A 55609-nucleotide genomic window follows, 5' to 3' on the forward strand; every position below is an offset into this window, starting at 1 on the left:
CTTATCGGCTGTTAATTTTTAAAGAGCATTTCTGCGAGAAACCTGAAGTTTCCCGGCAGCGCTGCGTTTTCAGCAGCAGAGAAGCGAGATTATGAACCGTGTTTCGCAGCTCGTCAACAACTTTTTAACTGCTTCGTTGCGACTGCGGGGCCCATCTTCCTGCACCGCCAAGGCTCGTTACCACCGAACCTCACCAGCACCGCTTCCCTTCCTCCCGCGCCGCGTTTCCGTTAGCGCGAAAGAGGCGTGATTCTATGCAGCTCACGCCGCGAGCGCAAGGGGCTTGAAGCAACTTTTTTACAAACGTCGCAATTCGGCCGTCCGGCCGTGTCTGGGCACGATGCCGCTTATGGTGCAAAGAACGGACTAGAATGTGAGGTTCTTCGCCTCTTTCTATATACGTCTTTAATATGCGCCAGCGAATCGCCAAACGCCTCCCCCCCGATGCCGACAAACTGGTCGGTCTGTCGCTTGCGCTCTTCGCGTCGGGCAGCCGCATCGAGGATCGCTTCTGGGAAGCGAAGCTCGATGCGCTGCTCGCCAAGATTGTCCGCAACGGCAATCAGACCACGCTCGATGCCGCGCTCGACCATCTTCAGCAGAATCATCCCGACGCCTACGGTGCGCTCGCCGACATGGCCGAGACACACAGCGAGTCGATGGTGATCGAACACGACGGCCAACCGTACGATGCGCTGCTGGTCGCCGTCCCCGTTCTCGCCTGGACGCGCTACATGATTCCGTCGGGCCCGCTCAAGAGCGACGTTGCCGACGCGCTGCGAACGCACCTGCAGGCTCACGTGCTCGCGAACGGCACCCTCGTCGGGCTTGCACCGTTCCTCTACAGCATCGACCAGTTGCCGCGGCACCACGTGGAAACCTACCGGCTGGCCCAGCAACTCGCCCATGCGGCAATCGGCCAGAACACCCCGAAGCTGAGCTTCGGCGACCTGCCGGAAACCTCGCCGATCCTGGCCGATCCGCGCTTCCTGCTGGCAGTCGTCGCAGCACCCACCGGCTCGCCGCTGTTCCGCTGGCAGGAAGAAGAAAACGGCAGTCGGATCGAGCGCGGCCAGTGCCTCGAACAATGGACGGCCCAAGGCGGCCCGAACCTGTCGATCGCGTTGCCCGGCTGCGAGTTCGAATGCCTGCTTCCGGACGCGTACTACTCGGCCTGTCGCGATGCGGACGAACGCGTGCGTCCGCACACCGTCCGAACGGCCATTCGTTATCTATTCGACACACTTGGTGCGGCGCCGCAGGAATTGCGCGCGGTGGTCGCCGGCTTCGGCGAACGTCGTATCGACGAGTATCGCGTCGGCTTCACGCGGCGTGCCAGCAACGACGTGATCTACGGCGTCGTGTGGCCGCTCTACGGCCGTGAAAACGGCGACGTATCGATCGACAACGCGACGCTCGAAGGCGAAGCGCCGATGGAAGGGCCGCTCGAGGAAATCGTGAGCCTGCTGAAGGAATGCGGCGTAACCGACGTCCGCCGGCACGCGGGCCGCTTCGAGCCCGAATATTGCGACGACTGCGGCGTGCCGCTTTACGCCGATCCGCTCGGCGAAATCGTCCATGCGGAAATGCCGGAAGACGCGTCACCCGCCCAGCCGCACTTCCACTGACCCACCCCGCAGGCCTCGACAGCCTGCCCTGCCCAAAGCCGCTTCCGGTGCCCGCCGAAGCGGCTTTTTTCTTATCCGACGCCGGTCGCCCAAAATTTCGAACTTTTCCTAAGCCTTTCAGACAAGCAGACAGCGTGTAAGGTCTTTGTCATTATCGGGGCCAGCCAATACCCGACAGCAGGCAATGACTCACTTTACGGAGGTTGAATATGCGGTTCTTGGTACTTAACTCAGACGCCGAACGGCGTGACGGACTGAAGACCCTGTTGCGGCAGATCGACCGGCACGCCAGCATCAACGATGCGCCTGACGGTTTCCAGGCGCGCCGGCTGCTGCGCAACCAGCGTTTCGACCTCGTCGCGATCGACTGGCTGGACGTGGGCCGGCTCAGCGAGCTTCAGGCACTCGGCAATGCGTGCTCGCCGACACCGGTCGCCGTCCTGGTCGACGACACCTCGCCCGAAGCCATCCAGCGCTTCTTCAACTACGGCGTCGCGGGCGTGATCCCGCATTCCACTCGGCCGCACCTGATCGTGCGAGCGCTCGAGATCGTCCTGCTGGGCGGACACTACATTCCGCCGATCGCCCTCAGCCTGCTGCCGTCCACGGCGACGACGGCGCGCCACGACGCCCATTTCCAGACGCTCGCCGGCTCGCTGCCCCGGCGGCCGCCGAGCGGCCTCCTGTCGCCGCGCCAAGCGCAGATCATGCGGTTCGTCCACATGGGCAGCACGAACAAGATGATCGCGCGTACGCTCGGCATCAGCGAAGGCACCGTGAAGATCCACCTCGCGAGCATCTTCCAGCAACTCGGCGCCGCGAACCGGGCCGCCGCGGTCGCGATCTACAACGGCTGGCTGTCGCCCCATCTCGAGGTGCTGCTGGCGAACCGCAACCGCGCCCGCAATCCGGCCATAGGAGAACACGGCCCGGCGCCCCTACGTACACAACGGCACGACCGTCCATACCCGTTGCCCACCGCGAATGCCGGCACGCAGGATCTGCCGCTCGCCGCCGAGCCGCCGGCGCGGTTCCGGCGCGAGCGCTAGGCAAACAGTCTCGATATTGCGACGGTCGGGCATGTGCAGGCTCCCACCTTTGATGCTCAACGAGTAATATGAACGCATGGGTTTTCTTTTCACACCGCTTCCGCTCTGGGTTGGCATCGGTGGCTGGATCGCCGCCGTGGCCTTGCTCACGCTCGCGATCTGGAAGCGCCCCTTCGTACGCCTGCAAGACGCCACGCTTCAGCACGTGTGGCTTGCACTCGTCACTGCGATCACGGTCCTGTGGGCATCGAACGCATGGCTCGAGGATGGCATCGTCATGCACCTGCTCGGCGCAACGTTGCTCGTCACGCTGTTCGACTGGACACTCGCACTGATCGCGATGGGCGTCGTCACGGCGATTGCAGCGGTCATCTTCGACGCGCCGTGGCAAGGCATCGGGCTGACCTATCTGATCTACGGTGCGCTGCCTGTCGGCGTGTCGGCGTTGCTGCAGCGCGCCGCCCTCGCCTGGCTGCCGCACAACCTCGCGTCGTTCATCACCGGGCAGGGCTTCCTGTCGCCAGCCATCGCGATCGTCGCGGTCGCCGCCGCGGCGGCCGGCGTCCAGCTCGCGCTCGCGGACGGCGTGCCCGTCGTGATTCCGGCCGGCTATCTGCTGAACACCGCGCTGCTCGCGCTCGGCGAAGCATGGTTCACCGGCATGGCAACGGCACTCATCGCCGTCTATCGCCCTGCGTGGGTCACGACCTTCGACGTCCGGCGCTACCGCCTCGGCGGCCCGCGCGCCTGAATTTCCTCCGGATCGGCTCGACGCACACGCGTACCGGCGGCACTTCCGCAGCGCGCGTCGAATACGCCACCTACTGCCGCACAACTTTTTTACGCTAAGATTGAACTCCTGTTCTTCATCGGGCATCTATACGTGCCCGATGTCTCCTTCGCTCCTCACCAATAACCAGATGGACAGCTCACCTGCCTCGCTCCGGATTTTCCGGGCGCTCGGCAAGCTGGCAGCCTGTATCGCGGGCCTGTCGCTTGCGCTTCCCGCTCCGGTATTCGCCGACCTGCTCGACCAGCGCTCCGAACTGATCAACAAATTCGTCAACGAGATGCATGCCGATCCGCTCGTCGCCGATTGTGCGGCGCACGGCAGCTTCATCGCCAGCACGTCGACGGCCTTCGACCGCGTCGACTTCGCACCGAACGCATTCGACAGCGGCAACGCGACGATCACGCCGTGGAACGACTCGTTCGACCAAGGCAAGCAGCGCGTGAAAGTCGACAATATCGTCACCGTCGACGGGCTCGGCATCCACAGCAACGGCGGCGATCCGACGCCGTTGAAATTCCGTTGCGGCTATGTCGGCCAGCAGATGCTCGCGTTCAGCTGGAACGACCCGGTTCCGCCGCTGAAGCCGCGCGTCGAACGCTCGTCGTCTTCGACGAAGAAGTTCAAGGGCAAGTCGCACCGCGGCAAGGCCAAGGCGAAGGCATCGGGCCGCACCGGCAGCAAGAAGGCCGTCGCAACGAAGAAGTCGAGCGGCCAGAACAAAGCCGTGAAGAAAAAAACCGCGAAGAAGTCCTGATACGACGGAGCGGCAACGACAGCAGCAAAAAAGCCGGCGCATCTCTGAACTGACCCCACGAAGTTGGACGGTTAAAATCTAAGCGGCCGAGGGCTGAGTCCTGTATTGCACGGGACTCAGCCCGTTTAATTTGAGCTTGATGCGTTCGTGGTTGTAGTAGTGAATGTAGCGGCTCAACGCATCTCGCAACTGCTCCACGTTCGTAAAGCGCGCCAGCCGATAGCACTCGGATTTCAGCGTGCCGAAGAAGCTCTCCATGGCTGCGTTATCAAGGCAGTTACCTCTGCGCGACATGCTCTGGGTGAGCGCATGCTGCTTCAACAACCGACGGTAGGCGGGCATCTGATACTGCCAGCCTTGATCCGAATGCAGTAACGGCCGTCCTTCATCATCGAGCTTGGCCACCGCCTTCTTCAACATGCCGCTGACCAACTCGAAGCTCGGGCGCTCATCCATTTGGTAAGCGACGATCTCCCCGTTGTACAAGTCCATTACCGGCGACAGATAGAGCTTTTGGCCCCCTACATTGAATTCGGTCACGTCGGTCACCCACTTCTGATTCGGGCGTTCAGCATCAAACTGCCGCCGCAGTAGATTTGGGGCAACGCGGCCGACTTCGCCTCGCCAGGAACGATATCTCTTCGGGCGTACCAGAGATTTCAACTGCAGTTGTCCCATCAACCGCTGCACGGTCTTGTGATTGATCGCGTGTCCCGCTTGCCGGATCACTGTCGTGATTCGCCGATAGCCGTAACGGCCCTTGTGGTGGTCGTACACGCTCCGGATCTTCACTTTGAGATCCGCATACCGATCGCCAGCATCCAATACCTTGAGTTGGTAATAGAACGTGCTGCGTGCCAGACCTGCCGCCTTCAGTAACGCGGCTACCGGATGGCATTGCCTAAGCTCACGTATTATTTGCGTTTTTTCCTGGGCGCTGTCTGCTTCTTTGATTGCAGCAGCGCATCGAGCTTTTTTAGGTATGCCACCTCCGCGCGCAAATACACGATTTCCTTGAGCAGTTCCTCGCGGCTCGGCTCTTTCTGCGCGGCATCATCGGTAGGCTTCGGTGGCGGCAAGGTGGTCATCTTCGGGGGACGTCCTCGGCGACGAGGCATCAAGGCTTCTATACCGCCCTCATGATACAGGCGCTCCCAAACCGGGATGCTCCGTTCATTGCGAATGCCGAATACCACCGCCACTCGGGCATATGACAACTCATCGCGCCACATCCGTTGGAGCACCGATAGCTTGAATCGCGCGTCGTAGTGGCTGTGCTTCTTGCTCAGTCCGTCTTCGCCATGCTCTCGATAGCTCGCCACCCAACGTCGGACCATCGTGCTACCCACGCCGTAACGATGCGCAAGTGTCTTGGTCCCAGCCTCTCCAGCCAGGTATGCCTGAACCACCTGACGTCGGAAACGTTCGTCGTACTTCGTCATGAAAAACACCCCAAAGGTTGGATCTAGTCCAACTTTTGGGGTGCAGTTCACTCGCGATGCGCCGGCTTTTTTCATGCGACGACGGCTGCGCTTACGCGAACGTGTCGACGTGCACCAGGATCGCGGCCAGCATCGCCGCGCCGAGCGCCGCGCTGCGCTCGCCGTTCCAGCCGACGCGCTCGTCGGGGAGGTTCGCGTTGTCCTTGAACGGCATTTCGAGCGTCAGCGACAGACAGCCGAACTGGTGGCCGATGTACTTCGACGCGAGCTTCAACGCATCTTCCTTGTACTTGCTCGCCGCGTAGCCGTGCTCGGTCTGGAAGTCGGGGCTCGCGACCTTGAACGCGTCGATGAACGCGGCCTGCTCCTTGCCCTGCTGCTCGGTAAAGCTCGGCAGCATCTCCGAGCCGGCGACGAACACGTACGGCAGATCCTCGTCGCCGTGAATGTCGAAGAACATGTCGCAGCCGATCGCGTGGATGGCGTCGCGCACGGCCAGCACCTCAGGGCTGCGCTCGGCATCGGGCGCCATCCATTCCCGGTTCAGGTTCGCGCCGGCCGCATTGGTGCGCAGGTTACCGTGCACGCTGCCGTCCGGGTTCATGTTCGGGACGATGTAGAACATCACGCGATCGTAGAGCTTGCGCGCAACCGGATCGCCGGCCCAGTCGCCCCATCCGGCCAGCCGCTTGACCAGGCCTTCGACGAACCACTCGGCCATCGACTCACCCGGATGCTGGCGCGCGATGACCCATACTTTCTTCTTCGGCGCACCATCGGTTTCCGGCGTACCGAGCGTCAGCAGCGACATCGGACGGCCTTCGACCGTGCGGCCGAGCTCGACGACGCTCGCCTGCGGCAACTGCTGGACCGCGCCGAGAAACGCCGCGTGGCGCTCTTCCGAGTACGGTTCGAAATACGCGTAGTAGATGTTGTCGAACTCCGGCGTATGGTCGATGGTCATCGTCTTGCCGTCGAACGTCGTCGGCACGCGGAACCAGTCGACCCGGTCGTAGCTCGCCACCGCGTGGTAGTTGCGCCATCCGGACGGATACGCGCATTCGGCTGCGTTCTCGAACGTCATCACGCATCGCTCGCCGCGCGCACCCGTCAAGCGGTAGTAAAACCATTGCGCGAACTCCGAACGATTGTCGCCGCGCACGCGCAGCCGGATCGCGTCGGGGCTGTCGCACGACACGACGTCGATTGCACCTGCGTCGAAATTACTGGTAATCGAAACGGCCATCTATCTCTCCTTTGTCGATCGGAGTTAGCGCTTTAGCGCTTACGCCGATCCCATGCAAAGCTGTCGACCGGCGTTGGCACTTTAGCGCTTACTCCGGCCTCATGCATGCACCGGCCGTCTCGTGAACGGCCGGCACGGTCACTCGCCGACGCGCCGGCGATATACGTAAGTCGAATCGTTCGACGCAGTCGCATCGAACGCATAGCCGTCGGTCGCGAATGCCTTCAGCGCCTTCGGGTCGGCGATACGGTTCTCGACGACAAAACGCGCCATCAGGCCGCGCGCGCGTTTTGCATGGAAGCTGATGATCTTGTAGCGGCCGCCCTTCCAGTCCTCGAATACCGGCGTGACGACCGGTGCGGCCAGCAGCTTCGGCTTGACCGACTTGAAGTATTCGGTCGACGCGCAGTTGACGAGCACGCGCGCGGCGCCGCTGCGCATCTCGAGCTGCTCGTTCAGCGCTCGCGTGATGCGGTCGCCCCAGAACGCGTACAGATCCTTGCCGCGCGCGTTCGCGAACCGCGTGCCCATCTCGAGCCGGTACGGCTGCAGCAGATCGAGCGGACGCAGCAGCCCGTACAGGCCCGACAACACGCGCACGTGCTGCTGCGCATAGTCGAGATCGGTGGACGACAGCGATTTCGCGTCGAAACCTTCGTAGACGTCGCCATTGAACGCCAGCACGGCCTGCTTCGCGTTGGCCGGCGTGAAAGTCGGCGACCAGTCGGCGTAGCGCTGGAAGTTCAGGCGCGCGAGCGGATCGGAGATATCCATCAGCGTCGCGATGTCCTGCGGCGACAGCTTGCGCAGGCCGTCGATCAGCTCCGACGCGTCGTCGACGAATGCAGGCTTCGTGTAAGACTGGACGTGCGGGGGCGTATCGTAGTCGAGGGATTTGGCGGGAGAGAGAACGATTATCATAGAGGCTCGCTGGCACGCCGTGCCTTGCGGTCAGACGAAAACCACCGATTGTAACGAATGACCCGCTCTCTCGCCCCGCATGCCGCACACCGCGTCGTGCTCGACTCGAACGTCTGGATCGACATCCTCGTATTCGACGACCCCGCTACGCGACCGATCCGTGCCGCGCTGGAGCACGGCATGCTTGCCGCCGTGATCGACGGCCGCTGCCTGACCGAACTCGAATACGTGCTCGACTATCCGCAGTTCCAGTCGCGTGCGATCGACAAGGCTGCCGCCCTCGCCACGGTCGCCCGGCTCGCGAGCCTCGTCGAACCGCCGCCCGTCGACGCCGACGCGCCGCCGCTGCCGAAGTGCAAGGACCGCGACGATCAGAAATTTCTCGAACTCGCCCGCGCCGCGCAGGCCGAGTGGCTCGTGTCGAAAGACCGCGCGCTGCTGAAGCTCGCGAAGCGCACCGCACGCGACTTCGGTTTCCGGATCGCGCAACCCGCGCCGTTCGTGGAGGCCTGCGCACTCGACGCCGCGCCGCCCGCCGCGGCGACGCCCGCCTGACGCCCCCCATCCGCATTCGACCGTATCGATGAACGCTCCTTCAGATATGCCAACGACGCCCGTTTTCCCCTCGCGCCTGCCGAACGTCGGCACAACGATCTTCACGGTCATGAGCGCGCTTGCCGCCGAAAAAGGCGCGGTAAATCTCGGCCAGGGTTTTCCTGATTTCGATTGCGATCCGCGCATCGTCGATGCGGTCGCAACCGCGATGCGCAACGGGCACAACCAGTATCCGCCGATGGCCGGCGTCGCGCCGCTGCGCGACGCGATCGCCGCCAAGATCGCGCAGGTATACGGCCGGCACTACGATCCGGCCACCGAAATCACCGTGACGGCCGGCGCGACGCAGGCGCTGCTGACGGCGATCCTGTGCACGGTGCATCCGGGCGACGAAGTGATCGTCGTCGAGCCGACCTACGACAGCTACCTGCCCTCGATCGAGCTCGCCGGCGGCAAGCCCGTGTTCGTCACGCTGAAGGCGCCCGACTACGCGATCCCGTTCGACCGTCTCGCGGCCGCGATCACGCCGAAAACGCGGATGATCCTGATCAACACGCCGCACAACCCGACGGGTACCGTGTGGCGCGAGGCGGACATGCGCAAGCTCGAGGACATCGTGCGCGGCACCAACGTGCTGATCCTGTCCGACGAGGTCTACGAACACATGGTCTACGACGGTGCGCGCCACGAGAGCGTTGCGCGCTACCCGGAGCTCGCCGCGCGCAGCTTCATCGTGTCGAGCTTCGGCAAGACCTACCACGTGACGGGCTGGAAGGTCGGCTACGTCGCGGCGCCTGCCGCGCTGACCGCGGAGTTCCGCAAGGTCCATCAATTCAACGTGTTCACGGTGAACACGCCGATGCAGATCGGGCTCGCCGACTACCTGCGCGACCCGGCGCCGTACCTGTCGCTCGCGGGCTTCTATCAGCAAAAGCGCGACTTCTTCCGGGCCGGCCTCGAGCGCACGCGCTTCAAGCTGCTGCCGTGCACGGGCACGTACTTCCAGTGCGTCGATTACTCGGCGATCAGCGACCTGCCCGAAGCGGAATTCTCGAAGTGGCTCACGTCGGAAATCGGCGTGGCCGCCATTCCGGTGTCGGCGTTCTATCATGAGCCGCACGAATCGGGCGTCGTCCGCTTCTGCTTCGCGAAGCAGGAAAGCACGCTCGCGTCCGCGCTCGAACGGCTCGCGCGCCTGTAAGACCCGCACGGGCGGCCGCACGCCGCCCTTGGGAAACCGCGCTTACGAACGCACGACCTTCGCCGCTTCGACATACGCCTTGCGCTCGGCTGCCACGCGTTGCGCGGCCGGGCGTTCACTCACCGTCTTCGCGTGCGCCTTCCAGTCGATGCCTGCATCGAGCAGGAAGTCGCGGCCGAAGATGGCCTTCGTCGCCATGCCGATGACCGGCAAATGGACCCACGAGGCAATGTCGGCGAGGCCGAACGATTCGCCGAGCACATACGGCGAAAACTGCGTCATCTGCTTGAATGCATCGATCGCGCGCGGCAGGCGCTTCTCGACGCGCGCCTTCGTCCCGTCGCTGACCTTGCCGCCGAAAAACGCTTCCGTGTACACCTCGCGCGCCATCCATTCGAGATACAGCTCGAGCGTCTCGACCAGTTCACGCACCTTCGCCGCCGCGAACGGGCTCGCGGGGAAAATGCCTTTCCCGGGATAGCGCGCCGCCAGATATTCGATGATCACCTGCGACTCGAACAGCGCGCCCTCTTCGGTCTTCAGGAACGGAATCTTGCCGAGCGGCGAATCGGCGAGCCGGACCGGATCGCTGATCGGCAAACCGCACGTCACTTCCTCGAACGGAATATCGTGCTCGAGCAGGACGAACTTCACCTTGTTGTAGTAGTTGGACAACGGAATACCGCACAGCTGTAGCATCAGGGTCTCCTTCCTTGCTGAAGCGCGGCCGCATCGATGCCGGCCGCATCGGGATTCATCACGCTGAAAAGCACGTTCGTGCTAGTCTAAAGCAAGTCGTGCGTTCGTCATGACGACATTACCTCCGCTGCGGCGTCATCTCCGTCTGTCCGAACGACACATGCGGCGTCGCCGCCGCGCCACCCGATGGAGACATGCTCGCATGAGTGCTGAACTGCTGGCCTCGCGTCCGCCCGAGAGCGAATCGACGCTCGTCCTCACGCTGTCCAATCCCGGCGCGCGCAACGCGCTGCATCCCGACATGTACGCGGCCGGCATCGAAGCGCTCGCCACCGCCGAGCGCGATCCGGCGATTCGCGCCGTCGTGCTGACGGGTGCCGATCGTTTCTTCTGCGCAGGCGGCAACCTGAACCGGCTGCTCGAGAATCGCTCGAAGGATCCGTCCTTCCAGGCCGACAGCATCGATCAGCTCGCGGCATGGGTAACGGCGATCCGCGCGTCGACGAAGCCGGTGATCGCGGCCGTCGAAGGCGCCGCGGCCGGCGCGGGCTTCTCGCTCGCACTCGCGTGCGACCTGATCGTCGCCGCACACGACGCGAAATTCGTGATGTCGTATGCGCGCGTCGGCCTGACGCCCGACGGCGGCGGCTCATGGTTTCTCGCCCGCGCGCTGCCGCGTGCGATCGCGGCCGAGATCCTGTTCGAAGGCAAGCCGGTCGCCGCCGAACGCCTGCATGCGCTCGGCGTCGTCAACCGGCTCGCCGCGCCCGGCACGGCATTGAGCGACGCACTGGCATGGGCCGACGCGCTCGCCGGCATCTCGCCGAATGCGCTCACGCGCATCAAGTCGCTGCTCGACGACGCGAGCGCGCAACCGCTGGATGCGCACCTCGGCACCGAGCGCGATCATTTCGTCGCGTCGCTGCATCATGCGGACGGCCTCGAAGGCATCACCGCCTTTCTCGAGAAACGCCAGCCGCGCTACAAGCGCTGATCCGCCGCGTCGGCCTTCGAACCGACCCACGCCGCCGCGTGTCCATCCGATGCGGCCCGTCGCCGCCGCGCGCAACGTCGCGACGATCCGCGGCCCGGCCGCGCATGCCCGCGGCACGCGCGTTTCCGTCGCCAGCAGCCCGTGTCGATCCATGCTCTAATGACCGCCTGTCGCGGCGCCGCCGGCGCCGTTTTCGCGCATGCCATACAGGAGTTGACGATGATCGACGTCTATAGCTGGGCGACCCCGAACGGCCACAAGGTGCACATCATGCTCGAGGAAACGGGCCTAGCGTATCGCGCGCATCCGGTCGATATCGGCGCGGGCGACCAGTTCGAGCCCGAGTTCCTGAAGATCAGCCCGAACAACAAGATCCCCGCGATCGTCGATCCGGACGGCCCGGGCGGACAACCGATCTCGCTGTTCGAATCGGGCGCGATCCTGATCTACCTCGCGGAGAAGACCGGCAAGTTCCTGCCGACCGATCCGGCCGCGCGCTATGCGACGCTCGAGTGGCTGATGTTCCAGATGGGCGGCGTCGGCCCGATGCTCGGGCAGGCGCACCACTTCCGCCTGTATGCGCCGGAGAAGATCGAGTACGCGGTCGACCGCTACACGAACGAAGCGAAGCGCCTGTACAACGTGATGGAAAAGCGCCTCGGCGAATCCGAGTATCTCGCGGGCGACACGTACACGATCGCGGACATCGCGACGTTCCCGTGGACGCGCTCGTGGCAGAACCAGGGCATCGTGCTCGACGCGTTGCCGAACGTGAAGCGCTGGCACGAGGCGATCGCCGCGCGACCGGCCGTGCAGCGCGGCGTCGAGGTGCTCGCGTCGATGCGCAAGGCACTGCAGGACGACAAGGCACGCGAGGTGCTGTTCGGCGCAACGCAATACGCGAAACGCTGACAAGCGCATGACGAGCGGAGCGGCATCCGTGCATGCCGCTCCGTGCTTCAGAAGTAATGCAGCGTGATGAACTCGGCCGCGCATACCGGCAGCGGCGCGTCGGGGCGCTCGATCTGCATCGATACCGACCACGTCACCTGGATGCCGCCGCGCGCGGCGTCTGCGATTTCCTTCACCGCGAACAGCGCACGCACGCGCGCGCCGACCGGCACCGGCTTCAAAAACCGCACGCGGTTCAACCCGTAGTTCACGCCCATCTTTTGCTCGAAGCGCATGGCGTCGGTCATCAACGCAGGAATCAGCGACAGCGTCAGGAACCCGTGCGCGATCGGCCCGCCGAACGGCGACTCGCGCCGCGCGCGCTCGGGGTCGACGTGAATCCACTGATGATCGCCGGTCGCGTCGGCGAAACCGTCGACGCGCGGCTGGTCGATCTCGATCCAGCCGCTCGCGAGCGGCTCCGCGCCGACCCGCTCCCGCAACGCCTGCGCCGATGCGATCAGCGGCAAGGTCACGTCGGTCATGAATTCGCGCCCTCCGGACGGCGCAGCCCGAAAATCACCTTGGTATGCACGCTGATCACCGTCTCGCCGGCTTCGTTCACGCCGACCCATTCGGTCGACACGATGCCGCGATCGGGCTTGCTCTCCGACACGCGCTTGTCGTGCACCTTCTGGTACATCGTGATCGTATCGCCGGCGCGGACCGGCTTCAGCCAGCGGATCGAATCGATGCCCGGCGAGCCCATGCTGGTCGAATCCGGCCCGAGCTTCTTGACCAGCAGGCTCATGAACACCGAGCACGTATGCCAGCCGCTCGCGACGAGGCCGCCGAAATGCGATGCCTTCCCCGCTTCCTCGTCGATATGGAACGGCTGCGGATCGTAGCGCTTCGCGAACGTCTTGATGTCGTCGGGCTCGAACGTGTAGCGGCCCACTTCGGTCGTACTGCCGACCACCAGGTCTTCGTAACTGATGCCCACTGATAAGTCTCCTTGTCTGGCGCGCTCGCGCGTCGCCGTCATGCTACGTCGGTCTGCGCGAAATCGGGCAGCGCCGCGATGCGGGCGAGGTGATGATCGGTATCGCCGAGCGTCGTCTCGATGATCGACAGCCGTTTGAACAGGTGCGCGGCGGCCACCTCGTTGGTCACGCCCATGCCGCCGTGCAACTGGACGGCCTGCTGGCCGACGAAGCGCGCGGCCGCACCGACCCGCGCCTTCGCGGCCGACACGCCCTTGCGCCGTGCATCGGCATCGCCGTTCGCGTAGCGCACCGCCGCGAGATAGGTCAGCGAACGCGCCTGCTCGGCATGAATCAGCATGTCGACCATCCGGTGCTGCAGCGCCTGAAAACGCGCGATCGGCACGCCGAACTGCTCGCGCGTCTTCGTGTATTCGACCGTCGCGCGATTCAGTTCGTCGAGCGCGCCGACCGCTTCCGCGCACAGCAGGAAGGTCGCGTAATCGGCGATCTGCTCGAGTGCCGCCGCGTCGCGCGCACCGCCCGTCAGCAGTCGGGCCGGCGTGTCGTCGAACGCGAGCGTCGCGGCACGCTGGCCGTCGATGGTCCGGTAGTCGACCACCTTCGCGTTGGCCGCATCGCGTTCGACGACAAAGAGGCCGATGCCGCCGCCGTCGACCCGCGCGGGCACGATCCACGCATGCGCCTGGGCGCCGTGCTGAACCACCGACTTGGTGCCGGTCAGCCGGTACGTGCCGCCCTGCTCCCGCGCGTGCGTGTCGAGTTCGTACAGGTCGTAGCGCGCCTGCGGTTCGTGGAACGCGACCGCCAAGCGCTTTTGGCCTTGCGCGACCGCCTCCAGCAGCGCGGCGTCGGCGCCTGCGCCGGAGCCGGCGATCCGCAGTGCTTCGACGCCGACCGCCGTGGCCCAGTATGGCTCGATCACGAGCGCGCGGCCGAGCTCCTGCATCACGACCAGCATGTCGACCGGGCCGCCGCCGAAGCCGCCCTGGGCATCGGGCACGGGCAACGCGGTCAATCCCAGTTCGGTGAATGCGCTCCACTGCGCATCCGACACGCCGGCATCGCTGCGCACGATCGCCTGACGCGCTTCGAAGCCGTATTGCTCGCCGAGATACCGGCGCAGCGCGTCGGCGAACTGCTGCTGCTCATCGGTAAAGCTGAAATCCATGGTTGTCTCCGTTCCCTGATCACAGCCCCAGAATCATCTGCGCGATGATGTTCTTCTGGATCTCGTTCGAACCGCCGTAGATCGACGTCTTCCGGTAATTGAAGTAGTACGCGGCGAGCGGCGCCGCATCGTCGTCGCCCGCGATGCTGTGTTCGCGCTCGCCGTCGAGGAACGGCACGTCGAACGGAGCGGCCAGCGGGCCGATCGCTTCGACCATCAGCTCGGTGAGCGCCTGCTGCACCTCGGTGCCCTTGATCTTCAGCATCGACGCCTCGGGGCCGGGCCCCTTGCCGCTCGTCTCGCGGCTGACGACGCGCAGCACCGTCACTTCCAGCGCCATCAACTCGACTTCGAGCGCCGCGACCTTCGCGGCGAACACGGGATCGGCGAGCAACGGCTTGCCGTTCTTGCGCTGGTTCGACGCCACCCGCTTCAGGAACGCGAGCTCCCGCTTCGACGCGCCGACGCGCGCGATGCCGGTGCGCTCGTGGCCGAGCAGGTATTTCGCGTAGGTCCAGCCGCGGTTCTCGTCGCCGACGAGGTTCTCGACCGGCACCTTCACGTCCTCGAAGAACACTTCGTTGACCTCGTGGTCCTCGTCGAGCATCACGATCGGGCGCACGGTGATGCCGGGCGTCTTCATGTTGATCAGCAGGAACGAGATGCCCTCCTGCTTCTTCGCGGCCGGATCGGTGCGCACGAGGCAGAACATCATGTCGGCGTACTGGCCGAGCGTGGTCCAGGTCTTCTGGCCGTTGACGACGTAGTGATCGCCGTGGCGCTCGGCGCGCGTGCGCAGCGACGCGAGGTCGGACCCGGAACCCGGCTCCGAATAACCCTGGCACCACCAGTCCGAGCCGTCGAGAATACGCGGCAGATAGCGGCGCTTCTGCGCTTCACTGCCGTATTTCATCAGGACCGGCGCGACCATCGACACCCCGAACGGCAGCACGGTCGGCGCACCGATCCGCGCGCACTCCTCGTCCCAGATGTGCCTCTGCGTCGCGTTCCAGCCCGGGCCGCCATATTCGACCGGCCACGCAGGCGCGGACCAGCCGCGCTGGCCGAGAATCCGGTGCCAGCTCGCGAAATCCTCGCGGTCGAGTCGTTTGTGATCGAGTACCTTGGCGCGCAGTGCGTGAGGCAAGTTGGCCTCGAGCCAGGCGCGGACGTCGGCGCGGAACGCGTCGTCGGCGGGGGAATAATCCAGATCCATGCGCAGTGTCTCCTGTCGACCAGAGTTAGCGCTTTAGCGCTTACTCTGGTCCCATGCTTCGCGGTCGGCCGGAGTGAGTGCTTTAGCACTTACTCCGGTCCCATGCTTCGCGGTCGATCAGCGTTGGCGCGTCAGCGCCTACACTGATCCCATGCAAGGCTTGCCGCGACCGTCCGGCCCGGCAAGGACACACTGCGTACGCTATTGCAGCGGTTCTTTCAGCGCGGCTGGAATCGGCAGCGGCATCACGTCGATGCCTTCCTCGACCAAGGACTGCGCATCCTCCGGCGTCGTGACGCCGCGAATGCTGCGTGCCGGCGCCTCGTTGTAATGGATGCGCCGCGCTTCCTCGGCGAAGCGCTCGCCCACGTTCTCGGTCTTCTCCAGCACCTCGCGCAGCGCGCGCATCACCTGCGCCTGCAGCGCACGCGGATCGGCCGGCTGCGCCTGCGTCGCGCCCGACAGGTTCAGGCGCGGCGCCGACGGCAGACGGTTGACCTCCGTCGTTCCGCACACCGGACATTCGACCAGCTTGCGGGACAACTGCGCTTCGAATTCATCGGCGGAAGCGAACCAGCCTTCGAACCGATGACCGTGCGGACACTGTAAATCGAGGACCTTCATGCTGAATCAGGGCGTGTGACGAGTGTAGCGCAAAAAGCGGTTTTGTGAACGATCGTGCTAAATCCGGATCGCGCGGCACGGGCGCGCCGCGTCATGGAATTGTAACGCGGCGCTCCGGCCGCCGCCGACGCCGTGCTCAGGGCGTGACGACCGGCCCGAGCGGCCACGTGCCGGACAGCACCTTGTCGAGCCACATCGTGCCGATGATCGTCTTCACGTCGGTGATCTGGCCCGTGCGCACCCATTCCTGCAGGTCGGCCAGCGTCGCGGTGAAGGTTTCAAGGAATTCGCCTTCGTCGAGCTTGCGTTCGCCGGCCGTCAGCCCGCGCGCGAGATACAGGTCGATGAATTCGGTCGAATAGGAAATGATCGGATGAATGCGGGCCAGGAACACGTATTCGCGCGCCGTGTAGCCCGTTTCCTCGCGCAGCTCGCGCACCGCGCACGCGAGTGCGCCTTCGTTCGGATCCAGCTTGCCGGCCGGGAATTCGGCCATCACCTTGCCGATCGGATAGCGGAACTGGCTTTCCATCAGCACGCGGCCGTCGTCGAACAGCGGGATCACCATCACCGCACCCGGGTGCTGCACGTATTCGCGCGTGGCCTTCTTGCCGTCCGGCAGACGGACGGTGTCGCGCTTGAGCTTGAGGAATGCGCCTTCGAAAATCGCCTCGCTCTCGAGGCAGGTTTCGGTCAGTGCGGCGTCGTGATTGGGAAGTTCGGCCATCGGCGGCTCCTGAATGAGCACGACGGACGGCCGGAGCCGTCAGCGTCGTTTGACGAGATACTGGAACGTGAAGCCGGGAAACGCGAACACGACGAAGAGACTGAACGTGATCGCGTAAAACTGCCAGCCCTGTTCGAAGCGGTTGCCGGCGCGCGACTCGAGCCAGAAGCCAAGCGCGCCGACGACGAAGTACAGCACGATCAGCTCGCCGATCCGCATCCACGCATTCTTCTTCGTCGCGCCGAACGGCACGACGGCGAAGAGGCGTTGGTTCAGGAACGGCAGGTTGGCGCATACGAGCGCCAACAGCACGATGAACCAGCCGGCTGCCGACATTACAGCGGCAGCGTGTGACGGATTGCCTGCAGGCAGGCGGTCAGCAGCGGGCTCGGGATCAGGCCGAGCACGACGACCGCCAGGCCGTTCAGCACGAGGATCGTGCGCTTGCAGAAATCGCCCGAGATCGGCGTCGAATCCTGCGGGGCATCGAAGTACATCAGCTTGACGATGCGCAGGTAGTAGAACGCGCCGAACAGCGACGTGATCACGGCCAGCACGGCGAGCCACGTGAGACCCGCGTTGACGGTCGCCTCGAGCACGGCGAGCTTCGCGTAGAAGCCGACGGTCGGCGGGATGCCGGCCAGCGAGAACATCATGACCATCATCACGAACGCGAACACCGGGCTGCGCTTGTTGAGGCCCTTGAAGTCGTCGATCGTTTCGGCTTCGAAATCGCGGCGTGCGAGCAGCATCACCACGCCGAACGAGCCGAGCGTCGTGATCAGGTAGACGATCGCGTAGAACATCGCCGAGCTGTACGCGTTCGCCGGTGCCGCCGCGTCGCCCTTCACGATGCCCGCGAGCAGGCCGAGCAGCACGAAGCCCATGTTCGAGATCGCCGAGTACGCGAGCATCCGCTTGATGTTGCGCTGGACGATACCGGTGATGTTGCCGACGATCAGCGACAGCGCGGCGAGGATCACGAGCGCGGTCTGCCAGTTCTGCGCGAGCGGCAGCAGGCCCATTACCAGGAAGCGCAGGCCCCACGCGAACGCGGCAACCTTCGGGCCGCCGCCGACGAACAGCGTCATCGCGGTCGGTGCGCCCTGGTAGACGTCCGGCACCCACATGTGGAACGGCACGGCGCCGAGCTTGAACGCGATACCGGCGACGATGAAGACCACGCCGAACATCAGCACGGCCGCGTCGGTGTTGCCGCCGACCGCCTTGTACACTTCGCCGAGCTCGAGCGAGCCGGTCGCGCCGTAGAGCATCGAGATGCCGTACAGCACGAAACCCGACGCGAGCGCGCCCAGCACGTAGTACTTCATCGCGGCTTCGCTCGACTGCGCTGCATCGCGACGCAGCGCGATGACCGCGTACAGCGACAGCGACATCAGTTCGAGGCCGAGGTACAGCGTCAGGAAGTTATTGCCCGACACCATGACCAGCTGGCCGAGCAGCGAGAACATGCCGAGCAGGAACACGTCGCCGCGGAACATGTCGCGGTCTTCGAGGTACTTGCGCGAATAGACGAGCGAGACCGCGAAACCGAACGACACGACGGCCTTCATCATGCTCGCGAACGAGTCGACGACGACCATCTTCGAGAAGAAGTAGTACTGCTGCGGGTCGAGCGCCTGGACCGCGAACCACGCGCCGGCGACGACCGACGAAACGACCGCGATCAGATAGGTCAGGCGGCGGCCGGAAGCACCGGTAAAGGTGTCGTTCAGCCATGCGACGACGATGGCGGCCATCACCAGCGCGTCAGGCAACAGGACATTCATAGAGGCGTTTTGCATGATCTTGAGTTCCTCCGCTCGCGATTACTGGGCCAGCGGCAGCTTCGACTGCGCGACGTGGGAGAGGAGGTTTTCCACGGAAACGTGCATCACGTCGGTGAAAGGCTTCGGATACAGGCCCATCAGCAGCGTGAACGCGGCGAGCACGGCGAGCATCAGGAATTCGCGACGGCCGATGTCCTTCAGCTTGGCAACGTGATCGTTCGCCACCGCGCCGAAATACACGCGCTTGTACATCCACAGCGTGTAGGCCGCACCGAGGATCAGCGTGAACGCCGCGCCGAATGCGATCCAGAAGTTGTACTGGACGGCCGCGAGGATCACCATGAACTCGCCGACGAAACCCGAGGTACCCGGCAGGCCGCAGTTGGCCATCGAGAACAGCATCGCGAATGCCGCGAACTTCGGCATCACGTTCACGACACCGCCGTAATCGGCGATCTGGCGCGAGTGCACGCGGTCGTACAGCACGCCGATGCAGAGGAACATCGCGCCCGACACGAAGCCGTGCGAGATCATCTGGATGATCGCGCCTTCGACGCCGAGCTGGTTGAAGATGAAGAAGCCGAGCGTGACGAAGCCCATGTGCGCGATCGACGAATACGCGACCAGCTTCTTCATGTCGGCCTGCACCATCGCGACGAGGCCGATGTAGATCACCGCGATCAGCGACAGCGTGATCACGACGGGCGCCAGGAAATGGCTCGCGTCAGGCGTGATCGGCAGCGAGAAGCGCAGGAAACCGTATGCGCCGAGCTTCAGCATGATCGCGGCCAGCACGACCGAGCCGCCCGTCGGCGCTTCCACGTGCGCGTCCGGCAACCACGTGTGCACCGGCCACATCGGCACCTTCACCGCGAACGCGAGGAAGAACGCGATGAACAGCAGGATCTGTGGCGTCATCGCGATCTTCGCGTTCTGCCACGTCGCGAGGTCGAACGAGTGCGTTTCCGTGTACAGGTAAATCAGCGCGACCAGCATCAGCAGCGAACCGGCCAGCGTGTACAGGAAGAACTTGAACGCCGCATACACGCGGTTCGGGCCGCCCCACACGCCGATGATGATGTACATCGGGATCAGGGTCGCCTCGAAGAACACGTAGAACAGCAGGCCGTCGGCCGCCGAGAACACGCCGATCATGATCCCGGACAGGATCAGGAACGCCGCGAGGTATTGCGCGACGTTCTCGGTGATCACTTCCCATGCGGCGATCACGACGATCACCGTGATCAGCGCGGTCAGCACGACGAACCACATCGAGATGCCGTCGACGCCGAGGTGATACGAGATGTCGAAGCGTTCGATCCAGGTCGACTTCTCGACGAACTGCAGCGCGGCCGTGCTCGAATCGAAGCCCGTGATCAGCGGGAGCGTGACCGCGAGGCCGAGCAGCGCACCGATCAGCGCGACCCAGCGGGCCGTCCCCGGATTTTTGTCGTTACCCACCGCAAGCACGAGGAGGCCGAAAACGATCGGCAGCCAGATCGCGGTACTGAGAATCGGAAAAGCGTGCATTAGTGTTGTCCCCCCGCCTTATTTGCCGCCGAGCGTTACAAACAGGGTCAGGAGCCCCAGCATGCCGATGATCATGGCGAACGCGTAGTGATAGATGTAACCGGATTGGAGGAAGCGGATCACGCCGGCGAACCAGCCGATGAACCGGGCGCTGCCGTTGACGAGGCCGTCGATCACCACGACGTCGCCCTCCTTCCACAGGCCGCGGCCGATCGCCACCGAACCGCGGGCGAACACCACTTCGTTGATCTTGTCCATGTAGTACTTGTTGTCCAGCAGCGTGTAGATCGGGCCGAACGCGCGGCGGATCGACGCCGGCAGCTCCGGACGCTTCAGATACAGGAACCACGCGACGACGACACCGGCGAGCGCCAGCCACACCGGCAGGCCCGACACCGAGTGCAGGCCCATGCCGACCCAGCCATGGAACTCTTCGGCCATCTCGGCGAGCGCCGGATGGTTTTCGCCGATGAAGATCACCTTGTCGAATGCGACGCCGTGCTGGAAGAAGTCGCCGAACAGCATCGGGCTGACCGCGATCGCGCCGATGATCACCGACGGGATCGCCAGCAGGACCAGCGGCACCCACACGACCCACGGGGTCTCGTGCGGCTCGTGCGCGTGGTCGTCATGACCGTGGCCATGGCCGTGATCGTCGTGGCCGTGCGCGGCCGCCATGCCCATCGGCGATTCCGGATGCTTCGGATTGCGGAAGCGCTCTTCGCCGTGGAACACCAGGAAGTACATGCGGAACGAGTACAGCGCCGTGACGAACACGCTCGCGACGACCGCGAAGTACGCGAAGCCCGAACCCGGCAGGTGCGACAGCTTCACCGCGTCGATGATCGAGTCCTTCGAGTAGAAACCCGAGAAGAACGGCGTACCGATCAGCGCGAGCGAACCGACGAGCGACGTGATCCACGTGATCGGCATGTACTTGCGCAGGCCGCCCATGTTGCGCATGTCCTGGTCGTGGTGCATGCCCATGATGACCGAGCCGGCGCCGAGGAACAGCAGCGCCTTGAAGAACGCGTGCGTCATCAGGTGGAACACGGCGACCGGATAAGCGGACACGCCGAGCGCGACGGTCATGTAACCGAGCTGCGACAGCGTCGAGTACGCGACCACGCGCTTGATGTCGTTCTGGACGATGCCGAGGAAGCCCATGAAGAGCGCCGTGATCGCGCCGATCACCGTGATGAACGACAGCGCGGTATCCGACAGTTCGAACAGCGGCGACATGCGCGACACCATGAAGATGCCGGCCGTCACCATCGTCGCCGCGTGAATCAGCGCCGAGATCGGGGTCGGGCCTTCCATCGAGTCCGGCAGCCACACGTGCAGCGGGAACTGCGCCGACTTGCCCATCGCGCCGATGAACAGGCAGATACAGGCAACGGTCAGCAGGCCCCAGTCGGTGCCCGGGAAGTGCAGGCTCGCGAGCTCCGCGCGCTTCGCGAACACTTCGCCGTAGTTCATCGAGCCGGCGAACGCGAGCAGCAGGCCGATGCCGAGCAGGAAGCCGAAGTCGCCCACGCGGTTCACGAGGAACGCCTTCATGTTCGCGTAGATCGCGCTCTCACGCGTGAAGTAGAAGCCGATCAGCAGGTACGACACCAGACCCACTGCTTCCCAGCCGAAGAACAGCTGCAGGAAGTTGTTGCTCATCACGAGCATCAGCATCGAGAACGTGAACAGCGAGATGTACGAGAAGAAGCGCTGGTAGCCGTCTTCCTCCGCCATGTAGCCGATCGTGTACACGTGCACCATCAGCGAGACGAAGGTCACGACGACCATCATCATCGCGGTCAGCGAATCGACGAGGAAGCCGACTTCGAGCTTCAGCGAGCCGACGTTCATCCATTCGTAGACGGTCGCGTTGAAGCTTGCGCCGCCCATCACGTCGAAGAAGACTTTCGCCGACAGGAGGAACGCGATCAATACGCCGAGGATCGTGATCCGATGTGCGCCCTTGCGCCCGACTGCGTTCCCGAACAGCCCCGCAATCAGCGAGCCGGCCAGCGGAGCGAGCGGAATCGCCAGCAGCAGGTTTTCATTGAGTGTCGTTGACATAACAGCGTTGCCTGAAATTAACCTTTGAGCTGATCGAGATCCTCGACATTGATCGTGTCGAGCTTACGGAACAGGGTCACCAGAATGGCGAGACCGATCGCGGCTTCCGCTGCGGCGACGGTCAGCACGAAGAACACGAAGATCTGGCCGTGCACGTCGCCGAGGTAATGCGAGAACGCGACGAAGTTGGTGTTCACCGCCAGCAGCATCAGTTCGATCGACATCAGGATGATGATGACGTTACGGCGGTTCAGGAAGATCCCGACGATCGCGATCGCGAACAGGATCGCGCCGAGCACAAGGTAGTGAGCAAGAGTCAGCATGGTTTTCTTTTCCTCCGCTTAGCCGTTGGTGCCCGAACCGGGTTCGCTTTGTGCCGTTTCCGGCTCCGGCTTGTCCGCTTCCATCTTCACGAGGCGCACGCGGTCGTTGCGGCGCACCTTGACCTGATCCGACACGCGCTGGCGCTTGCTGTCCTTGCCCTTGCGCTCGGTCAGCCCGATCGCGGCAATGATCGCGACCAGCAGCACGAGGCCGGCGATTTCGAACGCGAAGATGTAGTCGGTGTAGATCACCTTGCCGATCAGGCGCGTATTCGACCAGTTGGCCATCTCGCCCGTCGCCATCGCATGCACGGTGTGCGTGTCGCCGTAACCGCGCCACAGGATCAGCGCGGTTTCGATCACGATGATCGCGCCGACCACGGTTGCCATCGGCACGAAGCGCTTGAAGTCGCGGCGCAGGTAGTCGATGTTGATGTCCAGCATCATCACGACGAACAGGAACAGCACCATCACCGCGCCCACGTAGACCAGAACCAGCAGGATCGCGAGGAATTCCGCTTCCAGCAGCATCCAGATCGCGGCGGCGTTGAAGAACGCCAGCACAAGGAAAAGCGCAGACGCCACCGGGTTGCGCGAAGTGATCACCTTCAGCCCTGATACCACCAGGAGCAGCGCGAAGATGTAGAACAGTACGGTCGTGAATTCCATGATTACCGGTTCATCGTTAGGCCATAGTCAGGCGCGGCTTGCGGGACGCCCGCACCCGTCGCGGCGGCTCGGCCCGTTCATGCCGGGCCGGCACTGCAAACACAATCAACGATACGGCGCGTCGGCAGCCTTCGCCGCGGCGATGTCCTTCTCGTAGCGATCGCCCACCGCGAGCAGCATTTCCTTCGTGAAATACAGGTCGCCGCGCTTTTCGCCGTGGTACTCGAGAATCTGCGTCTCGACGATCGAATCGACCGGGCAGCTCTCTTCGCAGAAACCGCAGAAGATGCACTTCGTCAGGTCGATGTCGTAGCGCGTCGTGCGGCGCGTGTTGTCCGCGCGCGTTTCCGATTCGATCGTGATCGCCAGCGCGGGGCACACGGCCTCGCACAGCTTGCACGCGATGCAGCGCTCTTCGCCGTTCTCGTAGCGGCGTAGTGCATGCAGCCCGCGGAAACGCGGCGAGATCGGGGTCTTCTCTTCCGGGAACTGCACGGTGAACTTGCGCTTGAACGTGTAACGACCGGTCAGCGCGAGCCCCTTCAGCAGCTCGGTCAGGAAGAAAGTCTTAAAGAAGTGTTGGATAGCCGTCATGATTTCGTCCGATCTTTACTTCGCCCAGATGTTCAGCGGCGACATCATCCAGAAGCCGACCACGATCACCCAGACCACCGTGACGGGCAGGAACACCTTCCAGCCCAGACGCATGATCTGGTCGTAACGGTAGCGCGGGAACGTCGCGCGCACCCAGATGAATACCGACAGCAGCGCGAAGACCTTCAGCACCAGCCAGAAGATGCCCGGAATGAACGACAGGAATTCGAACGGCGCGTCCCAGCCGCCGAGGAACAGCGTCGCCGCCAGCGCCGAGATCACGATCATGTTGATGTACTCGGCGAGGAAGAACAGCGCGAACGCCATGCCCGAGTAGTCGATCATGTGACCCGCGACGATCTCCGACTCCCCTTCCACCACGTCGAACGGGTGACGGTTCGTTTCGGCGATGCCCGAGATGAAGTAGACGACGAACGCCGGCAGGAGCGGCAGCCAGTTCCACGACAGGAAATTCACGCCATGGCCGGCGAAGAAGCCGTGCTGTTGCGAACCGACGATTTCCGACAGGTTCAGGCTGCCGGCGGTCATCAGCACGAGCACCAGCGCGAAGCCCATCGAGATTTCGTACGACACCATCTGTGCCGCGGCGCGCATCGCGCCGAGGAACGCGTACTTCGAGTTCGACGCCCAGCCCGCGAGAATCACCGCGTACACGCCGATCGACGAGATCGCCATCGCGTACAGCAGGCCCGCGTTCACGTTCGCGAGAACGGCCTCGGCCTGGAACGGAATCACGGCCCACACGGCGAACGCCGGCACGACGGTCATCACCGGCGCGATCAGGTACAGCCAGCGGCTGGCGGCGCTCGGCTGGATGACTTCCTTCAGCAGCAGCTTCAGCACGTCGGCGATCGGCTGCAGCAGGCCGCCGGGGCCGACGCGGTTCGGGCCGAGACGCACGTGCATCCAGCCGATCAGCTTGCGTTCCCACAGAATCAGGTACGCGACGCACAGCAGGATGACGACGGAGACGACGAGGATGCGCACGACTGCCCACACCGTCGGCCACGCGAAGCCGAGAAGCTCGGCCCCGCCCGCGTTGATCGTATCGAACAAGCTCATTTACGCCTTCTCCACCACCAGTTCACCGGACAGGCTGCCGAGCGCTGCGCCGGCAGGCGTCGCCGCCGACACGCGAACGACCGTCTCCGCAAGATTCGCGTCGCGCACGGCCGGCAACTGCACCGCACGCTCGCCCTGGCGCACGCGCACGGCGTCGCCTTCCTTCAAGCCCAGCTTGTCGAACAGCGCGGCCGGCAGGGCTGCGGCGTTCGCCGCCTTCGCGGCGGCCGTCAGGTGCAGCGCACCTGCGCGGCGCACGAGCGCGTCGGCGTGATAGATCGGCACGTCGGCCAGGCGCTCGAAACCGCCGTTCGCGGCAGTCGCCGCGGCACGAGCCGGCGCGACCGACGTCTGGTTCGACAGACGGCCCGCGACGACGCCGTCGCCGAGCGCGGCGACCCGCACTTCTTCGGCGGTCTCGTATTCGAAGTTCGGCAGGCCGAGCAGGCTGCCGAGCACGCGCAACACCTTCCAGCCCGGACGCGTGTCGCCGAGCGGGCGCACGACGCCGTTGAAGCCCTGCACGGTGCCTTCGGCGTTGACGAACGTACCGGCCGTTTCCGTGAACGGCGCCACCGGCAGCAGCACGTCGGCGTAGTCGAGGCCGTGCTTGAACGGCGACATCACGACGACCATCTCCGCCTGGTTCAGCGCGGCCAGTGCCTGCGCCGGATCGGCGGTGTCGAATTCAGGTTCGACGTTCAGCAGCACGTAGCCCTTGCGCGGCTGCGCGAATGCTTCGCGTGCGTTCAGGCCGCCTTCGCCCGGCAGTGCGCCGACGACGTGCGCGCCGACCGTGTTCGCCGCTTCCGTCAGGAAGCCGAACGTGGCGCCGGTGTTGTCGGCGATCCACTGGGCGACGGCGTGCAGCTTCGCGAATTGCGGATGACGGACCGCGACATTGCCGAGCAGCACCGCGCGGCGTTCGCCGTTCGCGAGCGACTGCGCGATGGCTTGCGCGGCCGGCGATGCGGCGACGCCTGCGAGCGCGTCGGGCAGCGCGACGCCGCGCAGTTGCGCGACGGCCGCGGCGATGCCGGCCAGCTCGTCAAGCCATGCGGAGGGCGCGGCGACGATGCGTTGCGCGCTCGGGATCAGCGAATCGTCACCGGTCGCGTGCAGGAAGTGCAGCTTCGCGCCGTTCTTCGCAGCCTGACGCAGGCGCGATGCGAACAGCGGGTGGTCGCGGCGCAGGAACGAACCGACGACGAACGCGGCGTCCACGTTCGACAGGTCGGCGATCGGCATGCCGAGCCACGGCGCGCCTTGAACCGGCGCCGAGAAATCCTGCTGACGCAGACGGAAGTCGACGTTCGGCGTCTTCAGTTCGTTGGCGAGCTGCTTCACGAGGAACAGCTCTTCCGCGGTGCTGTGCGCGCTCGCGAGCATCGCCAGCGCGTTCGAGCCGTGATCCGCGGCGATGCCCTTCAGGCCCTTCGCGACGTATTCGAGCGCGGTCTGCCAGTCGGTTTCGATCCACTGGCCGCCCTGCTTGAGCATCGGCTTCGTCAGGCGCTCTTCGCTGTTGAGGCCTTCATACGAGAAGCGGTCCTTGTCCGAGATCCAGCACTCGTTGATTGCTTCGTTCTCGAACGGCAGCACGCGCATCACGCGATTGTTCTTCACCTGCACGACGAGGTTCGCGCCGACGGAATCGTGCGGGCTCACCGACCTGCGGCGCGACAGTTCCCACGTACGGGCGCTGTAGCGGAACGGCTTGCTGGTCAGCGCGCCGACCGGGCACAGGTCGATCATGTTGCCCGACATTTCGGAGTCGACCGTCTTGCCGACGAACGTCGTGATTTCCGAATGCTCGCCGCGGCCCAGCATGCCGAACTCCATCACGCCGGCAATTTCCTGGCCGAAGCGGACGCAGCGCGTGCAGTGGATGCAGCGCGACATTTCTTCCATCGAGATCAGCGGGCCCACGTTCTTGTGGAACACCACGCGCTTTTCTTCCGAGTAGCGCGACGACGACTTGCCGTAGCCGACCGCCAGATCCTGCAACTGGCATTCGCCGCCCTGATCGCAGATCGGGCAATCGAGCGGGTGATTGATGAGGAGGAATTCCATCACCGACTGCTGCGCCTTCACAGCCTTGTCGGACTGCGTGCGGACGATCATGCCGGCCGACACGGGGGTCGCGCAGGCAGGCACGGCCTTCGGCATCTTCTCGACTTCGACGAGACACATCCGGCAGTTGGCCGCAACCGACAGTTTCTTGTGATAGCAGAAGTGAGGAATGTACGTATCCGCCTTGTGCGCAGCCTGGATCACCATGCTGCCTTCGGGCACCTCGACCTTCTTGCCGTCTATTTCAAGTTCAACCATGATGGTGAATGGTCCTTAACCTATTTCCGCCCGTTCGCGCCTTCGCCCGACCGTGCGCTCAAATTCCGCAATCGGGTTCGCTTCAGGCCGCCGCCGCGTGCGCGTGGCCGCCGACCATGCAGTGCTTGTGCTCGACGTGGTACGCGAATTCGTCCCAGTAGTGCTTGAGCATCCCGCGCACCGGCATCGCCGCCGCATCGCCGAGCGCACAGATCGTGCGGCCCATGATGTTCTCGGCCACCGAGTTCAGCAGGTCCAGATCTTCCTGACGCCCTTCGCCGTGCTCGATACGGTTCACGACGCGATACAGCCAGCCGGTGCCTTCGCGGCACGGCGTGCACTGACCGCACGATTCCTCGTAGTAGAAGTACGACAGACGCAGCAGCGAGCGCACCATGCAGCGCGTCTCGTCCATCACGATCACCGCGCCGGAACCGAGCATCGAGCCCGCCTTCGCGATCGCGTCGTAGTCGAGATCGGTCTGCATCATGATGTCGCCCGGGATCACCGGCGCCGACGAACCGCCCGGAATCACGGCCTTGATCTTCCTGCCGCCGCGCATCCCGCCGGCGAGCTCCATCAGCGTCGCGAACGGCGTGCCGAGCGGCACTTCGTAGTTGCCCGGACGCTCGACATCGCCCGACACCGAGAAAATCTTCGTGCCGCCGTTGTTCGGCTTGCCGATCTCGAGGTAATTCTGCGGCCCGATGGACAGCAGGAACGGCACCGCCGCGAACGTCTCGGTGTTGTTGATCGTGGTCGGCTTGCCGTACACGCCGAAGCTCGCCGGGAACGGCGGCTTGAAGCGCGGCTGGCCCTTCTTGCCTTCGAGCGACTCGAGCAGCGCCGTTTCCTCGCCGCAGATGTACGCGCCGTAACCGTGGTGCGCGTGCAGCTGGAACGAGAATTCCGAGCCCATGATGTTGTCGCCGAGGAACCCGGCCGCGCGCGCTTCATCGAGCGCGGCTTCGAAGCGTCGATACACTTCGAAGATTTCGCCGTGGATGTAGTTGTAGCCGACGGTGATGCCCATCGCGTACGCGCCGATGGCCATGCCTTCGATCAGCGCGTGCGGGTTCCAGCGCAGGATGTCGCGATCCTTGAACGTGCCCGGCTCGCCTTCGTCCGAGTTGCAGACGAGATACTTCTGCCCCGGGAACTGACGCGGCATGAAGCTCCATTTCAGGCCGGTCGGGAAACCCGCACCGCCGCGGCCGCGCAAGCCCGACGCCTTCACGTCGGCGATCACCTGCTCGGGCGAAATCTTTTCTTCGAGAATGCGGCGCAGCTGCTTGTAGCCGCCGCGCGCAACGTAGTCTTCGAGGTGCCAGTTCTCGCCGTTCAGACCAGCGAGGATCAGCGGTTTGATGTGACGGTCGTGGAGGGACGTCATTTCGAGAGCTCCTCAAGCAGCTGGTCGATCTTCTCGCGGCTCATGAAGCTGCACATTCTGTGATTGTTCACCAGCAGCACCGGCGCATCGCCGCACGAGCCCATGCATTCGCCTTCCTTCAGCGTGAACTTGCCGTCAGGCGTGGTCTCGCCGAAGCCGATGCCCAGCTTCTGTTTCAGGTAGTCGGCAGCCGCTTCCGCGCCGCCATGCGGGCCGAGCTGGCACGGCAGGTTCGTGCAGAGCGTGATCTTGTGCTTGCCGACCGGTTTGAGCTCGTACATCGTGTAGAACGTCGCGACTTCCTGCACGGCAACGGCCGGCATGCCGAGATAGTCCGCGACGAACTGCATCAGTTCGGGCGACAGCCAGCCGTGCTCTTCCTGAGCAACGGCCAACGCCGACATCACGGCGGACTGTTTCTGATCGGCGGGATACTTCGTCAACGCTCGATCGATTTCCTTCAGGCCTTCAGCTGAGATCATTTTCAGACACGACTCTTTCAATTCCTACCGAACGAACAACCTGCCGCACATCGGGGTGCATGGACGGCAGACCTGGCGCTCACTCTGTTGACAGCTTGCGAAGCCGCGCCGATTCGGCGCATACCGCATGTGACTTCGCGTGCGACTGACTGCTCGCCGCCCGCGCTCGCGGGCGGCGCAACCATTAGCGATCGATTTCGCCGAACACGATGTCCTGCGTACCGATGATCGTGACGGCGTCGGCGATCATGTGACCGCGCGCCATTTCGTCGAGCGACGCCAGGTGCGCGAAACCCGGCGCGCGAATCTTGAGGCGATACGGCTTGTTGGCGCCATCGGACACGAGGTAGATACCGAACTCACCCTTCGGATGCTCGACCGCCGCGTACGCTTCGCCTTCCGGCACGTGGAAACCTTCAGTGAAGAGCTTGAAGTGGTGAATCAAGTCTTCCATGTTGGTCTTCATGCCGACGCGCGACGGCGGGGCAACCTTGTGATTGTCCGTCATCACCGGGCCCGGATTCTTGCGGAGCCACTCAATACACTGTTTCGCGATGCGGATCGACTGGCGCATTTCCTCGACGCGCACCAGATAGCGGTCGTAGCAATCGCCGTTCACGCCGACCGGCACGTCGAAATCCATCCGATCGTACACTTCGTAGGGCTGCTTCTTGCGCAGGTCCCACGCGATGCCCGAGCCGCGCAGCATCGGGCCCGTCAGGCCCATCTGCAGCGCACGTTCGGGGCTCACCACGCCGATCCCGACCAGACGCTGTTTCCAGATCCGGTTGTCGGTCAGCAGCGTTTCGTATTCGTCGACGCACTTCGGGAAGCGCGTGAAGAAATCGTCGATGAAGTCGAGCACCGAGCCGCTGCGCGCTTCGTTCATCCTCGCGAGCGCCTTCTCGTTGCGAATCTTCGACGCCTTGTATTGCGGCATGACGTCAGGCAGATCGCGATAGACGCCGCCCGGACGATAGTACGCCGCGTGCATCCGGGCGCCGGACACCGCTTCGTACACGTCCATCAGATCTTCGCGTTCGCGGAACGCGTATAGGAACACGGCCATCGCGCCGACGTCGAGCGCGTGCGCGCCGATCCACATCAGGTGGTTCAGCACGCGCGTGATTTCGTCGAACAGCACGCGGATGTACTGCGCGCGCTCCGGCACGTCGATGCCGAGCAGCTTTTCGATCGCGAGCACGTAGCCGTGCTCGTTGACCATCATCGACACGTAGTCGAGACGGTCCATGTACGGCACGGACTGGATGAAGGTCTTGGATTCCGCGAGCTTTTCCGTCGCGCGGTGCAGCAGGCCGATGTGCGGATCGGCACGCTGGATGACTTCGCCGTCGAGCTCGAGCACGAGGCGCAGCACGCCGTGCGCTGCCGGGTGCTGCGGGCCGAAGTTGAGCGTGTAGTTCTTGATTTCTGCCATGACGCCCCCTTAATGTTTCAGACCGCCATAGCGATCCTCGCGGATCACGCGCGGCGTGATTTCGCGCGGCTCGATCGTCACCGGCTGGTACACGACCCGCTTCTCTTCCGGGTCGTAACGCATTTCGACGTAGCCCGACACCGGGAAGTCCTTGCGGAACGGGTGACCGATGAAGCCGTAGTCGGTGAGGATGCGGCGCAGGTCGGGGTGGCCTTCGAACACGATGCCGTACAGGTCGAACGCTTCTCGCTCGTACCAGTTCGCCGAGGTCCAGATGTCGACCAGCGACGCCACGATCGGCAGATCGTCGTCCGGCGCGAATGCGCGCAGGCGCAGGCGCCAGTTGTTCGTGACCGACAGCAGGTGCGACACGGCCGCGAAGCGCGGGCCGTCGTAGGCACCGTCGCCGAAGGTCTGGTAGTCGACGCCGCAGAGGTCGATCAGTTGCTCGAAACGGAGCTTCGGATCGTCGCGCAGCGTCTTTGCGACTTCGAGGTAATCGCTCGCCTTCACGACGAGCGTCAGTTCACCAATCGCTTCGGTGAGGCTCACCACGCGCGCGCCGAGCGCGGCTTCCAGGTTTGCCTTGAGGGTCTCGATTTTGCTTGCCATATTGAGGGGACGCTCGGGGCTTTATTGACGGGCGATGGTATTGGTGCGGCGGATCTTCGCCTGAAGCTGGATCACGCCGTAGACCAGCGCCTCGGCCGTGGGCGGACAGCCCGGCACGTAGACGTCGACCGGCACGATCCGGTCGCAGCCGCGGACCACCGAGTACGAGTAGTGGTAGTAACCACCGCCGTTCGCGCACGACCCCATCGAGATCACCCAGCGCGGCTCGGCCATCTGGTCGTACACGCGGCGCAGCGCGGGCGCCATCTTGTTGCACAGCGTGCCGGCGACGATCATCACGTCCGATTGACGCGGGCTCGGACGAAACACGACGCCGAACCGATCCAGATCGTAACGGGCCGCGCCCGCATGCATCATCTCGACGGCGCAACACGCGAGCCCGAACGTCATCGGCCACAGCGAGCCGGTACGCGTCCAGTTGATCAGCTTGTCAGCCGTCGTGGTGACAAACCCTTCCTTCAAGACCCCTTCGATACTCATTTGCTTTCCACTCCAGAGGAGCGACCGAGCGTGGCCGCCCATGCAAACCGGCGATTAACCCATCACTCCCAGTCGAGGCCGCCTTTCTTCCAGATATAGGCAAAGCCCAGCAGGAATTCGAGCAGAAAAATCATCATTGCGATGAAACCCGGCCAGCCGATGTCCCGGAGCGCGACGCCCCACGGAAACAGGAATGCGGTTTCGAGATCGAAGATGATGAACAGGATGGCGACGAGGTAATACCGAACGTCGAATTTCATCCGGGCGTCTTCAAAGGCTTCGAAGCCGCACTCGTACGGTGCGTTCTTCTCGACGTCCGGCTTGTTGGGACCAAGGAGCTTGCCGATGCTGACCAGCGCTATACCTAAACCAGTGCCCACGAGGAGGAACAACAAGACGGGGTAATAGGCTGCGAGGTTCAAGGCAATCCTCTATCGGTTGGTTCTGAGCGTCCGGAGAATACCACTTCCGGAGGAAGGAATCATTTCGGAGTACAGGCGATCGCAAGACAACCGCAAGCACACCCCACAAATGAAAAATGCCAGCCACTAGAAGCGGCTGGCATTGAGTAACTTTGGTGCCGACGGCGAGACTCGAACTCGCACAGCTTTCGCCACTACCCCCTCAAGATAGCGTGTCTACCAATTTCACCACGTCGGCACTGCATGCAACTCGGGTTGTGCTGCTTGTTCCCGCGAATCGCTTCAAGAATTAAATTCTAACCCGAGTTCTGGATTTGTTCAACGCACAACCGCAAAAAAATTAACTTTTTATTTCGGGACATCCTGGCCCGGCGCGCTTGCGGCCGAACCGGCGGCAGCGGACGCCGCGACGGCCGGCGTCGATGCCGCGGGGGCCGACGCCGGTGCGGTTACTGCCGCGCCGAGCACGCCTGCCGACGGCGTCGACTTGTACGAACCGAGGTACGTCAGCGCGAGCGTCGCGATGAAGAAGATCGTCGCGAGAATGCCCGTCGTGCGCGACAGGAAGTTCGCCGAGCCCGTCGCTCCGAACAGGCTACCCGACGCGCCGCTGCCGAATGCGGCGCCCATGTCGGCGCCCTTGCCATGCTGCAGCAGCACGAGCCCAATCACACCCAGTGCAGACAGCACCTGCACGACAATAATCAGCGTCTTGAATAACAGCATCACACCCACCCGATTGGTCGGGCGACCGGACCGACCGGCCGCCGTCATGGTTCAATTCGATCTCGGACCGCTCAACGCGCGGCCCGGCAGATCGCCAGGAAATCTTCCGCCTTCAGCGACGCGCCGCCGATCAGGCCGCCGTCGATGTCCGGCTGCGCGAACAGCTCTTCCGCGTTGTCCGGCTTCACGCTGCCGCCGTACAGCACGGACACGTCCGCCGCACCCTTTGCCGCGAGACGCGTACGCAGGAACGCGTGCACGTCCTGTGCCTGCGCCGACGTCGCGCTCTTGCCCGTGCCGATCGCCCAGACCGGCTCGTACGCGACGACGATGCGGGCGGCTTCGTCAGCCGTCAGCGCGACCAGCACCGCATCGAGCTGCGCACCGACGACCCGCTCGGTCGCCCCCGACTCGCGCTCGTCGAGCGTCTCGCCGACGCACACGACCGGCGTGAGGCCGGCGGCAAGCGCGCGTTGCGTCTTCGCGGCGACCGTCTCGTTGCTTTCGCCGTGATACGCGCGACGCTCCGAATGGCCGACGATCGCATACTGCGCGCCGAACTCCGCCACCATCGCAGCCGCCACCTCACCGGTGAACGCGCCTTGCTCGTGCGCGGACACGTCCTGCGCGCCGAACGCGACGCGGCCGCCGCCGAGCTGCGCCTGAACCTGCGCGAGATACGGGAACGGCACGCACACGCCGATCGACGTTTCAGCCGCCACCGCGCCCGCACCCTGCACCACTTCGTTCAGCAGCACCTGGTTGCCGGCCAGCCGGCCGTGCATCTTCCAGTTGCCGATCACTCGCTTTGTTCGTTGTTTCGACATCGTGTCCGTCTCGTCACTATCTTGTCATTAACGTGCCGGAACCCGGCCGTCAGGTTGGATCTGGCGAAGCAAACCCGCGATTTTACTGCGCGCGGCTTGAACCGGTCAAACCGCGTATGTCAAGCCCGCCGCGCGGGGCGTCACGCGTTCGCGCCCCAATCCAGCACGATCTTGCCGATGTGCTCGCCGCTCTCCATCAGCGCATGCGCCTGCGCGGCCTCGCCGGCCGGCAGCACACGATAGATCACGGGCTTGATGCGAGCGTCGGCCAGCAGCGGCCACACGCGTGCCTTCAACTGCGCGGCGATGCGCGCCTTGAACTCGACCGGGCGCGGGCGCAGCGTCGAGCCCGTCACCGTCAGCCGGCGGCGCAGGATCTCGTTCAGGTTGACCTCGGCCTTCGCGCCGCCGAGCAGCGCGATCAGCACGAGACGGCCGCCGTCCGCGAGCGCGGACAGCTCGCGCGGCACGTACGAGCCCGCCACCATGTCGAGGATCACGTCGACACCGCGATCGTGCGTCAGCGACTTCACGACTTCGACGAAGTCTTCGGTCTTGTAGTCGATCGCGCGCTCGGCGCCGAGCGCCTCGCACGCACGGCACTTGTCGGCGGTGCCGGCCGTCGCGAACACGCGAAAGCCGAGCGCATGCGCGATCTGGATCGCCGTCACGCCGATGCCGCTCGAGCCGCCCTGCACGAGCAGCGTCTCCTGCTCGCCGCCCTCGCCCGCGCCGAGTTGCGCACGGTCGAACACGTTGCTCCACACGGTGAAGAACGTTTCGGGCAACGATGCGGCCTCGATATCGGTGAGGCCGTCGGGCACCGGCAGGCACTGCGGCAGCGGCGCGACCGCATATTCGGCATAGCCGCCGCCCGCGAGCAGCGCGCATACGCGATCGCCGAGCTTCAGGCCGAACGGGTTCAGCGCCGAGTCTGACAAATCGCCGCCGACGATCTCGCCCGCGACCTCGAGGCCCGGCAGATCCGACGCACCCGGCGGCGGCGCATAGGCGCCCTTGCGCTGGAACACGTCGGGCCGGTTCACGCCGGAAGCCGCCACCTTGATCAGCACCTCGCCGCGCTTCGGTTCGGGGCGCGGACGCTCCGCGAGCTTCAGCACGTCGGGGGCGCCGAATTCGGTGATTTCGATGGCTTTCATGGTGAGAGTCGCTCCAGGATCGGAATCGGATGGCACGCCCGTGCGCACGGCGCGGGCGCCTCGCCGGCGCTGCTGCGCCGCACAACGATGCTACAGAAAAAACGGCCGGCACGCTTTCGCACTGCCGGCCGTTGGTCCGCCCGTCCGCTTACTGCTGCGGCGGCGTATCCGACTGCGCTGCCGCCGCTGCTTCATTCAGCAGCGCCTTGGCCGACAGACGCACGCGACCCTTCTCGTCCGTCTGGATCACCTTGACCTTCACCTGCTGACCTTCCTTCAGGTAGTCGTTGATGTCCTTCACGCGCTCGTTGACGATTTCCGAGATGTGCAGCAAGCCGTCCTTGCCCGGCAGCAGGTTCACGATCGCGCCGAAATCGAGCAGCTTGAGCACCGTGCCTTCGTACACCTGGCCGACTTCGATTTCAGCGGTGATCTGCTCGATGCGCTTCTTCGCTTCGGCCATGCCTTCGCTGTTCGTGCTCGCGATCGTCACGACGCCGTCGTCCGAAATGTCGATGGTCGTGCCCGTTTCTTCCGTCAGCGCGCGGATCACCGAACCGCCCTTGCCGATCACGTCGCGGATCTTTTCCGGGTTGATCTTGACCGTGATCATGCGCGGCGCGAATTCCGACAGTTGCGTGTTCGCACCCGACACCGCCGACGTCATCTTGCCGAGGATGTGCATGCGGCCTTCCTTCGCCTGCGCGAGCGCGACCTGCATGATTTCCTTCGTGATGCCCTGGATCTTGATGTCCATCTGCAGCGCCGTCACGCCTTGCTCCGTGCCGGCCACCTTGAAGTCCATGTCGCCGAGGTGATCTTCGTCGCCGAGGATGTCGGTCAGCACCGCGAACTTGTTGCCTTCGAGGATCAGGCCCATCGCGATACCCGCGACGTGCGCCTTCATCGGCACGCCGGCGTCCATCAGGGCGAGGCAGCCGCCGCACACCGATGCCATCGACGACGAACCGTTCGATTCGGTGATTTCCGACACGACGCGGATCGAGTAGCCGAATTCGTCGGCGCTCGGCAGGCACTTGACCAGCGCGCGCTTCGCGAGGCGGCCGTGACCGACTTCGCGGCGCTTCGGCGAGCCGACGCGGCCCGTTTCACCGGTCGCGAACGGGGGCATGTTGTAGTGGAGCATGAAGCGCTCGCGGTATTCGCCTTCGAGCGCGTCGATGATCTGCTCGTCACCCTTCGTGCCGAGCGTCGCGACGACCAGCGCCTGCGTCTCGCCGCGCGTGAACAGCGCCGAGCCGTGGGTACGCGGCAGCACGCCGGTGCGGATCTCGATCGGGCGCACGGTGCGCGTGTCGCGGCCGTCGATACGCGGCTCGCCGTTCAGGATCTGCGAACGGACGATCTTCGCTTCGATGTCGAACAGCACGTTGCCGACCGTGGCCTTGTCGGCCGCGACCGTACCGGCCGCCAGCGCGTCTGCCTCGAGCTTCGCCGACGTCGCCGCGTAGACTTCCTTCAGCTTCGCCGAACGCGCCTGCTTGTCGCGCAGTTGGTAAGCGGCGAGCAGATCGTTCTGCGCCAGCTCGGTCACGCGCGCGATCAGCGCCTCGTTCTTCGGCGCCGGCTGCCAGTCCCACTCGGGCTTGCCGCCGTCGCGGACCAGGTCGTGGATCGCGTCGATCGCGACCTGCATCTGCTCGTGGCCGAACACCACGGCGCCCAGCATCACGTCTTCCGTCAGTTGATCGGCTTCCGACTCGACCATCAGCACGGCGCGCTCCGTACCCGCGACGACGAGGTCGAGGCTCGACGCCTTGAGCTGGTCACGCGTCGGGTTCAGCACGTACGCGTTGTCGATGTACGCCACACGCGCGGCACCGACCGGGCCGTTGAACGGCAGGCCCGACACGGCGAGCGCAGCCGATGCGCCGATCAGCGCGGGGATGTCCGCCGGGATTTCCGGGTTCACGGACAGCACGTGGATCACGACCTGCACTTCGTTGTAGAAGCCTTCCGGGAACAGCGGGCGCAGCGGGCGGTCGATCAGGCGCGACGTCAGCGTCTCGTGCTCCGACGGACGGCCTTCGCGGCGGAAGAAGCCGCCCGGGATCTTGCCGGCCGAGTAGGTCTTCTCGAGGTAGTCGACGGTCAGCGGGAAGAAATCCTGGCCCGGCTTCGCCGACTTCGCGCCGACGACGGTTGCCAGCACGACGGTGTCTTCGACGTCGACGATCACGGCGCCGCTCGCCTGGCGAGCGACTTCACCGGTTTCGAGGCGCACCTTGTGCTGGCCCCACTGGAATTCCTTCACGACCTTGTTGAACATGGACATGGTTGCTCCTTTGTATTCATGCATTTCATTCGCCGCGCCGGCGATCCCGCGCGGCGGCGTCCCGACCGAATCACCCGGAGCAAGGTGTGTTTTTTATGCCATTCCAGCGCGGCGCTCATGCAGCGACGCGCTGGAATGACACAAATCCCGCCCCGGTATCGGTCGTGGCGGCGGCCCCGCACGAACGTGCCGGACAGCCTGCGATGCGTGTGACGCTACGCACCGCGCAAAAACAAAATGCCTGTATCAGCGGACTGACACAGGCATCTTGCTGGCGGCAATCGCCTCGATTACTTACGCAGACCCAGCTTCTCGATCAGTGCGCGGTAACGGTCGGCATCCTTGCCCTTGAGGTAGTCGAGCAGCTTGCGGCGACGGCTCACCATGCGCAGCAGACCGCGGCGGCTGTGGTGATCCTTCGCGTGGGTCTTGAAGTGACCCGTCAGTTCGACGATACGTGCGGTCAGCAGTGCGACCTGGACTTCGGGCGACCCCGTGTCGTTGGTACCGCGGGCGAACTGAGCAACGACTTCCGACTTCTTGATATCTGCAACAGACATGTGATTTCCTTTCTAACTGAACAGGCGGACACGGAAGAATGGCCGTGCCGTGACTTACAACCGGCGCGCATTGTAGCACAACTCGATGCCGTTCTTACCGTCTCCTGTCACGGGCGTGTCATCGAGCACGTCGACGGCATTTCCGTACGCGGCGCCGGCACCGCGAGCACCGTCCGGAAGCCGTAGCCCGACCCTTCGTTGTCGAAGCGCACGCCCGGCGTGCCGGCCTTGTCCATTTCCATCACGTAAAGGGGTTGGATCAGCTGGTGATCCTGCGCGCGCATCCGCGACGCGTGGAAGCCGTCGTCGAACGACAGACCCTCGAGCGCACGCACGACCGCGACCGGGTCGGCCGAACCCGCGCGGGTCATCGCGGCGGCCAGCATTTCGATCATCTGGCTCATCCGCCGCACCGGATAGTCGTCCTGCACGGCCGGAAAACGGGCCCGGAACGCGCGGTAGAACGCGTCGGATTTGGCGCCGCCCGCGTTCGGGTGCCAGTCCGCGACGGCCAGGACATGGCCGACGCCCGCGTCGCCCAGGGCCGCCGGCGCGCCGAGGCTGTTGCCGTAGAACGTATAGAACTTCGCATCGAGCCCCTGTTCGCGCGCCGCCTTCACGAGCAGCGTGAGGTCGTTGCCCCAGTTGCCGGTCACGACCGCGTCCGCGCCGCTCGCGCGGATCTTCGCGATATACGGCGAGAAATCCTTGATTCGCCCGATCGGGTGGAATTCGTCGCCGGCGATCGTCACGTCCGGGCGCCGCGCGGCCAGCGCCTGCCGTGCGAGGACGCTGACGTCGTGGCCGAAGCTGTAGTCCTGGTTCAACAGATAGACCTTGCGCAGCGCGCGATCGCGCGCCATCACGTCCGCGAGCGCGGCCATCCGCATGCCGGCATGCGCGTCGAAGCGGAAATGCCAGAAACTGCAGCGCGCGCCGGTCAGCGCCGGATCGTCGGCCGAATAGTTCAGGAACAGCATCCGGTTGTCCGGATCGCGCGCGTTCAGCTTGTCGAGGGCGGCGACGAGCGCGGCCGCGACGGCCGAGCTGTTGCCCTGCGCGACGAAGCCGATATGGCGGTCGGCGGCCGCGCGCAACTGCACGAGCGCCTCCTCCGGGCTGCCCTTGCTGTCGAGCACGACGAGTTCGAGCGGGTGCGCGCCGTCGCGCAGCTTCACGCCGCCCGCCGCGTTGACCTGCTCGACGCCGAAGCGCAGGTTGCGCTCCACCGCCGCGCCCGCATTCGCGAACGGGCCCGACATCCCTTCGATCAGTGCGATCCGCACCGGCTCGCCGCCGGCAAATGCGGACGACACCAGCATCCACCCCGCGCTCCACGCGAGCGCGCATCGCTTCCATCCCTGCATCGGCCACCTGCCCTTCAATCCGCCCGAGAAGCGCGGATCATAGGCCGCCGCGGCAACCGCCTGCAAGCACGGCAGCGCGCGATCCGCACCGATTTTTTCCGCGCGATGCGCGATCATGCGCCGTCCGTGATAAAACGGGACTTGTTTCCGTGCTCTGGAGAATCCGATGCGCATTCGCATTCCCGCGCGCCTGCCGGTGCTCGCCGCCTGCGCCGCCGCGCTGCTGGCCGGTTGCGCACAACCGTGGCAGCAATACCAGGCCGGCCAGGACGAGTCGGCGATCGTCGCGCGCATGGGGCCGCCGCGCGAGATCTACGACCTGCCCGGCGGCGGCAAACGCCTGATGTGGCCGACCCAGCCGATGGGCGAAATCACGGTCGCGGCCGACGTCGATGCAGCCCACCGGATCGTCAACGTGCGCCAGGTGCTGCAGCCGAGCGAGTTCTATCGCGCGGAGATCGGCAAGTGGACGAAGACCGACGTCCTCGTCAATTTCGGACGCCCGGTCGAGACCTCCTACTTTCCGCTGATGAAGCGCGAGGTATGGACGTACCGGTATCTCGAGGACAACGTCTGGTACATGATGTACAGCTTCTACTTCGATCCGCAGGGCATCCTGCGCACCACGCAGAAAACGCCGGACCCGCTGCACGATCCCGATCGCCGCAACCTGTTCTGACCGATTGCGCATTTACGCGCAATTGTCGCAATGGCCATTCACGAATTATTGCGTGAATGGCCATTTCATTTTTTCCGTCGCCTTATTTAATTCAAGGAATAAGACGGAAAACTTTTCCGATCGATGACATTGCGATGGCAATACGCTGAACGTCCCGTCATGCGGGCCGTTGCGCGTAAACAGGCATGGACAGTGCATGTCACGCGTCGCATTGGTGCATGCAATGCACTACCGCCAATCAATTTGAAACAATTTGTTTCAACCCACCCTGAGTGCTAGGGCATACCCCTAATATCAGTCCAAATCAAACCTTTCAATTTAGAAAGCATGCGATTACGCCATTTCGTTCGATATTTATTTGCCTTTATCACAAAGGAGTCCTCATGAACCGCCCCAAGAGCATGCTGGTTGCCAACATTGCCTGGGCCCGCGAGACGCGCGAACACACGCCCGGCTTCTTCGATGCGCTCGCGCGCGGCCAGAACCCGCGCGTACTGTGGATCGGCTGCGCCGACAGCCGCGTGCCGGCCGAAACCATCACGCACTGCGCGCCCGGCGAGCTGTTCGTCCATCGCAACATCGCGAACCTGTTCCATCCCGACGACGACAATTCCGCCAGCGTGCTCGAGTACGCGGTGCGGGTGCTGAAGGTCGACCACGTGATCGTGTGCGGGCACTACGGGTGCGGCGGGGTCCGTGCGTCGCTGCTGCCGCCGCCCGCCGACCTGCCGCACGTCGCGCGCCGCATCGCGCCGCTCTGCGCACTCGCGCGGCGCCATCGCGACACGCTCGACGGGCTCGACGACCTGGCCGCCGCCGACCGCCTCGCCGAGCTGAACGTGCTCGAGCAGGTACGGCTGCTGCGCGCGTCGCCGATCGTACGCGGCCGCGAACGGCCGCCGCTCGTGCACGGCTGGATCTTTTCGCTCGCCGACGGCCGCCTGAAGGAGCTCGATTCCGGCTATACGGCGTCGCCGGCCGAAGCCGAGCCCGAGTCCGAGCCCGAACCTGCCGCGACCGCCGCCGCGCTCGGCTGACCCGCGCCCCGCCCTCCACGCCAACGAAACCACCCCCAACCATGAAACTGAACGAGCGCCTGTCCACCCTGCCGCGCGACATCGTCGCCGGCATCGTCGTTTTCCTCGTCGCGCTACCGCTCTGTCTCGGCATCGCCAACGCGTCCGGCGTCGAACCGTTCGCCGGGCTCGTGTCCGGCATCGTCGGCGGCATCGTCGTCGCGCTGCTGAGCGGCTCGTCGCTGTCCGTCAGCGGGCCGGCCGCCGGCCTCGTCGTGATCGTCGTCGAAGGGATCGCGCAACTCGGCAGCTTCTCTGCGTTCCTGCTCGCGGTGCTGCTGTCCGGCGTGCTCCAGTTCGGCTTCGGCATGCTGCGCGCGGGCCGCTTCGCCGCCTACGTGCCGTCGCCCGTCATCAAGGGCATGCTCGCCGCCATCGGCCTGCTGCTGATCGTGAAGCAGATTCCGTTCGCATTCGGCATTGGCGGGCCGGCCGCGCAATCGTTTGCGAATTGGCCGGGCCTGCCCGTCGCATGGGCCGCCACGGCCATCGCGCTCGTTTCGCTCGCGCTGCTCGTGGCATGGGACACCCCCGCGCTGCGCCGCTTCGCGCTGGTGCGCTCGGTGCCGGCGCCGCTTGCGGTGGTCATGCTCGGGATCGGCGCGACGCTCGTGCTGGGCTTCGTCGCGCCCGCGGTCGCACCGGGCGCCGCCCATCGCGTCACGCTGCCCGAACTCGGATCGTTCACCGCATTCGCCGCATCGCTCAAGCACGCGGAGCTCGGCCCGAACTTCGCGCAGCTCGTCAACCCGGACGTATGGCGCGTCGCGATCACGCTTGCGGTCGTCGCCAGCCTCGAGACGCTGCTGAGCCTCGAAGCGGTCGAGCAGATCGACCCCAAGCGCCGACCGGTGCAGCCCGATCGCGAACTGAAGGCCCAAGGCGTCGGTAACCTCGTCGCAGGTGCGGTCGGCGGCCTGCCGATCACGTCGGTGATCGTGCGCAGCTCGGTGAACGTCAACGCGGGCGCGCAAAGCCGGATGTCGGCGATCGTCCACGGGGTGCTGCTGCTCGCCAGCGTGTTCGCGCTCACGGGGCTGATCAACCTGATCCCGCTCGCGAGCCTGGCCGCGATCCTGATCCATACGGGCTTCAAGCTGGCGAAGCCGGCGCTGTTCCGCTCGGTGATGAAACAAGGCCCGGCCGCGTTCGTGCCGTTCGCCGCGACCATCGCCGGCGTGCTGGCGGTCGACCTGCTGTTCGGCATCGCGCTCGGCCTCGCGTGCAGCGTGCTGGCCGTCGCCTTCGCGAACCTGAAGAGCCCCGTCACGCTCGCGCAGCACGACGACCACTTCCTGCTGTCGTTCCGCAAGGACGTGTCGTTCATCGGCAAGGTGCAGGTCAAGCACCACCTGCGGCACATTCCGGACCGGGCGGCGGTGATCATCGACGCGACGCGCGCCGACTACATCGATCACGACGTGCTCGAACTGCTCGATGCGTTCGTCGCCGATGCGCCGCGGCGCGGGATCTCGGTCGAGTTCCGCCGGCGCAATCCGGCGCCCCGCGCGGCCTCGCGCCGCTGGCTGTTCCGCGCGCCGGCCGCCGAATGAGCGGAGCATGAAAAAACGCCCCGGCGGCGCAAGGCCGCACGGGGCGTTTCGAGGCTGCGCGACGCGCGGCGCTTACGAGCGTTGCGGGTTGACCTTGTCGTCCTTCGAATGCAGCTTGTTCAGCGCGGAAATGTACGCTTTCGCGGAGGCGGCGACGATATCCGGATCGGTGCCGACGCCGTTGACGATCCGCCCGCTCTTCGACAGCCGGACGGTCACTTCGCCCTGCGCCTGCGTGCCGGTCGTGATCGCGTTCACAGAGTACAGCAGCAGCTCGGACCCGCTGCCGACTTCGCCCTCGATCGCATTGAACGTCGCATCGACCGGACCGTTGCCGCGCGCCTCGCCGGTCACTTCCTTGCCTTCGACCGCGAACACCACCTTCGCCTGCGGCTGCTCGCCCGTTTCCGAACGCTGCGACAGCGACACGAACTTGAAGTGCTCCTGCTCCTGCGCGAGCGCCGACTCCTCGGACACGATCGCGATGATGTCCTCGTCGAAGATCTCCGCCTTGCGGTCGGCCAGATCCTTGAAGCGCATGAACGCGGCGTTCAATTCCGCTTCGCTGTCGAGCGATACGCCGAGCTCCTGCAGGCGCTGCTTGAACGCGTTGCGGCCCGACAGCTTGCCGAGCACGATCTTGTTCGCGGTCCAGCCCACGTCTTCCGCGCGCATGATCTCGTAGGTGTCGCGCGCCTTCAGCACGCCGTCCTGGTGAATGCCCGACGCGTGCGCGAACGCGTTCGCGCCGACCACCGCCTTGTTCGGCTGCACGACGAAGCCGGTGATCTGCGACACGAGCTTCGAGGTCGGCACGATCTGCGTGGTATCGATACCGACGTCGAGGCCGAAGTAGTCCTTGCGCGTCTTCACCGCCATCACGATTTCCTCGAGCGACGTGTTGCCCGCGCGCTCGCCGAGACCGTTGATCGTGCACTCGATCTGGCGTGCGCCGCCGATCTTCACGCCGGCGAGCGAGTTCGCGACCGCCATCCCGAGGTCGTTATGGCAGTGCACCGAGAAGATCGCCTTGTCCGAGTTCGGAATGCGCTCGCGCAGCGTCTTCACGAGGTTGCCGTAGAGCTCCGGCACGCCGTAACCGACCGTGTCGGCGATGTTGATCGTCGTCGCGCCTTCGGCGATCACGGCTTCCAGCACGCGGCAGAGGAAATCCAGGTCGGAGCGGCTGCCGTCTTCCGGCGAGAACTCGACGTTGTCGGTGAACTTGCGCGCGAAACGCACCGCGAGCCGCGCCTGCTCGAACACCTGGTCGGGCGTCATCCGCAGCTTCTTCTCCATGTGCAGCGGCGACGTCGCGATGAACGTGTGGATCCGGAAGCTCTCGGCCGGCTTCAACGCATCGGCCGCGCGCTGGATGTCCTTGTCGTTGGCCCGCGCCAGCGAACAGATCGTGCTGTCCTTCACGAGACCGGCGATCGTGTGGATCGCGTCGAAGTCGCCGTTCGAGCTGGCCGCGAAGCCGGCCTCGATCACGTCGACCTTCATCCGCTCGAGATGCTTCGCGATGCGGATTTTCTCTTCCTTCGTCATCGACGCGCCGGGCGATTGCTCGCCGTCACGCAACGTCGTATCGAAAATGATCAGCTTGTCTGTCATGGGGGGCTCCAGGGCTCTTTTATACGGAAGTCAAACGTAACGAGATCGCGCCACCGCTGGCGACGTTCAACAACAGACGAGGCTTGAGACGGAGGGCGAGAACGGTCAGCGCGGCAGGCGCGCCAAAGCTAGCGCGCGTAGCGGCGCACCGGCTAGAAGGAGGGGGAGGCGGGGAAATGCAGTCATGCCAAAGACTATAGCGACATTCCGCTGGCCGCGCAATCGGACGGCACCCCGGAATCGACGCGGCCCGGCTCGAAAAAGGGGCAAATGAAAACGGCGGCCCCTGAACTGACCCCACGAAGTTGGACGGTTAAAATCTAAGCGGCCGAGGGCTGAGTCCTGTATTGCACGGGACTCAGCCCGTTTAATTTGAGCTTGATGCGTTCGTGGTTGTAGTAGTGAATGTAGCGGCTCAACGCATCTCGCAACTGCTCCACGTTCGTAAAGCGCGCCAGCCGATAGCACTCGGATTTCAGCGTGCCGAAGAAGCTCTCCATGGCTGCGTTATCAAGGCAGTTACCTCTGCGCGACATGCTCTGGGTGAGCGCATGCTGCTTCAACAACCGACGGTAGGCGGGCATCTGATACTGCCAGCCTTGATCCGAATGCAGTAACGGCCGTCCTTCATCATCGAGCTTGGCCACCGCCTTCTTCAACATGCCGCTGACCAACTCGAAGCTCGGGCGCTCATCCATTTGGTAAGCGACGATCTCCCCGTTGTACAAGTCCATTACCGGCGACAGATAGAGCTTTTGGCCCCCTACATTGAATTCGGTCACGTCGGTCACCCACTTCTGATTCGGGCGTTCAGCATCAAACTGCCGCCGCAGTAGATTTGGGGCAACGCGGCCGACTTCGCCTCGCCAGGAACGATATCTCTTCGGGCGTACCAGAGATTTCAACTGCAGTTGTCCCATCAACCGCTGCACGGTCTTGTGATTGATCGCGTGTCCCGCTTGCCGGATCACTGTCGTGATTCGCCGATAGCCGTAACGGCCCTTGTGGTGGTCGTACACGCTCCGGATCTTCACTTTGAGATCCGCATACCGATCGCCAGCATCCAATACCTTGAGTTGGTAATAGAACGTGCTGCGTGCCAGACCTGCCGCCTTCAGTAACGCGGCTACCGGATGGCATTGCCTAAGCTCACGTATTATTTGCGTTTTTTCCTGGGCGCTGTCTGCTTCTTTGATTGCAGCAGCGCATCGAGCTTTTTTAGGTATGCCACCTCCGCGCGCAAATACACGATTTCCTTGAGCAGTTCCTCGCGGCTCGGCTCTTTCTGCGCGGCATCATCGGTAGGCTTCGGTGGCGGCAAGGTGGTCATCTTCGGGGGACGTCCTCGGCGACGAGGCATCAAGGCTTCTATACCGCCCTCATGATACAGGCGCTCCCAAACCGGGATGCTCCGTTCATTGCGAATGCCGAATATCACCGCCACTCGGGCATATGACAACTCATCGCGCCACATCCGTTGGAGCACCGATAGCTTGAATCGCGCGTCGTAGTGGCTGTGCTTCTTGCTCAGTCCGTCTTCGCCATGCTCGCGATAGCTCGCCACCCAACGTCGGACCATCGTGCTACCCACGCCGTAACGATGCGCAAGTGTCTTGGTCCCAGCCTCTCCAGCCAGGTATGCCTGAACCACCTGACGTCGGAAACGTTCGTCGTACTTCGTCATGAAAAACACCCCAAAGGTTGGATCTAGTCCAACTTTTGGGGTGCAGTTCACCCGAGGCCGCCGTTTCCGGACAAATCGCGTGCGGGCGTCAGTGATCGCGCTGCGACGAGCGCGCCGGATTCGCGCGCCCGCGCACGGCCATGTAGGCCCAGAACACGTAGCCGGACAGCCCGTACAGCACGAACAGGCAGAACAGCATCAGCGGCGGATCGGACGACACGAGCACGAACGCGACGACGACGAGCAGGATCGCCGCGAACGGCACGCGGTGCCGCACGTCGAGCGCCTTGCCGCTGTAGAACGGCGCGTTCGACACCATCGTCACGCCCGCGTAGATCGTCAGCACGAACGCGACCCACGGCAGCCAGCCGAGCTTCATCGGCACGCGGTTGTCGGTGGCAAGCCACACGAAGCCCGCGATCAGCGCGGCGGCGGCCGGGCTCGGCAGCCCCTGGAAGAAGCGCTTGTCGACCACGCCGATGTTCGTATTGAAGCGCGCGAGGCGCAGCGCGGCGCCCGAGCAGTAGACGAACGCGGCGAGCCAGCCCCAGCGGCCGAGATCCTTCAGCACCCACTCGTACATCACGAGCGCGGGCGCGACGCCGAACGACACCATGTCCGACAGGCTGTCGAACTGCTCGCCGAACGCGCTCTGCGTATGCGTCATGCGCGCAACGCGCCCGTCCATCCCGTCGAGCACCATCGCGACGAAAATCGCGATCGCCGCGATCTCGAAGCGCACGTTCATCGCCTGCACGACCGCGAAGAAGCCGCAGAACAGCGCGGCGGTCGTGAATGCATTCGGCAGCAGGTAGATGCCGCGCGTCTTCAGGAACCGCTGGCGCGCGGCGCGGCGGCTTTCGAGCGGCGCCTGATCGGGCGCCATTATCTTGTTGCGGCGGAACGGGCGTGGCGTCTGGCTGGAGCCGTTGCGCGGCCGACGCGGTTTGAATGCGGCCATCGTGCGCCCCGCCCCTTACTGCTCGAGCTCGGCGAGGATCGTCGACGACGCGTAGACCTTCTCGCCGATCGACACCTTCGCGCGGCTGCCAAGCGGCAGGTACACGTCGACGCGCGAACCGAAGCGGATGAAACCGTAGCGCTGCCCGCGCGACAGCGGCTCGCCGGCACGAACGTAGCAGAGAATCCGGCGCGCGACGAGGCCCGCGATCTGCACGGCGGTGACGGTCTTGCCGCTCGCCGTCTGGATCACGACCGCATTGCGCTCGTTCTCGGTCGACGCCTTGTCGATCGCCGCGTTCAGGAACGCGCCCGGGAAGTACTCGACCTTGCTGATCGCGCCATCGACCGGCGAACGCTGCGAATGGACGTTGAAGACATTCATGAACACGCTGATCTTCAGCGCTTCGCGGTTCGCGTACGGATCCTGCGCGGTCTCGACCGCGACGATACGGCCGTCCGCCGGGCACAGCACCGCGTTCGGCTGCGCCGGGATCGGGCGTTGCGGATCGCGGAAGAACTGGACGACGAAGGCGAGCAGCAGCCAGAACGGCCACGCGAAGCCGAAGCCCCCGACGGCATGGATCAACAACGCGATGACGGCTGCAATCGCGATGAACGGCCAGCCTTCGCGCGCGATGATCGGATGAGGATAGTTCATGGATTCGTTCTGTGTTCGGTGAATTGCAAAGCCCGTAGCATAACAAAAGCCGCCCGGGGCACTGCTGCCTTCGGACGGCTTTTTGATGCCGGCCCTCCGTTCGAAGGGCCGGAACAGCACGTGGTGCTTAGTTCTTCGTCTGGTCGACGAGCTTGTTCTTCGCGATCCACGGCATCATCGCACGCAGCTTCGCGCCAACCTGCTCGATCTGGTGCTCGGCCGTCAGGCGGCGGCGCGACTGCAGCGTCGGCGCGCCCGCCTTGTTCTCGAGAATGAAGCTCTTCGCGTACTCGCCCGTCTGGATGTCGGTCAGGCACTGCTTCATCGCCTTCTTCGTCTCTTCCGTGACGACGCGCGGGCCGGTCACGTACTCGCCGTACTCGGCGTTGTTCGAGATCGAGTAGTTCATGTTCGCGATGCCGCCTTCGTAGATCAGGTCGACGATCAGCTTCAGTTCGTGCAGGCACTCGAAGTACGCCATTTCCGGCGCGTAGCCGGCTTCGACCAGCGTCTCGAAACCCGCCTTGATCAGCTCGACGGTACCGCCGCACAGCACGGCCTGCTCGCCGAACAGGTCGGTTTCGGTTTCTTCACGGAAGTTCGTCTCGATGATGCCGGCACGGCCGCCGCCGTTGGCCGCCGCGTACGACAGCGCGATGTCGCGTGCCGCGCCCGACTTGTTCTGCGCAACCGCGATCAGGTGCGGCACGCCGCCACCTTGTGCATACGTGCCGCGCACGGTGTGGCCCGGGGCCTTCGGCGCGATCATGATCACGTCGAGGTCGGCGCGCGGGATCACCTGGCCGTAGTGGACGTTGAAGCCGTGTGCGAATGCCAGCGCCGCGCCCTGCTTGATGTTCGCGTGCACTTCCTTCGCGTACACGTCGGCGATCTGCTCGTCCGGCAGCAGCATCATGACGACGTCCGCGCCCTTCACCGCTTCCGCGACTTCCTTGACCGACAGGCCGGCGTTCTCGGCCTTGCTCCACGACGCGCCGTCCTTGCGAAGGCCGACCGTCACGTTCACGCCGCTGTCCTTCAGGTTCAGTGCGTGCGCGTGGCCTTGCGAGCCGTAGCCGATGATGGTGACTTGCTTGCCCTTGATGAGGGAGAGGTCGGCGTCTTTGTCGTAGAAAACGTTCATGATGGTTCCTTCGCTAATTCAAAAATTCAACAATTCGTTCGGATGGAGTACTGCGGGCCGGGACATGACGGCGCACCCGGCGTGCCTCATTGGCAATTTCGGCATCACACCTTCAGGATGCGCTCGCCGCGTCCGATGCCGGAGCTGCCGGTGCGCACGGTCTCGAGGATCGCGCTGGCGTCCAGCCCCTGGATGAATGCGTCGAGCTTGTCGCTCGCGCCCGTCAATTCGATCGTGTAGGTCTTTTCGGTCACGTCGATGATGCGGCCGCGGAAAATGTCCGACATCCGCTTCATTTCTTCGCGCTCCTTGCCCACTGCACGTACCTTGATCAGCATCAGCTCGCGTTCGATGTGTGCACCGTCGGTCAGGTCCACCACTTTCACCACCTCGATCAGGCGGTTCAGATGCTTCGTGATCTGTTCGATCACGTCGTCGGAGCCAATGGAAACGATGGTGAGCCGCGACAGCGATTGGTCTTCGGTCGGCGCCACCGTCAAGGTTTCGATGTTGTAGCCGCGTGCGGAAAACAGGCCGACCACGCGCGACAGCGCGCCCGGTTCGTTCTCCAACAGGACGGAAATGATGTGTCTCATGTTCGCTTCTTCCAGAATGTGTCCGTGTCGATTCACTCGCGCCGCGCGCCGCCGCGTGCCGCACCGCCCTTCGTGAAGGCGGCCGCATCGGGCCGGGCGCGCGTCGCGCCGTTACAGATCTTCCGATCCGAGCAGCATCTCGGTGATGCCCTTGCCGGCCTGTACCATCGGCCAGACGTTTTCGGTCGGATCGGTCTGGAAGTCGAGAAACACGGTGCGGTCCTTCAGGCGCAGCGCTTCCTTCAGCGCCGGCTCCACATCCGAAGTCTTTTCGATCCGCATGCCGACATGGCCGTACGCTTCGGCGAGCTTCACGAAGTCAGGCAGCGCATCCATGTACGAATGCGAATAGCGCTTGCTGTATTCGATCTGCTGCCACTGGCGGACCATGCCGAGGTAGCGGTTGTTCAGCGAAATGATCTTCACGGGCGTGTCGTACTGCAGGCAGGTCGACAGTTCCTGGATGCACATCTGGATCGAGCCTTCGCCCGTGATGCACAGCACGTCGTCGTCCGGATGGGCCATCTTGACGCCCATCGCCGCCGGCAGGCCGAAGCCCATGGTGCCGAGGCCGCCGGAGTTGATCCAGCGACGCGGCTTGTTGAAACGGTAGAACTGCGCCGCCCACATCTGGTGCTGGCCGACGTCCGAGCACACGAACGCATTGCCGTCCGTCAGCTCCCACGCCTTCTCGACCACGTACTGCGGCTTGATGATCTCGCTTTCGCGGTCGAACTTCAGGCAGTCCTTCGCGCGCCAGCCTTCGATGTCCTTCCACCATTGCGCGAGCGCTTCGGTGTCGGGGCCGTGCTCGGCCGTCTGCAGTTGTTCGATGAGTTCCTTCAGCACTTCCTTCACGTCGCCGACGATCGGGATGTCGACCTTCACGCGCTTCGAGATCGACGACGGGTCGATGTCGATGTGAATGATCTTGCGCGGGCGCGACGCGAAGTGCGCCGGGTCGCCGATCACGCGATCGTCGAAGCGGGCGCCGATCGCGATCAGCACGTCGCAGTGCTGCATCGCCATGTTCGCTTCGTAGGTGCCGTGCATGCCGAGCATGCCGAGGAATTTCCTGTCCGACGCGCGATAGCCGCCAAGGCCCATCAGCGTGTTCGTGACCGGGTAGCCGAGCAGGTCCGCGAACTGGTTCAGTTCACGCGACGCGTCGGCGAGGATGATGCCGCCACCCGTGTAGATGTACGGGCGCTTCGCCGTCAGCAGCAGCGACACGGCCTTGCGGATCTGGCCCGAATGGCCCTTCGTGACGGGGTTGTACGAACGCAGCGATACGCTCTTGATCGGCTCGTACTGGCACGGCGTCTTCGAGATGTCCTTCGGGATGTCGATCAGCACCGGGCCCGGACGGCCGGTGCGGGCGATATAGAACGCTTTCTTGACGGTTTCCGCGAGGTCGCGCACGTCCTTCACGAGGAAGTTGTGCTTCACGCACGGACGCGTGATGCCGACGGTGTCGCATTCCTGGAACGCATCCTGACCGATCGCGGCCGTCGGCACCTGGCCGCTGATCACGACCATCGGGATCGAATCCATGTAGGCCGTTGCGATGCCGGTCACCGCGTTGGTGACACCGGGGCCCGACGTCACGAGGCAGACGCCGACATTGCCGGTGGAGCGCGCATACGCATCGGCTGCGTGCACGGCCGCCTGTTCATGGCGCACCAGCACGTGCTGAATCTTGTCCTGCTTGTACAGCTCGTCGTAGATGTAGAGAACCGAGCCGCCGGGATAGCCCCAGATGAATTCGACGTTTTCGTCGGCCAGTGCCTTCATGAGCACGGTACCGCCGATGGAGTCGCTATCGGGAGGGGAAAGGGGTTCCGACGTGGAGAATTCCGCGCTGGGCATGTTCATTTTGACCTTTCGAATTTTCGGCAAAAAATTGATCGGGTGCTCTCTGCCGGGCTTGTGGCTCGGGTTCAAGCGGCGCGTCCAGTTTGAAGGGCGGGCTTCTTGGGCCAGCCTCAAATGAGACCATCACTTCATGTTGCGAACCGCCGACAATAGCGGCTCACGATTGAGCCGTCAAGCAAAATATCCCGCAGCGCATCATGCGCGCCGCCCGGCGCCCCGCCGGCGCGGTCCGCGCGCAACGTGCGGCGCCCGACCCGCTGCCAAGTCGGACGAAAATTTGATAGCATCCGCGGGTTTTACGAAATTTTTCGACCTTTTACACCACGCAGCGGGCCGCAGCGCATACCTTCACGGAATGGCATCAGACAAGGAACTCGCCGACTTTCTGGCGGGCGTCGAAAGGCGCGCGTTCAAGCAGGCTGCGTACGCCGTACGTGACGACGATGCATCGCTCGACATCGTGCAGGACGCGATGATCAAGCTCGCTGAAAAATACGGCGACCGGCCGGCGGCCGAGCTGCCGCTGCTTTTTCAGCGGATCCTGCAGAACGCGATCCACGACTGGTTCCGCCGGCAGAAGGTCCGCAACACGTGGGTGACGCTCTTCTCGTCGCTGAACAACACCGACGACGACGACTTCGACCCGCTCGAAACGCTCGAATCCGCGGACGACAACGCGGGCGTCGAGAGCAGCGAGCACCGCCTCGAGAGAGAGCAGGTTCTGGCCCTGATCGACGAAGAAATCCAGAAACTTCCGACGCGTCAACGGGAAGCGTTCCTGATGCGTTATTGGGAAGATATGGATGTCGCCGAGACTGCCGCCGCGATGGGGTGCTCCGAGGGCAGCGTCAAGACGCACTGCTCGCGAGCCACCCACACTCTGGCGCAAGCGCTCAAGGCCAAAGGAATCACGCTATGAGCTCCGCTCCCGCAAACCGAGAACACGAATTCGCGCTGAAGGTGCGCCGCGCGCTGGACGAGCGCGCGGCCGCCCTGCCTGCCGCGACCACCGATCGGCTGGCCGTCGCCCGCCGGGCCGCGCTCGCGCGCAAGAAGCCCGAAGCCGCGACCGCGCCGGTGTTCGTGCCGGCCTTCGCCGGCGCGGCCGGCGCCTACGGCCTGACGCCCGCGAACCACGCGCCGACCGGCCGCCCGCACGCGTCGCTCGCGCGCCGGCTGCTGCGCGCATGGCCGCTCGCGTTGCTGCTCGCGGGGCTCGTCGGCATCGCGTACTGGGAAGACATGCAGCGCACCGCCGAACTCGCCGACATCGACGCGGCGATGCTCAGCGACGACCTGCCGCTCAATGCGTATCTCGACCACGGGTTCAACGCGTATCTTTCGCGCGCTCACTAACAGACAATAACGAGGGGATCGTACGGGTGAGTCAGAAGCGCGGCCTGGCCGTATTTTTCGGATGCGTGATCGCGATCGCCGTTTCGTACGTCGCCACGTATCCCCGATTCCACCCGGCCCCCGCAACGGCTCCCGTCGCGACCACCAGCACCGCCGCGCCCGCGTCGACCGCGACCGGGCTGACCACCGAACTCCCCCCGCTGCCCCTGCCGCTGCCGGCCGCCGCCGGCCCGCTGTCGTGGGCGCGCCTCACGCCGGCGCAGCACGCGGCCCTCGCGCCGTTCGCCGATCAGTGGGACGGCTTCAGCGACGCCCGAAAGCGCAAATGGCTGAAGATCGCATCGCGTTTCGCGAAGTTGTCGCCGGATGACCAAAAGCGGCTGCAGGAGCGGATGACCGAATGGGCGAAGATGACGCCCGAGCAGCGCCGCGTCGCGCGCGAGAACTACCAGAGCGCGAAGGAGCTGTCCGCGCAGGCGCGCGAGCGCGCCTGGAAGGCCTACCAGCAACTCCCCGAGGAGCAGAAGGAACGGCTTGCCGCCGCCGAGCGCCGCCGCAAGCCGAGTGTCGTCAGTGCGCCGCCGACCGTCGCCGACCGTGACGTGCGCCGCCTCGTCAACGCGCACGAACACCCGGCGAGCGGCGCGGCCGCTGTCCCGGCGCCCGCGTCGGCCGGCGCCGCCGCGCAGCCGGTGCCCGCGTCGTCGACGTCCGGCACCGCATCCGCACCGGCCGCCGTGGCGCCGGTGTCGCCCGCCGACGCGCCTTCGCTGTTCAAGGGCTCCTGAGCGGCCGTGGCGAACGCCCGCGCGCCCGAGACCCAGGCCGCCGCGCCATCCGTACGGCGGCGCCTCGCCGCGCTGCTCTACGAAGGCGTGCTGCTGTTCGGCGTCGTGTTCTTCGCCGGGCTCGCATTCAGCCTCGCGACCCAGCAACGCAACGGCCTCGTCCATCACAACCTGCTCGCCGCGTGGATCGCGCTCGTCGTCGGCGCGTATTTCGTGTGGTTCTGGACGCACGGCGGCCAGACGCTGCCGATGAAAACCTGGCGGCTACGGCTCGAATCGTCGAGCGGCCGGCCGCTGAGCGCCGGCCACGCGCTCGTCCGCTACGTGCTCGGCTGGCTGTGGTTCCTGCCACCGCTCGCGCTGCACCCGCTCGTCGGCCTGCCGGTACCCGTCACGCTCGCGCTCACCGCCGCATGGATCGTCGCGTGGGCCGGTGCCGCCCGGTTGCACGCCGATCGCCAGTTCCCGCACGACCGGATCGCGCGCACGCGCGTCGTCGCGATCCCGCGCTGACGCGCGGCTTTCGCCAGACGAAAGCCGCGCGTTCGGCGCGCCCTCGTCGAGCCGGATGGCCTTGCCGGACAAGCGACGACCGCTCAGTGCGGCAGGTTACTCAACACCTGTCCATTCACTGCTAAACACCCTTCAACGGTCGTAATAAGAACGTCTCGTGACTGTCATGGCACAGTCACGCCCGCATGGCGCAATGCCGGTACTGTCAACCGGCGCGAGTCATGCATGGGCCAGAAAACGTCCGCGACCTCACTGTTTCGTCATCCCATCGGCGCTCGCGCCGCCACTGCGTTCCTGTCCGGCTCGGGGGCAACCGACGGCGTGGTGTCGCAAAAACCGCCCGTCGCGCACACCACGCAGCACGAGGACCCCGAGCCGTCCGCCCATCGCTACCGCACCATCTGGCTGTCCGACATCCACCTCGGATCGAGCGGCTGCCAGGCGCCCTACCTGCTGGATTTCCTGCGTCACAACGACTCGGAATACCTGTACCTCGTCGGCGACATCATCGACGGCTGGCAGTTGAAGAAAGGCTGGTACTGGCCGCAGGCGCACAACGACGTCGTGCAGAAAATCCTGCGCAAGGCGCGCAAGGGCACGCAGGTGGTCTACATCCCCGGCAACCACGACGAAGGCGCGCGGCAGTTCTGCGATCTCGCGTTCGGCGACATCCAGGTGCGTGGCGAGGCATTCCACACGACGCTCGCGGGCAAACGTTTGTGGATCGTGCACGGCGACCTGTTCGACGGCGTGATCCAGCACGCGAAATGGCTCGCGTACCTCGGCGACACGCTCTACACGCTGATCCTCGTGCTGAACCGCTGGTTCAACCGGATCCGCAGCCGGCTGGGCTTCCAGTACTGGTCGCTGTCGCAGTACCTGAAGCACCAGGTGAAGAACGCAGTCAACTTCATCTCGCAGTTCGAGACCGTGATGACCGACGAGGCCCGCCGCCGCGGCTGCGACGGCGTCGTGTGCGGCCACATCCACAAGGCCGAGATCCGCGACATCGACGGTGTGCTGTACTGCAACGACGGCGACTGGGTCGAAAGCCTGTCCGCGCTCGTCGAAACGATGGAAGGCGAACTGAAGATCGTCTACTGGACGGTGATGCGCTCCGCACCGTCGGAGATCACGTCGCGCAAGGCCAAGGCCACTGCCTGACTCAACCCTATTTACAGGACATGCCGCGATGAAGATCATGATTGTCACCGACGCGTGGGAACCGCAGGTCAACGGCGTCGTGCGCACGCTGAAGAGCACGTCGCGCGAACTCACGGCGCTCGGCCACCGTGTCGAACTGCTGACGCCGCTGGAATTCCGCACGGTGCCCTGCCCGACCTACCCCGAGATCCGCCTGTCGATCCTGCCGTACCGCAAGCTGCGCGCGCGGATCGATGCGTTCGCACCCGACGCGCTGCACATCGCGACCGAAGGCCCGCTCGGCATGGCCGCCCGGCGCTATGCGCGCGCGCGCAAGCTGCCGTACACGACCGCCTATCACACGCGCTTTCCGGAATACGTGCAGGCGCGCTTCGGCATTCCGCTCGCCGCGACCTACCGCTTCCTGCACTGGTTCCACGGCCCGTCGCTCGCGGTGATGGCGCCGACGCCGGTCGTCAAGGAGGACCTCGAGAAATTCGGCTTCACGAACGTGGTGCTGTGGACCCGCGGCGTCGATCTCGACATCTTCCGGCCGATGGAGTCGAAGGTGCTCAATACCGCGCGGCCGATCTTCCTGTACGTGGGCCGCGTCGCGATCGAGAAGAACGTCGAGGCGTTCCTGCGCCTCGATCTGCCCGGCTCGAAGTGGGTCGCGGGCGAAGGCCCCGCGCTCGCGGAACTGAAGTCGCGCTACCCGGAGGCGAACTATCTCGGCGTGCTGTCGCAGGCCGAGCTCGCGAAGGTGTATGCTGCGGCCGACGTGTTCGTGTTCCCGAGTCGCACCGACACGTTCGGCCTCGTGCTGCTCGAGGCGCTCGCCTGCGGCACGCCGGTGGCCGCGTATCCCGTCA

The 55609-nt window shown here is 64.5% G+C and carries 55 protein-coding genes and 1 tRNA gene (1 of these 56 cut by a window edge); 17 read left to right on the forward strand and 39 right to left on the reverse strand.

Translation table 11 applies throughout. The features are described 5' to 3' along the window. Positions 1–410: 410 nt before the first annotated feature. The 4 genes from CFB46_RS15720 (at position 411) to CFB46_RS15735 (ending at position 4224) form a co-directional block, all read left to right on the forward strand. A complete protein-coding gene (locus CFB46_RS15720) occupies positions 411–1628 on the forward strand; it encodes a DUF2863 family protein (protein ID WP_089500441.1) in 1218 nt (405 codons plus the stop codon). A gap of 209 nt (positions 1629–1837) precedes the next feature. Next, positions 1838–2677, forward strand: a complete 840-nt coding sequence (locus tag CFB46_RS15725) for a LuxR C-terminal-related transcriptional regulator (protein WP_089500442.1) — start codon at positions 1838–1840, stop codon at positions 2675–2677. Between the two features lie 76 nt (positions 2678–2753). Beyond that, the gene (locus tag CFB46_RS15730; RefSeq protein ID WP_089500443.1) at positions 2754–3428 is read left to right on the forward strand and encodes an energy-coupling factor ABC transporter permease; all 675 of its coding nucleotides are present in this window, start codon (positions 2754–2756) and stop codon (positions 3426–3428) included. Positions 3429–3567: 139 nt separating this feature from the next. Continuing rightward, positions 3568–4224: a BspC domain-containing protein gene (locus CFB46_RS15735; RefSeq protein ID WP_027784963.1), complete on the forward strand. Its 657-nt coding sequence runs from the start codon at positions 3568–3570 to the stop codon at positions 4222–4224. A 78-nt stretch (positions 4225–4302) separates the two neighbouring features. Here CFB46_RS15735 and CFB46_RS15740 read toward each other — a convergent pair. The 3 genes from CFB46_RS15740 to yaaA form a co-directional block, all read right to left on the reverse strand. After that, positions 4303–5666 (reverse strand): IS3-like element ISBmu5 family transposase gene (locus CFB46_RS15740; protein ID WP_089500228.1). Its coding sequence is split into 2 segments (ribosomal slippage): positions 4303–5204 and positions 5204–5666, totalling 1365 coding nucleotides; the frame shifts between segments, so codons are not numbered across the junction. 91 nt (positions 5667–5757) lie between these two features. Beyond that, positions 5758–6912, reverse strand: coding sequence for a M14 family metallopeptidase (locus CFB46_RS15745; RefSeq protein WP_089500444.1), 1155 nt, complete (start codon positions 6910–6912; stop codon positions 5758–5760). A 138-nt stretch (positions 6913–7050) separates the two neighbouring features. After that, entirely contained in the window at positions 7051–7833 is a 783-nt protein-coding gene (yaaA, locus tag CFB46_RS15750; RefSeq protein ID WP_089500445.1) for a peroxide stress protein YaaA, read from the reverse strand. Positions 7834–7890: 57 nt separating this feature from the next. On the opposite strand from yaaA, the gene CFB46_RS15755 reads away from it, so the two are divergent. Both CFB46_RS15755 and CFB46_RS15760 read left to right on the forward strand, forming a co-directional pair. Further along, positions 7891–8388 carry a putative toxin-antitoxin system toxin component, PIN family gene (locus CFB46_RS15755; RefSeq protein ID WP_027784966.1) on the forward strand — a complete coding sequence of 166 codons (498 nt, stop codon included), beginning with the start codon at positions 7891–7893 and terminating at the stop codon, positions 8386–8388. Positions 8389–8416: 28 nt separating this feature from the next. After that, the gene (locus tag CFB46_RS15760) at positions 8417–9589 is read left to right on the forward strand and encodes a pyridoxal phosphate-dependent aminotransferase (protein ID WP_089500446.1); all 1173 of its coding nucleotides are present in this window, start codon (positions 8417–8419) and stop codon (positions 9587–9589) included. A 42-nt stretch (positions 9590–9631) separates the two neighbouring features. Here CFB46_RS15760 and CFB46_RS15765 read toward each other — a convergent pair whose 3' ends face one another. Then, a complete protein-coding gene (locus CFB46_RS15765; RefSeq protein WP_089500447.1) occupies positions 9632–10288 on the reverse strand; it encodes a glutathione S-transferase family protein in 657 nt (218 codons plus the stop codon). A gap of 202 nt (positions 10289–10490) precedes the next feature. Here CFB46_RS15765 and CFB46_RS15770 point away from each other — a divergent pair, with 202 nt between their 5' ends. Together CFB46_RS15770 and CFB46_RS15775 are read left to right on the forward strand one after the other, a co-directional pair. Next, on the forward strand, positions 10491–11282 hold the full coding sequence (locus CFB46_RS15770; protein ID WP_089500448.1) for an oxepin-CoA hydrolase, alternative type: 792 nt from the start codon (positions 10491–10493) through the stop codon (positions 11280–11282). A gap of 219 nt (positions 11283–11501) precedes the next feature. Next, positions 11502–12194 carry a glutathione binding-like protein gene (locus tag CFB46_RS15775; protein WP_089500519.1) on the forward strand — a complete coding sequence of 231 codons (693 nt, stop codon included), beginning with the start codon at positions 11502–11504 and terminating at the stop codon, positions 12192–12194. Positions 12195–12241: 47 nt separating this feature from the next. On the opposite strand, the gene CFB46_RS15780 is transcribed toward CFB46_RS15775, so the two are convergent. The 28 genes from CFB46_RS15780 to CFB46_RS15920 all read right to left on the reverse strand — a co-directional run bounded on the left by CFB46_RS15780 (position 12242) and on the right by CFB46_RS15920 (position 39092). Further along, positions 12242–12718: a MaoC family dehydratase gene (locus CFB46_RS15780; protein WP_089500449.1), complete on the reverse strand. Its 477-nt coding sequence runs from the start codon at positions 12716–12718 to the stop codon at positions 12242–12244. After that, positions 12715–13176 carry a MaoC family dehydratase gene (locus tag CFB46_RS15785; RefSeq protein ID WP_089500450.1) on the reverse strand — a complete coding sequence of 154 codons (462 nt, stop codon included), beginning with the start codon at positions 13174–13176 and terminating at the stop codon, positions 12715–12717. Before CFB46_RS15785 ends, CFB46_RS15780 begins: the two co-directional genes overlap by 4 nt. A 38-nt stretch (positions 13177–13214) precedes the next feature. Then, the gene (locus CFB46_RS15790) at positions 13215–14348 is read right to left on the reverse strand and encodes an acyl-CoA dehydrogenase family protein (protein ID WP_089500451.1); all 1134 of its coding nucleotides are present in this window, start codon (positions 14346–14348) and stop codon (positions 13215–13217) included. 19 nt (positions 14349–14367) lie between these two features. Beyond that, positions 14368–15564 carry an acyl-CoA dehydrogenase family protein gene (locus CFB46_RS15795; protein WP_089500452.1) on the reverse strand — a complete coding sequence of 399 codons (1197 nt, stop codon included), beginning with the start codon at positions 15562–15564 and terminating at the stop codon, positions 14368–14370. 201 nt (positions 15565–15765) lie between these two features. Next, positions 15766–16188, reverse strand: a complete 423-nt coding sequence (locus CFB46_RS15800; RefSeq protein WP_006478278.1) for a DUF1178 family protein — start codon at positions 16186–16188, stop codon at positions 15766–15768. Positions 16189–16324: 136 nt separating this feature from the next. Then, a complete protein-coding gene (locus tag CFB46_RS15805; RefSeq protein ID WP_027784975.1) occupies positions 16325–16915 on the reverse strand; it encodes an NUDIX domain-containing protein in 591 nt (196 codons plus the stop codon). Between the two features lie 39 nt (positions 16916–16954). Continuing rightward, on the reverse strand, positions 16955–17251 hold the full coding sequence (locus tag CFB46_RS15810) for a DUF2818 family protein (protein WP_089500453.1): 297 nt from the start codon (positions 17249–17251) through the stop codon (positions 16955–16957). Next, positions 17251–18705 (reverse strand): NADH-quinone oxidoreductase subunit NuoN, encoded by a 1455-nt coding sequence (nuoN, locus tag CFB46_RS15815; protein ID WP_027784976.1) that lies wholly within the window; start codon positions 18703–18705, stop codon positions 17251–17253. The genes CFB46_RS15810 and nuoN overlap by 1 nt, the downstream gene beginning before the upstream one ends. Positions 18706–18744: 39 nt before the next feature. After that, a complete protein-coding gene (locus CFB46_RS15820; RefSeq protein ID WP_089500455.1) occupies positions 18745–20235 on the reverse strand; it encodes an NADH-quinone oxidoreductase subunit M in 1491 nt (496 codons plus the stop codon). A gap of 18 nt (positions 20236–20253) precedes the next feature. Beyond that, positions 20254–22308 carry an NADH-quinone oxidoreductase subunit L gene (gene nuoL / locus CFB46_RS15825; protein WP_027784978.1) on the reverse strand — a complete coding sequence of 685 codons (2055 nt, stop codon included), beginning with the start codon at positions 22306–22308 and terminating at the stop codon, positions 20254–20256. Between the two features lie 17 nt (positions 22309–22325). Continuing rightward, the gene (gene nuoK, locus CFB46_RS15830) at positions 22326–22631 is read right to left on the reverse strand and encodes an NADH-quinone oxidoreductase subunit NuoK (RefSeq protein ID WP_006478272.1); all 306 of its coding nucleotides are present in this window, start codon (positions 22629–22631) and stop codon (positions 22326–22328) included. Between the two features lie 18 nt (positions 22632–22649). Continuing rightward, positions 22650–23300 carry an NADH-quinone oxidoreductase subunit J gene (locus CFB46_RS15835; protein WP_027784979.1) on the reverse strand — a complete coding sequence of 217 codons (651 nt, stop codon included), beginning with the start codon at positions 23298–23300 and terminating at the stop codon, positions 22650–22652. Between the two features lie 105 nt (positions 23301–23405). Beyond that, positions 23406–23894 carry an NADH-quinone oxidoreductase subunit NuoI gene (gene nuoI, locus CFB46_RS15840; protein WP_006478270.1) on the reverse strand — a complete coding sequence of 163 codons (489 nt, stop codon included), beginning with the start codon at positions 23892–23894 and terminating at the stop codon, positions 23406–23408. Positions 23895–23909: 15 nt separating this feature from the next. Then, the gene (nuoH, locus tag CFB46_RS15845) at positions 23910–24977 is read right to left on the reverse strand and encodes an NADH-quinone oxidoreductase subunit NuoH (RefSeq protein WP_089468016.1); all 1068 of its coding nucleotides are present in this window, start codon (positions 24975–24977) and stop codon (positions 23910–23912) included. Next, complete coding sequence (gene nuoG, locus CFB46_RS15850) at positions 24978–27308, reverse strand: NADH-quinone oxidoreductase subunit NuoG (protein WP_089500456.1); 2331 nt, start codon at positions 27306–27308, stop codon at positions 24978–24980. It abuts the gene before it with no gap. Positions 27309–27390: 82 nt separating this feature from the next. Further along, a complete protein-coding gene (gene nuoF / locus CFB46_RS15855; RefSeq protein ID WP_027784982.1) occupies positions 27391–28701 on the reverse strand; it encodes an NADH-quinone oxidoreductase subunit NuoF in 1311 nt (436 codons plus the stop codon). Continuing rightward, complete coding sequence (gene nuoE, locus CFB46_RS15860; protein WP_027784983.1) at positions 28698–29183, reverse strand: NADH-quinone oxidoreductase subunit NuoE; 486 nt, start codon at positions 29181–29183, stop codon at positions 28698–28700. Before nuoE ends, nuoF begins: the two co-directional genes overlap by 4 nt. Before the next feature lie 184 nt (positions 29184–29367). Then, on the reverse strand, positions 29368–30621 hold the full coding sequence (locus CFB46_RS15865; RefSeq protein ID WP_027784984.1) for an NADH-quinone oxidoreductase subunit D: 1254 nt from the start codon (positions 30619–30621) through the stop codon (positions 29368–29370). A 9-nt stretch (positions 30622–30630) separates the two neighbouring features. Next, positions 30631–31233: an NADH-quinone oxidoreductase subunit C gene (locus tag CFB46_RS15870; protein ID WP_006478264.1), complete on the reverse strand. Its 603-nt coding sequence runs from the start codon at positions 31231–31233 to the stop codon at positions 30631–30633. A gap of 21 nt (positions 31234–31254) precedes the next feature. Continuing rightward, on the reverse strand, positions 31255–31734 hold the full coding sequence (locus CFB46_RS15875; protein ID WP_006398799.1) for a NuoB/complex I 20 kDa subunit family protein: 480 nt from the start codon (positions 31732–31734) through the stop codon (positions 31255–31257). A gap of 62 nt (positions 31735–31796) precedes the next feature. Then, positions 31797–32156: an NADH-quinone oxidoreductase subunit A gene (locus CFB46_RS15880; RefSeq protein WP_006398798.1), complete on the reverse strand. Its 360-nt coding sequence runs from the start codon at positions 32154–32156 to the stop codon at positions 31797–31799. Between the two features lie 153 nt (positions 32157–32309). Then, a tRNA-Leu gene (locus CFB46_RS15885) sits at positions 32310–32394 on the reverse strand. 110 nt (positions 32395–32504) lie between these two features. Then, positions 32505–32882: a preprotein translocase subunit SecG gene (gene secG, locus CFB46_RS15890; protein WP_027784985.1), complete on the reverse strand. Its 378-nt coding sequence runs from the start codon at positions 32880–32882 to the stop codon at positions 32505–32507. 71 nt (positions 32883–32953) lie between these two features. Then, positions 32954–33709 (reverse strand): triose-phosphate isomerase, encoded by a 756-nt coding sequence (gene tpiA / locus CFB46_RS15895; protein WP_089500458.1) that lies wholly within the window; start codon positions 33707–33709, stop codon positions 32954–32956. Between the two features lie 140 nt (positions 33710–33849). Then, positions 33850–34869: an NAD(P)H-quinone oxidoreductase gene (locus CFB46_RS15900; protein WP_027784987.1), complete on the reverse strand. Its 1020-nt coding sequence runs from the start codon at positions 34867–34869 to the stop codon at positions 33850–33852. A gap of 148 nt (positions 34870–35017) precedes the next feature. Beyond that, positions 35018–37165: a polyribonucleotide nucleotidyltransferase gene (gene pnp, locus CFB46_RS15905; protein ID WP_089500459.1), complete on the reverse strand. Its 2148-nt coding sequence runs from the start codon at positions 37163–37165 to the stop codon at positions 35018–35020. A 290-nt stretch (positions 37166–37455) separates the two neighbouring features. Further along, positions 37456–37725: a 30S ribosomal protein S15 gene (gene rpsO / locus CFB46_RS15915; RefSeq protein ID WP_006398792.1), complete on the reverse strand. Its 270-nt coding sequence runs from the start codon at positions 37723–37725 to the stop codon at positions 37456–37458. A 107-nt stretch (positions 37726–37832) separates the two neighbouring features. Further along, a complete protein-coding gene (locus CFB46_RS15920) occupies positions 37833–39092 on the reverse strand; it encodes a branched-chain amino acid ABC transporter substrate-binding protein (RefSeq protein ID WP_089500520.1) in 1260 nt (419 codons plus the stop codon). A 166-nt stretch (positions 39093–39258) separates the two neighbouring features. On the opposite strand from CFB46_RS15920, the gene CFB46_RS15925 reads away from it, so the two are divergent. From CFB46_RS15925 to CFB46_RS15935, 3 genes are all read left to right on the forward strand, one after another. Beyond that, complete coding sequence (locus tag CFB46_RS15925) at positions 39259–39771, forward strand: hypothetical protein (protein ID WP_027784990.1); 513 nt, start codon at positions 39259–39261, stop codon at positions 39769–39771. A 383-nt stretch (positions 39772–40154) separates the two neighbouring features. Beyond that, a complete protein-coding gene (locus tag CFB46_RS36890) occupies positions 40155–40808 on the forward strand; it encodes a carbonic anhydrase (protein WP_027784991.1) in 654 nt (217 codons plus the stop codon). Positions 40809–40849: 41 nt separating this feature from the next. Then, positions 40850–42400, forward strand: coding sequence for a SulP family inorganic anion transporter (locus CFB46_RS15935; protein WP_089500460.1), 1551 nt, complete (start codon positions 40850–40852; stop codon positions 42398–42400). 72 nt (positions 42401–42472) lie between these two features. Here the strand turns inward: CFB46_RS15935 and CFB46_RS15940 are convergent, their stop codons facing one another. The 7 genes from CFB46_RS15940 to CFB46_RS15975 form a co-directional block, all read right to left on the reverse strand. Further along, positions 42473–44017: a 2-isopropylmalate synthase gene (locus CFB46_RS15940; RefSeq protein ID WP_027784993.1), complete on the reverse strand. Its 1545-nt coding sequence runs from the start codon at positions 44015–44017 to the stop codon at positions 42473–42475. 320 nt (positions 44018–44337) lie between these two features. Next, positions 44338–45701 (reverse strand): IS3-like element ISBmu5 family transposase gene (locus CFB46_RS15950; protein WP_089499319.1). Its coding sequence is split into 2 segments (ribosomal slippage): positions 44338–45239 and positions 45239–45701, totalling 1365 coding nucleotides; the frame shifts between segments, so codons are not numbered across the junction. Positions 45702–45789: 88 nt separating this feature from the next. Further along, positions 45790–46662 carry a CDP-diacylglycerol--serine O-phosphatidyltransferase gene (gene pssA / locus CFB46_RS15955; protein ID WP_027784994.1) on the reverse strand — a complete coding sequence of 291 codons (873 nt, stop codon included), beginning with the start codon at positions 46660–46662 and terminating at the stop codon, positions 45790–45792. Positions 46663–46677: 15 nt separating this feature from the next. After that, positions 46678–47322 carry a phosphatidylserine decarboxylase gene (locus tag CFB46_RS15960; RefSeq protein WP_027784995.1) on the reverse strand — a complete coding sequence of 215 codons (645 nt, stop codon included), beginning with the start codon at positions 47320–47322 and terminating at the stop codon, positions 46678–46680. A gap of 127 nt (positions 47323–47449) precedes the next feature. Continuing rightward, positions 47450–48466 carry a ketol-acid reductoisomerase gene (gene ilvC / locus CFB46_RS15965; protein ID WP_027784996.1) on the reverse strand — a complete coding sequence of 339 codons (1017 nt, stop codon included), beginning with the start codon at positions 48464–48466 and terminating at the stop codon, positions 47450–47452. Positions 48467–48570: 104 nt separating this feature from the next. Continuing rightward, positions 48571–49062, reverse strand: a complete 492-nt coding sequence (gene ilvN, locus CFB46_RS15970; RefSeq protein ID WP_006750445.1) for an acetolactate synthase small subunit — start codon at positions 49060–49062, stop codon at positions 48571–48573. A 111-nt stretch (positions 49063–49173) separates the two neighbouring features. Then, entirely contained in the window at positions 49174–50937 is a 1764-nt protein-coding gene (locus tag CFB46_RS15975) for an acetolactate synthase 3 catalytic subunit (RefSeq protein ID WP_027784997.1), read from the reverse strand. A gap of 355 nt (positions 50938–51292) precedes the next feature. Here CFB46_RS15975 and CFB46_RS15980 point away from each other — a divergent pair, with 355 nt between their 5' ends. From CFB46_RS15980 to CFB46_RS16005, 6 genes are all read left to right on the forward strand, one after another. After that, a complete protein-coding gene (locus CFB46_RS15980) occupies positions 51293–51856 on the forward strand; it encodes an RNA polymerase sigma factor (protein WP_027784998.1) in 564 nt (187 codons plus the stop codon). Beyond that, positions 51853–52293, forward strand: coding sequence for a DUF3619 family protein (locus CFB46_RS15985; RefSeq protein WP_027784999.1), 441 nt, complete (start codon positions 51853–51855; stop codon positions 52291–52293). Before CFB46_RS15980 ends, CFB46_RS15985 begins: the two co-directional genes overlap by 4 nt. Before the next feature lie 26 nt (positions 52294–52319). Beyond that, positions 52320–53081 carry a DUF3106 domain-containing protein gene (locus CFB46_RS15990; RefSeq protein WP_089500461.1) on the forward strand — a complete coding sequence of 254 codons (762 nt, stop codon included), beginning with the start codon at positions 52320–52322 and terminating at the stop codon, positions 53079–53081. Positions 53082–53087: 6 nt separating this feature from the next. After that, positions 53088–53594 carry an RDD family protein gene (locus CFB46_RS15995; protein ID WP_089500462.1) on the forward strand — a complete coding sequence of 169 codons (507 nt, stop codon included), beginning with the start codon at positions 53088–53090 and terminating at the stop codon, positions 53592–53594. Positions 53595–53819: 225 nt separating this feature from the next. Then, on the forward strand, positions 53820–54758 hold the full coding sequence (locus CFB46_RS16000) for a UDP-2,3-diacylglucosamine diphosphatase (protein WP_089500463.1): 939 nt from the start codon (positions 53820–53822) through the stop codon (positions 54756–54758). A gap of 28 nt (positions 54759–54786) precedes the next feature. Then, positions 54787–55609, forward strand: the 5' portion of a protein-coding gene (locus tag CFB46_RS16005) for a glycosyltransferase family 4 protein (RefSeq protein ID WP_089500464.1). 212 nt of this gene lie beyond the right edge of the window; the window shows 823 of its 1035 coding nt (coding positions 1–823); the start codon lies at positions 54787–54789; the stop codon falls past the right edge of the window.

Origin of the sequence: Burkholderia sp. HI2761, from assembly GCF_002223355.1 — a bacterium.
Classification (GTDB): domain Bacteria; phylum Pseudomonadota; class Gammaproteobacteria; order Burkholderiales; family Burkholderiaceae; genus Burkholderia.

What these genes read in the sequence shown, in the direction of transcription:
- CFB46_RS15980 (WP_027784998.1), top strand. Translation starts at nt 51,293, where the DNA reads ATGGCATCAGACAAGGAACTCGCCGACTTTCTGGCGGGCGTCGAAAGG.
- pssA (WP_027784994.1), bottom strand. Translation starts at nt 46,662, where the DNA reads ATGGCCGCATTCAAACCGCGTCGGCCGCGCAACGGCTCCAGCCAGACG.
- secG (WP_027784985.1), bottom strand. Translation starts at nt 32,882, where the DNA reads ATGCTGTTATTCAAGACGCTGATTATTGTCGTGCAGGTGCTGTCTGCA.
- CFB46_RS15835 (WP_027784979.1), bottom strand. Translation starts at nt 23,300, where the DNA reads ATGGAATTCACGACCGTACTGTTCTACATCTTCGCGCTGCTCCTGGTG.
- nuoL (WP_027784978.1), bottom strand. Translation starts at nt 22,308, where the DNA reads ATGTCAACGACACTCAATGAAAACCTGCTGCTGGCGATTCCGCTCGCT.
- CFB46_RS15745 (WP_089500444.1), bottom strand. Translation starts at nt 6,912, where the DNA reads ATGGCCGTTTCGATTACCAGTAATTTCGACGCAGGTGCAATCGACGTC.
- CFB46_RS15870 (WP_006478264.1), bottom strand. Translation starts at nt 31,233, where the DNA reads ATGGCAAGCAAAATCGAGACCCTCAAGGCAAACCTGGAAGCCGCGCTC.
- CFB46_RS15900 (WP_027784987.1), bottom strand. Translation starts at nt 34,869, where the DNA reads ATGAAAGCCATCGAAATCACCGAATTCGGCGCCCCCGACGTGCTGAAG.
- CFB46_RS15925 (WP_027784990.1), top strand. Translation starts at nt 39,259, where the DNA reads ATGCGCATTCGCATTCCCGCGCGCCTGCCGGTGCTCGCCGCCTGCGCC.
- yaaA (WP_089500445.1), bottom strand. Translation starts at nt 7,833, where the DNA reads ATGATAATCGTTCTCTCTCCCGCCAAATCCCTCGACTACGATACGCCC.
- CFB46_RS15725 (WP_089500442.1), top strand. Translation starts at nt 1,838, where the DNA reads ATGCGGTTCTTGGTACTTAACTCAGACGCCGAACGGCGTGACGGACTG.
- CFB46_RS15940 (WP_027784993.1), bottom strand. Translation starts at nt 44,017, where the DNA reads ATGACAGACAAGCTGATCATTTTCGATACGACGTTGCGTGACGGCGAG.
- ilvN (WP_006750445.1), bottom strand. Translation starts at nt 49,062, where the DNA reads ATGAGACACATCATTTCCGTCCTGTTGGAGAACGAACCGGGCGCGCTG.
- nuoE (WP_027784983.1), bottom strand. Translation starts at nt 29,183, where the DNA reads ATGATCTCAGCTGAAGGCCTGAAGGAAATCGATCGAGCGTTGACGAAG.
- CFB46_RS15720 (WP_089500441.1), top strand. Translation starts at nt 411, where the DNA reads ATGCGCCAGCGAATCGCCAAACGCCTCCCCCCCGATGCCGACAAACTG.
- CFB46_RS15800 (WP_006478278.1), bottom strand. Translation starts at nt 16,188, where the DNA reads ATGAAGGTCCTCGATTTACAGTGTCCGCACGGTCATCGGTTCGAAGGC.
- CFB46_RS15935 (WP_089500460.1), top strand. Translation starts at nt 40,850, where the DNA reads ATGAAACTGAACGAGCGCCTGTCCACCCTGCCGCGCGACATCGTCGCC.
- CFB46_RS15755 (WP_027784966.1), top strand. Translation starts at nt 7,891, where the DNA reads ATGACCCGCTCTCTCGCCCCGCATGCCGCACACCGCGTCGTGCTCGAC.
- CFB46_RS16000 (WP_089500463.1), top strand. Translation starts at nt 53,820, where the DNA reads ATGGGCCAGAAAACGTCCGCGACCTCACTGTTTCGTCATCCCATCGGC.
- pnp (WP_089500459.1), bottom strand. Translation starts at nt 37,165, where the DNA reads ATGTCCATGTTCAACAAGGTCGTGAAGGAATTCCAGTGGGGCCAGCAC.
- CFB46_RS15795 (WP_089500452.1), bottom strand. Translation starts at nt 15,564, where the DNA reads ATGGATCTGGATTATTCCCCCGCCGACGACGCGTTCCGCGCCGACGTC.
- nuoK (WP_006478272.1), bottom strand. Translation starts at nt 22,631, where the DNA reads ATGCTGACTCTTGCTCACTACCTTGTGCTCGGCGCGATCCTGTTCGCG.
- CFB46_RS15760 (WP_089500446.1), top strand. Translation starts at nt 8,417, where the DNA reads ATGAACGCTCCTTCAGATATGCCAACGACGCCCGTTTTCCCCTCGCGC.
- nuoF (WP_027784982.1), bottom strand. Translation starts at nt 28,701, where the DNA reads ATGACGTCCCTCCACGACCGTCACATCAAACCGCTGATCCTCGCTGGT.
- CFB46_RS15865 (WP_027784984.1), bottom strand. Translation starts at nt 30,621, where the DNA reads ATGGCAGAAATCAAGAACTACACGCTCAACTTCGGCCCGCAGCACCCG.
- CFB46_RS15805 (WP_027784975.1), bottom strand. Translation starts at nt 16,915, where the DNA reads ATGGCCGAACTTCCCAATCACGACGCCGCACTGACCGAAACCTGCCTC.
- CFB46_RS15985 (WP_027784999.1), top strand. Translation starts at nt 51,853, where the DNA reads ATGAGCTCCGCTCCCGCAAACCGAGAACACGAATTCGCGCTGAAGGTG.
- nuoH (WP_089468016.1), bottom strand. Translation starts at nt 24,977, where the DNA reads ATGAGCTTGTTCGATACGATCAACGCGGGCGGGGCCGAGCTTCTCGGC.
- rpsO (WP_006398792.1), bottom strand. Translation starts at nt 37,725, where the DNA reads ATGTCTGTTGCAGATATCAAGAAGTCGGAAGTCGTTGCTCAGTTCGCC.
- CFB46_RS15960 (WP_027784995.1), bottom strand. Translation starts at nt 47,322, where the DNA reads ATGAACTATCCTCATCCGATCATCGCGCGCGAAGGCTGGCCGTTCATC.
- CFB46_RS15780 (WP_089500449.1), bottom strand. Translation starts at nt 12,718, where the DNA reads ATGACCGACGTGACCTTGCCGCTGATCGCATCGGCGCAGGCGTTGCGG.
- CFB46_RS15810 (WP_089500453.1), bottom strand. Translation starts at nt 17,251, where the DNA reads ATGTCGGCAGCCGGCTGGTTCATCGTGCTGTTGGCGCTCGTATGCGCC.
- CFB46_RS36890 (WP_027784991.1), top strand. Translation starts at nt 40,155, where the DNA reads ATGAACCGCCCCAAGAGCATGCTGGTTGCCAACATTGCCTGGGCCCGC.
- nuoI (WP_006478270.1), bottom strand. Translation starts at nt 23,894, where the DNA reads ATGACGGCTATCCAACACTTCTTTAAGACTTTCTTCCTGACCGAGCTG.
- CFB46_RS15820 (WP_089500455.1), bottom strand. Translation starts at nt 20,235, where the DNA reads ATGCACGCTTTTCCGATTCTCAGTACCGCGATCTGGCTGCCGATCGTT.
- CFB46_RS15770 (WP_089500448.1), top strand. Translation starts at nt 10,491, where the DNA reads ATGAGTGCTGAACTGCTGGCCTCGCGTCCGCCCGAGAGCGAATCGACG.
- CFB46_RS15790 (WP_089500451.1), bottom strand. Translation starts at nt 14,348, where the DNA reads ATGGATTTCAGCTTTACCGATGAGCAGCAGCAGTTCGCCGACGCGCTG.
- CFB46_RS15775 (WP_089500519.1), top strand. Translation starts at nt 11,502, where the DNA reads ATGATCGACGTCTATAGCTGGGCGACCCCGAACGGCCACAAGGTGCAC.
- CFB46_RS15920 (WP_089500520.1), bottom strand. Translation starts at nt 39,092, where the DNA reads ATGCAGGGATGGAAGCGATGCGCGCTCGCGTGGAGCGCGGGGTGGATG.
- CFB46_RS15765 (WP_089500447.1), bottom strand. Translation starts at nt 10,288, where the DNA reads ATGCTACAGCTGTGCGGTATTCCGTTGTCCAACTACTACAACAAGGTG.
- ilvC (WP_027784996.1), bottom strand. Translation starts at nt 48,466, where the DNA reads ATGAACGTTTTCTACGACAAAGACGCCGACCTCTCCCTCATCAAGGGC.
- CFB46_RS15735 (WP_027784963.1), top strand. Translation starts at nt 3,568, where the DNA reads ATGTCTCCTTCGCTCCTCACCAATAACCAGATGGACAGCTCACCTGCC.
- tpiA (WP_089500458.1), bottom strand. Translation starts at nt 33,709, where the DNA reads ATGTCGAAACAACGAACAAAGCGAGTGATCGGCAACTGGAAGATGCAC.
- CFB46_RS15730 (WP_089500443.1), top strand. Translation starts at nt 2,754, where the DNA reads ATGGGTTTTCTTTTCACACCGCTTCCGCTCTGGGTTGGCATCGGTGGC.
- nuoG (WP_089500456.1), bottom strand. Translation starts at nt 27,308, where the DNA reads ATGGTTGAACTTGAAATAGACGGCAAGAAGGTCGAGGTGCCCGAAGGC.
- CFB46_RS15875 (WP_006398799.1), bottom strand. Translation starts at nt 31,734, where the DNA reads ATGAGTATCGAAGGGGTCTTGAAGGAAGGGTTTGTCACCACGACGGCT.
- CFB46_RS15975 (WP_027784997.1), bottom strand. Translation starts at nt 50,937, where the DNA reads ATGAACATGCCCAGCGCGGAATTCTCCACGTCGGAACCCCTTTCCCCT.
- nuoN (WP_027784976.1), bottom strand. Translation starts at nt 18,705, where the DNA reads ATGAATGTCCTGTTGCCTGACGCGCTGGTGATGGCCGCCATCGTCGTC.